The organism is Lutibacter sp., assembly GCF_041555395.1.
Lineage (GTDB): Bacteria > Bacteroidota > Bacteroidia > Flavobacteriales > Flavobacteriaceae > Lutibacter.
Genome location: NZ_JBFFKM010000004.1, coordinates 1 through 57,671, shown reverse-complemented (window position 1 = coordinate 57,671; position 57,671 = coordinate 1). Strand labels below are relative to the sequence as shown.

The following is a 57,671-nucleotide window of genomic DNA, read 5'->3' as shown; positions in this document are numbered from 1 at the left end:
GGTTACTGATGATTTGGTGGAGGCTCTCATCAGCAAAAAAATATTGGGCGCTTGTTTGGATGTTTTGGAGTATGAAAAATTGTCCTTCGAAAACTTATTTGAAAACGATTCTTTTCCGGAAGCATTTGATTATTTAATCCATGCAGAAAATGTGTTGCTTTCTCCTCATATTGCTGGCTGGACCGTGGAATCTAAAGTGAAACTGGCACAAACAATTGTTGATAAAGTTGATGCGTTATTTTTTTTGAAAGAAAAAACATCTGGTTTTTGATGATTGGGGTTCCACTTTTTGGTGGAAAGACAATAACGGAAATACGGCATGCACACAATGGAGTCCGTTTAAAAGGCACACCGTTTATTTTTCTCCTTCAACAAAATATTTTATGTTTAATTACAGGATTGCTAATTTAAGTGAATTTTTAAATGAATTAAAAGCAAAAGGTTTCCCTGTTATTGGGGAAATTGAAGAATATGACTACGGGAAATTTGAATGGATATTAGATCCTGAAGGAAATAAAATTGATCTTTGGGAACCAAAAGATGTTGCCTTTTTATCCTAAAAATTTTGTAATTTTATATTTATAAAAAATAAATCCATGGACGTTATAGACGAAAACGGGAATGTAATTCCAAAAAGCAGAGAAGAAAGTAAAAGAGTTTTAGCAGGTGTTTTAGGCATTCTGTTTGGCGCCTTAGGCATCCATAAATTTGTATTGGGCTACACAAATGAAGGTATCATTATACTCGCAATTACTTTGGTAACTTGTGGAATAGGCGCTGCGGTAACCGGTATTATAGGACTTGTTGAAGGAATTGTTTACCTCACCAAAACGGATGAAGAATTTATTTATATCTATCAAATCAATAAAAAGGCATGGTTTTAAAATTACTGGGAATTTTAAGAATTTTCATTTTCTTTAATTTCGATATCAAGACTTTTTTCCAGTTCGGCCTGAAGTTCTTCCATAACAGGTTTTACTGTACTTTCAGGGATATCAGCTATTCTAATATACATTAAACCGTCAATGGCATTGTTAAATTTCGGATCCACATTAAACGCGACCAATTTTGCATTTTGCTTCACATATTTTTTAATTAATACAGGAATACGCAATGAACCCGGCTCAATTTCATCAATTATTTTGTCAAATTTGTTCATATCGGCTTGGGTAGCATCAAAAACAAAATCTTTGTCGGCATCTTTTAATTTAACTTTATATTCTTTTTTAGGATGAATATACTGCGCCACATAAGGATCATAATAATGAGATTTCATAAACTCAATCATTAACGATTTTGAGAAATTCGAAAACCGATTACTGATACTTACACCGCCAATTAGATATTTGTATTCTGGATATCTCAAGGTAATATGAACAATTCCTTTCCAAAGTAAAAACAAAGGCATTGGTTTTTGTTGGTATTCCTTAATCACAAAGGCGCGCCCCATTTCAATCGAATTCTCCATCATGGAGTACAACTCAGATTCAAATTTGAACAGGGTATGCACATAGAAACCTTCAATTCCGTTTTTTTTAAAAATATTTTTTCCCAATCCCATTCGGTAAGCACCCGCCACTTTGTTGGCAACATTATCCCATAAAAACAAATGGTGGTAATAACTGTCAAAAGAATCTAAATCAAAAGATTCATTGGTGCCTTCGCCAACTTCTCTAAAAGTGATTTCACGCAAACGTCCAATTTCAAAAGTGATATTTGGAATTTGTTTACTCAAGGCAAAAAAAACTTCATAATTTTTACTTTTAAGCAAACGCCCATCTCTATTTCGCAAGGCTTCAACTTCTAAAATCATTTTGTCAATATTTCTTTGGCTCACAATTTTTTTTGGAGGTTTCGACATTTTTAAAGAATGGGCTTTTAATTTTATCGACTTTTTTTCAAAAGAGTTTGATAGCATATATGTTTTTTTACGAATAAAATCGCAAAAATCTTGAGGATCCGTATATTCCACTAAGTCTTTTACCTGAATTGGGTTTCCAATTCTAACTTTAATTACGCGACCTTTTTGCGACAATACTTCAGAAGGTAATTTGGCTGTACGCAACTTTGAATTTAGTTTCGATAATAAGTAAAAAAACCTACTGTTTTTGGCATGAAAATAAATAGGAATAATAGGAACCTGTGCTTTTTGAATAAATTTAATAGCACTTTCTTCCCATGGCTTGTCCACGATTACTCTTTCATCTTTATAAGTTGAAACTTCACCTGCAGGAAATATACCAAGAGGGTTCCCTTTTTTTAAATGTGACAACGCATTTTTTAAACCTGTGATACTCGATTTTGAATCTTTCCTGTCTTCAAAAGGATTTACAGGCATAATGAAGGGCTTCATAGGCTCTATCCGCTGAAGTAAGAAATTTGCTATTATTTTATAATCCGGACGGTTTTCAATCAATAATTTTAACAATAAGACACCGTCTATTCCCCCTAGCGGATGGTTGGAAACGGTAATAAAAGCCCCAGTTTTAGGAATTCGTCTTAAATCTTCTTCAGGAATTTCAAATTTAATTTCCAAATCATCAAGCAAGGCTGTAAAAAATTCCAAATCTTTTAAATGCTTGTGTTTGTTGTAAATTTTGTTAATGGTGGAAATCCGAAAAACTTTCATTAACGACCAACCAAAAAAGGTGCCTATAAATCCGTATTTATCAAGGTTTACTAATTTTGCAACTTCTTTAGCTGTTACTAAACTCATTTGGGTATAATTAAGGGAGGTACAAAAATAGGCAATTTTTTTTCATAAGATGACCTATATTTTCAGTTACGCGCAACATGATTTTGGCAATTGCACTCATTCTCATTGGCCTTGAACTGTCCAACTTATTTCATAACCAACTGAACCGTTCCTCTTGTTGCCTGTTTTAAAAAAACTTCTCCTTTTTGTTCAATTTCATCAATTGCTTTTTCAGTGGAATGCCTAATGGTAAATAACGACACATTTTCAACATAAGTTACCTTATATTTCGATTTTAGTTCTGTTAAAAAATAATGAAAATTGTTAAATTTATCTTCAATGCATACTGAAAAACTGATGGCGGAATTCTGAATTAAATTTACTTTCAGTTTATTGTCGTGTAAAATTTTAAAGATATCGCTGAGGTTGTATTCAACCATAAAAGAAAAATCCAATGCCGAAATTGAAACTAAAATTTGATCTTGTTTTAAAATGAAACAAGGCACTTCCGGAATCAAATCAATTCCTTTTCCAACGGTTGTGCCAATTAATTCCAGGTTATAAAATGAGCGAACATAGAGCGGAATATTTTTGTTTTCGAGCGGTTTTAATGTTTTTGGATGAATGACTGAAGCGCCGTAAAATGACATTTCGATAGCTTCGCTATAGGATATTTGATGCAGCAATTTTGCATTTTCAAAGTAACGTGGATCGGCATTTAACACGCCGTCAACGTCTTTCCAAATGGTTAAACTTTTGGCATTTAAACAATGCGCAAATATGGCAGCCGTATAATCTGAGCCTTCTCGACCCAATGTTGTGGTATTTCCTTGCGCATCTTCCCCCAAAAATCCTTGAGTAATGTGTAATTTATTGGGGTTTAATTTTGAAATATTTTTGTTTGTTTCTATCCAATTTACATAAGCATCTCGATAACTATCATCTGTTTTTAGGTAATTGCGTACATCAATCCACTGATTTTCAATACCAATTTCATTTAAATAGGCGCTAACAATTTTGGTTGAAAGCAATTCGCCGTATCCAACAATTTGGTCGTAAATAAAATTATAATCGGTTGATTTGTTGGTAGCTAAAAAACTATTTAATTCCCCCATTAAGTTCGTCACTTCAGTAAAAACAGCATGTGCTTTGTTGTCGAATAACGCATCAAGTATTGTTAAATGATAATTCCTGACGAATGAGATGTTTTGCTGTAAATCTTCGGTTTTAAAATGAAAGGAATTTATTATTTTTTCAAAATAATTGGTCATTTTACCCATGGCCGAAATTACAATAAGCGTATTTTCAAACCCTTCGTTTTTTAAAACGCGAACTACATTTTTTATACCTTCAGCATCTTTTACGGATGCACCTCCAAATTTGTAAATTTTCATGGTTTATAAAATTTCCAAATAGTTTTTTATGGCCTTATCATCCATTTGAACCGTTTGCCAATCATTTAAAACTTTCGCTCCTGTTTTTTTATAAAATGCAATTGCCGGCGTATTCCAATCTAGCACCACCCATTCTATTCTTTTTACGCCCAAATTATTGCCATATGCTATCACTTTTTTATATAAAGCGCTTCCAATATTCAAACCTCTTTTGCTTTTTTTGACAATTAAATCTTCCAAATGAATGGTTGGCCCTTTCCATGTTGAATATCTTGGGTAAAATAACGCCATTCCAACAATTTCTTTATCAATTTCAGCAACAAAGGTTTTAAACAAAGGATAATTTCCAAAACCGTCTTTTTCTAAATCAGCAACTGAAATTTCAACAGCTTCCGCCTCTTTTTCAAAATGGGCCAATTCTTTTATTAATTCTAATACCGATGGCATATCAGCTATTTTTCCTACCCTAATGCTAAAATTCATTTTAAATATTTATTTTAAATTGGTATTTGCTAAAGTAAAAAATCTTTATTCAAACTATCTCAAAACAAAAGTCTTTTTAAAAATAATTTTCTCGATATTTGTACAAAACAAACAACCACATACAATAATGAAAAACAATAATCTTACCTTAGGAGAGTTTATTATTGAAAATCAAAAGCATTACAAATCAACTTCTGGAGAATTTACGCGCTTGTTAAGTTCTATTAAATTAGCCGCAAAAGTTGTGAATTACAAAGTAAATAAAGCAGGATTGGTTGATATTTTGGGCGAAGCCGGCGATATGAATATTCAAGGCGAGAACCAACAAAAATTAGATGTATTTGCCAATGAAGTGTTTATGCAAACGCTTATCAACCGTGAAATTGTTTGTGGAATTGCCAGTGAAGAAGAAGATGATTATGTAACCGTAAAGGGAAAACACGAAACCAATGAAAATAAGTATATTGTATTGATGGATCCGTTGGACGGTTCTTCCAATATTGACGTAAATGTTTCTGTGGGAACTATTTTTTCAATCTACCGTCGTGTCACCCCTATTGGAACACCTGTTGAAAAAATAGATTTTTTGCAACGAGGAAATCAGCAGGTTGCTGCAGGGTATGTGGTTTATGGAACCTCAACAATGTTGGTTTATACCTCGGGACATGGCGTTAACGGATTTACTTTAAACCCGGCTATTGGTTCTTTCTATTTATCGCATCCTAATATGAGATTTCCGGATATTGGAAAAATTTATTCTATCAATGAAGGAAATTACGTACACTTTCCGCAGGGCGTAAAAGATTATTTAAAATATTGTCAGGAAGAAAAAGAAGACAGGCCATACACTTCCCGCTATATTGGCTCTTTGGTTTCCGATTTTCACAGAAATATGATTAAAGGCGGGATATATATTTATCCAACAAGTTCCATTGGACCAAAAGGAAAATTGCGCTTGTTATACGAATGCAACCCTATGGCATTTTTGGCTGAGCAATCCAATGGAAAAGCAAGTGATGGTTATATAAGAATTTTGGACATTAAACCAACTGAATTGCACCAACGTGTTCCCTTTTTCTGCGGGAGTATAAAAATGGTTGAAAAAGCCGAAGAATTTATGGCGAAATATCCTAAAGACGCGAAATATTAATTGAGTATTAAGAGTTTTTAACATTTCAACATTTAACTTTTCCGGTTTTCCGGTTTCTTGTCCATAACATTTTACAATACAACTATAAAAACATTCGATTTTTAAGATTTTTTAAAATGAAATAGGTTTGTTATCTTTGAGTATAATAAGTTTAATTAAAAACACAAGATTATGGCTTTTGAATTACCAAAATTACCGTACGCTTTTGACGCGTTAGAACCACATATTGATGCAAGAACCATGGAAATTCACCACGGAAAACATCATGCAGGATATACCAATAATTTAAACAATGCCGTTGCGGGAAATGCTTTAGAAGGAAAATCTATTGAAGCTGTTTTATCCGGGCTAGATATGACTAATACCGCAGTTAGAAATAATGGTGGCGGTTTTTACAATCACAGTCTTTTTTGGAAAGTAATGTCTCCAAACGGAGGCGGAAAACCAACAGGTGAGTTGGCTGCCGCTATTGATAGCGCTTTTGGCTCATTTGAAGCTTTTAAAGATGTTTTTTCTAAAGCTGCCGCTACTCGTTTTGGATCTGGATGGGCTTGGTTATGCGTTCACAAAGGTGGAAAAGTTGAGGTTTGCTCAACCGCAAATCAGGACAATTCTTTAATGCCGGGAATTGGCTGTGGCGGTTTTCCTATATTAGGATTGGATGTTTGGGAACATGCGTACTACTTGCATTACCAAAACAGACGACCAGATTATATTGAGCATTTTTACAATGTGATTAACTGGGATTATGTTTCGAAACTTTATGCAGAAAATAAATAATTTTTATTGCTGATTAACAACAAAAAAAGCGCGCCAATTGGCGCGCTTTTTTTATGCCGTTTGAAAGGTTAATCAAAAGTTAGCGGACCGTAATAATTCATTTGTCTTAAAATCCAGTTTTTTCGTCTTTCAATATAACCCGAAGAGTTAGTGGCTCTATATTTTCTGGGATTTGGTAAAATTGCTGCAATGGAAGCCGCTTCATAACTGGAAAGTTTCGCCGCCGGTTTTCTAAACCAATGTTGTGCCGCAGCTTCTGCGCCGTAAATGCCTTTACCCATTTCAATGCTGTTTAAATATACTTCTAAAATGCGTTCCTTACTCCAAAAAACCTCAATTAAAAACGTGAAATAAACCTCGAAACCTTTACGAATATAGCTTCTTTGTGGCCATAGGAATACATTTTTTGCTGTTTGCTGGGATATTGTACTTCCGCCTTTTATTCGTTTTCTGGTTTTATTTTTTTCATAAGCCTTTTCCATGGCCTCTATATCAAAGCCAAAATGTTCTATAAATTTTTGGTCTTCACTAACAATAACCGCTTTGCCCAAATATGGAGAAATTTTGTCTATGGAAACCCAATCATGCTCAAATGGCGCTTTTTCCCCTTTACTCCATTGTTCCACATTACGAATGAGCATTAAAGGCGTAAATGGAACCGGAACCCAGCGAAAAACAATCACCGAAAAAACAGAAAGCGCCATAAAAGCAATGGCGGCTTTAAAAATCCATTTAAAAAATTTCTTAAAAAAATGCTTCATTTATTTTTAATCTTGTAGTTGATACTCAATGGTTGAAACCGCCCTCGCAATTTTAATATAAGATGTATTTGGATCTAAATCAGTTATAGAAAAAACCCATTGATTTGCGCTTTTAATTTTACTGACTTTGGAATTGGAATCCCAGACGAATTTCTCAGCGACTTCTCCGGCGTTTTTTGTTGCCTCTTCTATCATACGGGTTTTTAGTTTGTTTAGTCCCGAAAAACTATACTGAATAGGTTTCCAGGTGTTTTTTGAACTGATTAAAATCCCTTTTGAAATAAGGTCCAAAGAATTTGTCAGTGCTTTTTGAAGCCTTTCAATATCAATGGTTCTTACTGCGAAATCTGAATTAGCGATGTGCCTAAATTCAAGATTTTGGTTGTTTGAGCCATAAAGAAAGGCTCTTGAGTCATTAATATTGGTAGTTCCTCTATTTAATTCTTTCTCTGTAAATCCTTGATTTAAAAAAAAGCTCATGATCTCTTTATTTTGCTTTTCTAAGCCATTTTTTTTCATTTTAAAAGTATATTTTATTATTGTTATAATCCATTTATATTTCGCGGTTGAAGTATTTCATTTCTAAAAATGCTATGTAGTTCATTCTATTTCCTTTTACAAAAGTATTGTTTTTGGAATAGAAAATTTGGGTTAAAACCGTTAGGCGGAATTAAATCAGCATTTATTTACACCGATTTTTCGATTTACTTATAAAATTTCTTTAGGGAGAATTTTTCTTGTCCACGTTTTTATGCGTTTTAAATTGTCGACTTTTGAGTCAGGATTTGATTCTAAGGTTGTTTCCCAGGAATTTTCGGGCTTATATTCTTCTTCCATTCCTTTTAAAACAGTACTTGCTATTTTTTCAGAACGAATAATAACTATACATTCAGTATTTAAATTGGCGCTTCTGGGGTCGAGATTAAACGTTCCGATTATTGTTGTATTTCCGTCTACAACCATTGACTTGGCGTGCAGACCAAAAATGGGTGTGAAATTTAGTGATTTTTGTAAATCACCAGTCATAATCTTGGTCCGTTCAGCGGCATCAGGTCGGAATTCATAAATTTTAATACCGGTTTTCAGCAACTCCTCCCTATCAGTCTGGTAACTGCTAAATGCTTCTATATTATCTGTTGATGCAAGGCTATTTGTTAGTATTCTAATTTTTACGCCACGTTGAACAGCTTCACGAAAAAGATTTTGACTTAGTTCAGAAGTTATCAAATAAGGCGTTTGAATGTCAATAGAATATTTGGCATTTTTCACCAATTTAATCAATGCGCTTGTAGATGCACCTCCTCCGCCCAATCCTTGTTTTCCATCATTTTTTCCCGGTATGTCTGAAACAAAAGAAACCTCATCTACCCATTCCAATTCATCAGCGTTTTTTATGTTTTGAATGGTGGCGGGGAAATTTTCAATTTTAGTTCGTATTTGAGGCCAAAAGTTTTCAGGATTACAGGCATATTCATGAAGCTTATCAAACTTATGTAAATCATCAGTATTTTTTGCTGCATCATCTACTAAATCCCCCACCGCAACACTGTATGAACTATTCCAAAACTCATTAAAGGACGTGTTAATATCTTTAGTTACTTTTCCCAACAAAAGCACGTCTCGATCTCTAAAATTGTACTCATGATCATAATCAAAATATTCATCGGCAATATTTCGACCTCCTGTAATAACCACTTTCCCGTCTACCGTAAATGTTTTGTTATGCATACGTTGATTGGCCGATCTAAAATCAGTTGCAAACTTTTTGACTTTACTGAAAATATTTTTTCCCAGATTTACACCTGGATTATACACTTTTATGAAAATATTTTCATGGGAATTCAAAGTTAAAATATCTTCTATATCGGCATCAACCATGATATCATCTACAAGAATTCTAACTTTTACGCCTCTGTCTGCCGCTCTTACCAAATAATCACAAGCGATAAGACCTACGTTGTCTGTAGAAAAAATAAAATATTGAATATCTATTGTCTTTTCAGCATACTCGGTTAACCAAGCACGTGTTACCAGTGAACCTCCACCGTCTTCCAATACGTAAACTCCTGTTTTTTGCTGCATTAATTGAGAGATTCTTTCAAGTTCTTTTGAAAGACTAACGGTATCATTTCTATGAATTTTAGTGCAAAAATCCTCCTCCTGTACCTCAGTTTTATTATTTTTCGGGGAACAGGAAGCCAGTAAAACACAAACTAACATTAAATAATATTTCATTTTGGCTAATTTCATATAGATAATGTTTCATTATTTATTTTGTTATTGTAAAATAGTTAACCGTATCTTTTATTGCTTCATCTAGGAAACGATAATTGACTTTTAGTTCTTTCCTTGATTTTTGATTGTCAAAATAATTATTGATGCAAAGTATTTTCATATTTGTTAAACTGATGCTTGTTTGTATGTTGAAACGTCTTAGAATATCTCCAAAATATCCAATTGACAGTAATATCCATTTTGGTAAACTTATCATTATCGGTTTTTGATTGGTAATCGCATTCAATCTTAAAAAGAAATCTTTGTAGCTTTGGTTTTTGTTGGCGAGTAGATACTTTTCTCCACTTTTACCTAGTTCAATACTGTTAATTATTCCTTGTGATGCATCTTTTACAGAAACAAAATTTTTCCCCCCAGGCGGATAAAAGACAATTCTCTTTTTCCAAGCCATTAATATTATTCTTCCCGAGCTGGGTTTGCTATCATGAGCTCCCAACATAAAGGTTGGATTCACGATAATTACATCCATTTTATTAAGCTGTGATAAAAGATAGACTTCGGCTTCCAATTTACTATTAACATAATGAGATTTTGTAAAGGGCTCTTTTATAGGTTTTTCCTCATTTCCAAGGTCTAAAAGAGAACCGAAGCCCATTGTATTTGCGGTACTTACGAAGATAAATTTCTTAACACCACATTTGACACAGTTTTGAAACAATTTAACTGTAGCCTCGAAATTAATTTTTTGGTAATCGGCATAGTTTACTAATCCCTGATTGGTTTCTGCTGCAATATGGATAAATATATCGATGTTTTTTAGGTGTTCGCTCAAGTCATCATTTAAATTGCCTTGTATAAGCTCTAAATAATGGTGTTCAATTTCTTTATAAACGGCTTTGTTTCTTAGTAATGCTTTTACACGAAAGTCTTTTTCCAAGCAATCTATTACTAAGTTGGTGCCAAGTAAGCCCGTAATTCCTGTAACAAAAATATTTTTCATTATGAAACTTCTCTTTTGATAGCTTTTGTCATTAATGAAAGCCAACTTAAAGGGTTTACCATTATAACACTATCTCTTTTATATAAATTATCGACACATTTGTTTGTTACTTTATCAGGATTCAATAATGTAAATTTACCAAGAAATCCACACGTAAATATACAGTTACTTTGGAATTTATGATCGCACTTAAGCATGTATTTTATAAGTTGTTGTGCCTATTTTTTTTGATTCTTGTATTTAATCACAATCTGCACACGAATAAATAAAGCACTTACGGGAAGTTATTTTATCACAAATGTTTCTGTTACAGATTTGTTAGAATCATAATCTTTGCCATAAAACAGTACGTATTCGGCTTTCGTGTTGATACCGAAAACGCCATCTTTAAGCTGTATGAATATCTTGTCTAAATACATCTTATGCTTATTGATGGTAACATAAATTTTAGCTCCTGCACTTTCATCATAATTAAGATAAAAATGTATTTTTTCTGAGGCAGCAAGGCGTAATTTGAATAAATTAGGAAGGGACTCTAATAAAATCATTCCATAGGCTAATTTTTTTTGCATCTTAGACAAAGGCTTTTTTGCACCATTTTCAGTATAGACTATTCTATATTCGTTAATAGGTTGTGACGAATCAATCATCTCTCCTGTTATATTTGCATCATAAACGTAAGTATTGTGGTTATTACTATGTTGAATGTAAAATAGTCGGGTAGTTGTTTTTGCCGGTTCTGGATAATCGTTTTGCGAATAGCCGGAAAAAAGGCAAAAAAACATCAGAAAAATTGAAAGAAGTGTTTTTTTCATTTTATCAGAATTTTATCAGAATTTTGTTTGAATTGCTGACAACTAGTTTCTTTACTTAGCGCCATTAAAATAATGCTTATTAACTTTACTAAGAAACAAGAGGAGAACTAAATCGAGTTTTAGAATGTTTGTCGGTTCATATTTAGTTTAAATGTAAGCATAAATTATGCGCGGTGTTGGTAAATCGTTTTTTTTGAAATCATTATTGTATGGATTTCTTCCGTTCCGTCAGCTTTTTTATAGTTTTTAAGAAGCAATTCATTTGTTTCAAAAGAATTAGCTTTTAGTTCTTTTTCAAGATAATCTAAATTATGATAATAAAAATATGTTCTGTCTCCACTACTTCCTGATATAAATCCTGAATTTTCATAATTTCCAGTGACAAAACTTAAGTAAAGTATTCCAGAGTCATTGAGCAAATTTTACAGTCGGTAATTAGTTTTAAACAGTCAGATTGAGATATATAAGGAATACAAAACCAACACACAATAGCATCAAATTTGTCATTTATACAATGTATTTTTCGAGTGTCTATTATTTCGAATTCAGCAGATGAATTATTCTTTCTTGCTAATCCAACCATATTTTCCGAAATGTCAATTCCTTTTATTTTTAAATTGGGATTTTTGGTTAAAAAGTATTTGGTATTGTTTCCAGGCCCACAGCCAATCTCTAAAATCGAAGAGTTTGTCTTTGGAATTAAATCAAGGAAAATATCAGATGTGTCATTATACAAGTCTAAATCCATGAACTTGTCTTCGTAGATTTCGGCTATTTTATTCCAAGTATCAAATGTTTCTTGATATTTATCCATATTTCAGTTCAAATGACGCACAGCTTGTTACACCATTACAAAACATACTGTTTATCACTAATAGTTTCCGGATAATCATATGTTTTTGTTATTATGGCCAATAATAAATTTGATTGTTTTCAGCAATTTTTAAACAATTAATTTACTCAAATATAGCAACTATAAAGGGCTTTTAACCAAATGCAGCAGTTAAATTTAGAAAATGCGCATTCTTCTTTTCCGCCATTTTACGGCTTCATACCAAATAACAACCAAAAATCCTGATGCCACACTAATCATTAACTGAGAAGTATTTAATGCTTCAAACTGAAAGAATTTAGCTAACGGCGCAACAAAAATTAAAAGTACGGATAGTATAACAGTTGCACTTATTATTATTAAAACAAGATTATTTTTGTATCTCATTACGGTAAAAACAGGATAGTAAAAAGAACGATTTACAAGGGTTAAAAATATATTTGCGGCGATTAAAACGGTAAACACCATGGTTCGGGTTACAGCTTCATTAAACCCTTTATTTATGGCATACTGATAAATAATTAAAGTGCCTGAGGTAATTACCAAGCCTTGTATAATGCTTGTGGTGAGTTCCTTCCACTTCAAAAAAGTGGTGGTAAAAGGTCGGGGTTTTTTAAACATGGCGTTTTTTTCCATGGGTTCATTTTCATAAATGATGGAACAGGTTGGTCCCATAATAAGTTCTAAAAAAATGACGTGAATGGGTGAAAATATGACAGGAAAAGTCCAGCCCAAAGCGAGTGGAATAAACACGGTTAAAATGATGGGAATATGTATGGAAATAATATACTGAATTGCTTTTTTAAGATTCCCATAAATTTTTCTGCCCATAGCCACGGCATCCACCATTTTGGATAAATCGTCTTCCAGTAAAATTAAGGAAGCGGCTTGTTTGGCGATTTCAGTTCCTCTTTTTCCCATGGCGATACCAATATGCGCAGCTTTTAAAGCAGGCCCATCATTTACGCCATCTCCGGTCATAGCTACAATTTGGTTTTCGGCTTTCAAAGCATTGATTATTTTTAGTTTTGCTTCGGGGAACATTCGTGTAAATACATTAGTGTTTATTGCCGTTTTTTGTAATTCTTCATCTGAGAGTTTCATGAGTTCATCTCCCGAAACACTTTTTTCATATCCTCTAAACCCAATTTGTTTGGCAATTGCGGTGGTGGTTGCGGCATTGTCTCCCGTAATAATTTTAACCAAAATTCCGGCAGTGTAAAAATCTTCAAGAACAGTTTTAATGTTTTTCTTAGGTGGATCATGAAAAGCAACCAACCCCTTAAAATTAAATTTAAATTCTTGCTGTGTGGCTGGAAAATTAAAGCCTTCAAACGTTGCTTCACCCACTCCTAAAATGCGGTAGCCGTCTGTAGCCAAAGAATTAAAAGCCTCTTGTATTTGTTTTTTTTCTGTTTTTGTAAGTGAGGAAATATTTAATAATGCTTCTGGCGCTCCTTTTGTAGCGATAATGCGATGGCCTGATTCATTTTCAAAAACATGCGTCATCATTGGCGGAATTCCTTGTAATGGATATTCGTGAATCATTTTGTAGTGAGGCCTTTCATCTTTTTGAAATTCTTTTTCATAGACCCTATGTAATTCAGCTTCCATGGCATCAAAAGGAATGGGCTCACTTGCCCACATAGCCACTTTAATGAGTTCGTTTTCTTCAGTGCTTAAATCGTTTTCAAGATTTGTAATTTTTTGTAATGAAGGCACAAAAATCTTTGCCAAACTCATATCATTTTCAGTAATGGTACCTGTTTTATCAACACATATTACTGTAGCGCTTCCTAAAGTTTCCACAGTTTTCATTTGTTTTACCACAATTCCCAATTTCATGAGTCGCCAGGAGCCAAGAGCCATAAATGTGGTAAATGCTACAGGTATTTCTTCAGGTAAAATACTCATAGCAAGCGTTAGCGCAACAAGTAAACTATCGAGAATACTGAAGGATTGAAAATAATTTATACCCCATACAAGGGTAAAAATAGCCACTCCTATACCAACCATTTTTTTAACAAAACTGTTGATTTGTTTTTCCAACGGTGTTTTTTCTTCCGTGATGGTTTCTAAACTTTTTCCGATTTTACCCAGTTGCGTGGCGTTTCCAATGGCAGTGACCGTTGCAATCGCCAAACCGCTTGTTACAGTAGCGCCTCTGAATATTGAAGGAATTTTAGAAACGGCATTTTTATAAGCAGACAATGATTCACCAGTTAAAATGGATTCATTTACTGAAAAATCGTTGGAATGAATAATGCTTCCGTCGGCGGCAATGGTGGCACCTTCTTCAACCATCAAACTGTCGCCAACCACAATTTCTTCACCTTTTATTTCTTCAACCTGCCCGTCTCTTATTACCTTACAAACGGGTTGGGTGTATTCTTTTAATTTGTCCAACGCATTTCTGCTTCTGGATTCCTGATACAATGAAATTGTTGCGATGAGCACAATGGCACCACTCAAAAAAATACCGTCACCAATATCACCGCTTATAAAATAAATGGAAGATGCCACAAACAATAAAATAATCATAGGCTCTTTTAACAGGCATATTATGGAATTAAAAAAGCCGCTTTCTTTTTTGAAATTTAGAGTATTTTTTCCATGTTTTTCCCTTGCCAGCAGCACTTCTTTTTGAGTAAGGCCTTTTATGTTGAAGTTGGTTACGGACATTGTTAAAATAATTTTAACGAAGTTGTTCTTGTTTTTTGCTTCCTGAAATTTCAACAAATTAGAAACTTATAAGTTGCAGATACACTCAAAAGTACAAAACGCAAAAACTTGATGTAATGATAATTATCAGAAATGATTGTTTAAAATGAAAAAAGATTTTGAATGAGGCAGCAACTATTTTTTAAAAAGCAATTCCGACTTTTCAACACCTGTTTTAAAATGTAGTTTTTCTTTCGGAATAAATCCTTTTATGACTAAAACAAGGCCAAAAACCATGAGCATAATGCCCATAGCGCGTTTTATTTTGAAAGTTACCGCAGGTGTTAATTTCTTTATCAATTGTTTGGCCAATAGAATTTTGCCGATATCGGTAATTAAATAGCTGAAAACAATAAGGGTAAAGTAGTTGAATATTTTAGCCGGATTCATTTCTAAATTTGAACCCACAATTACAAGCATTCCAAGCCAAAATGCCAACACACCAACGTTTATGAAATTGAGAAGAAATCCTTTTAGAAACAGTTTTTTATAATTTGTTTTTTCGGGAAGCACTAAAGTTTCGTCTTGGATAACTCTTTTCTGACTTTTGTCCAGATAAGTGACAAGTCCATATATAAATAAAATTGAACCGCCAAAGAAAAATAAACGCGGATCATCTTTAATTTCTTCCAAAAAGCTTTTACTGCCGTAATAGGCAATTAAAATAAAAACAATATCGCCCAAAATTACACCTAAATCAAATGCCAATGCGGCACGCGCGCCTTTGAGAATGCTGGTTTGAATTAACATAAAAAAAACGGGACCAATCATAAAGGACAGGAAAAATCCAATAAGTATCGCTTCTTTAAGTTCGTAAAAGGTCATAAATGTAGTTTACAAAAAGGTGAAATTACTATAATTTATTAAACATCGTCATAATCAATGGTGATTTTTTGCGTAGTTGGATGCGCCTGACAGGTTAAAATGAATCCATCTTTAATTTCAGCGTCACTTAAAATTGAATTTTTATCCATCACTGCTTTTCCTTCCGTCACTTTCGCCAAACAGCTGCTGCAAATACCGCCTTGGCAGGAATAGGGAGCGTCTAAACCTTCTTTTAACGCTGCGGTTAAAATGGTCAATTTTGAATCCATTTCAAAGGTTGTTTCTTCATCATCAACCACAACAGTAATTTCACAAGCTCCTTCAAAAGTTTGGTGAGTTTCAGTTTCAGAAGAAACCGGCGTAGTAAACAATTCAAAATGAATTGTATTTTCATTCAAGCCGTTTTCAATCAGTGTTTCTTTTGCGCTGTTAATCATTGTTTCCGGCCCGCATAAAAAAGCGGAGTTAAAAGAGGTGTTTTTAAACTTATTTTTGATTAAAAAGTCGAGGTTCCCTTTGTCAATTCTTCCAAATAAAGCAGAATCATTTTTTTCTCTGCTGAAAATATATTGCACATTAAATTGAGCAGGAAATTTATTTAGTAATTGATTTATTTCAGCTTTAAAAATGGTGTCAGCCTCTGCTTTATTAGCATAAACAAGCGTAAAAGTACTGTTGGGTTCTTCCGCAAGTACTGCTTTTATCATTGCCATTATTGGCGTAATTCCGCTTCCGGCCGCAATGCCAAGATAATTTTTTGCGTGAGATGAATCCGTTTCCAAAACAAATTTACCCAAGGGTTTAGACACCTCCAAAACATCACCTTCGTTTAAAATGGTGGTGGCAAAAACAGAAAATGTTCCGTTATCAACCGCTTTTATGGCGACACGTAACTCACCGCTTTTTGGCGCTGAACAAATGGAATACGCCCTTCGCAATTCGACACCTGCAATTTCTTTTTTAATGGTTATATATTGTCCGGCTATGAATGCGAATTCTTCTTTTAAATTCAATGGAACATCAAACAATACAGAAACTGCGTTTTGCGTTTCTTTTTTTATTTCCTTTATGGTGAGTGAATGAAATTTAAACATGTTCAAGTTTTATGAGTACAAAAGTAATTAAACTTTAGGTAATAAATATTCAAAAACAGTACATTTACCTCTTAAAAATTGAATGAAAAGGACTGAAATTAACCATAAAAAAACTAGCCGACTAAATGATCAAACATTTTATAAATTTTGAATGGAAACAATTTTTCCGTTCCTCCTATTGGCAAAAAAGCATTGCCTTAAATATTTTAATGGCATTTTTAGCGCTCTATTTCATATTGACATTTTTAGCATTGGGCGTAAGCTTGTTTCTTATTCTTGAGAAAAAATTCCCTGAATCTGATCCACTTATAATACTGAATGGATTTTTATTTTACTGGTTTTTAGCAGATTTGCTGATGCGGTTTTTTCTACAAAAATTACCAGTAATGAATATAAAGCCCTTTTTGGTTTTACCCTTAAAAAGGGGAAATATTTTACATTATGTATTGGGTAAATCCGCTATATCGTTCTTCAATTTTTTACCGCTGTTTGCGGTTATTCCATTTGGCATCATGTTAATTCTTGAAGAATACGGCACCACAACCGCAATGGTTTGGATGGTTTCAATGGTTATTTTTACCTTAATCATCAATTTTTTAAATATTATTATCGAATCAAGATCGGCTGAAACAGAATTGTCTTTTTTGCCAGTTATAGCTCTCGCTTCTGGTTTGTTTGCATTAAATTATTTTGAAATAGTTTCTTTTTCAACCTTATTGGCGAATGGAATCAATTCCATTGATGAAAACCCAGTGTTAATTTTAATTCCATTGGTCATTTTGGGCGTTGTTTATTACATCAACTATACATTTTTAATGAAAAAACTTTATGTTGATGGTTCCTTAAAAGCAAAAACCAAAACAGCCTCAACAACAGATTTGACCTGGACTCGAAGGTTTGGTAGGATTGCACCTTTTTTACAATTGGATTTAAAATTATTGTGGCGGAATAAACGCCCGCGGTCTTCTATTTTTATCTTGATTATCGGTTTAATGTATGGTTTATTCTTTTATCCAAATCCAATGTATAATGACGTAGAATGGCTTTATGTTTTTGTGGGAGTTTTCGTTACCGGGATATTTATAATCAACTTCGGACAGTTTATTCCGGCCTGGGACAGCGGTTACTATAAATTGTTGATGAGCCAGAATATTAAGTACAAAGAATATTTAAATTCCAAGTATTCATTAATGGTTATGAGCTCCATAATTATGTTTGTTCTCAGTATTCCTTATGTATATTTTGGGTGGAAAATTTTGCTTGTCCACTTTGCGGCGATGGTTTACAATGTGGGCGTAAACACCTATATTATTCTTTTGGCGGGTTCTTTTAATAGAAAGAAAATAGATTTAACCCAACGAGCTGCATTTAATTATCAAGGAACCGGAGCTGTTCAATGGTTGGTGGGCTTCCCTTTATTGTTTGTACCGGTTGCCATCTTTTATGCACCTTATAAGTTAATTGGTTTTGAAGCCGGTGTGGCTACTTTAATTATTTTGGGTGCAACAGGAATTGTATTTCATCAAAAACTCATGAATTTTATCGTAAAAAAGTATTTAAACTCAAAATACATAATGATTAACGCCTTTGATCAGGACAGTTAATTTTGTAAGCAGTTTTTATTTTAAATTCATTAAACGCATAAATAAACCAACAATTAAACATATAAACAATGGTAAAAGTAACAGAGATTTCAAAAAAATACGGTGGGGTGAACGTTTTAAATATACCATCATTAGAAATCCCGAAGGGCCAGGCTTTTGGCTTGGTAGGCAATAACGGCGCAGGTAAAACAACTTTCTTCAATTTGATATTGGATCTTATCAATCCTACAACGGGAAATATCGTAAACAATGAAATTCAGGTAAACAAAAGTGAAGATTGGAAACCTTTTACTTCGGCTTTTATGGATGAAAGTTTTTTAATAGGCTATTTAACGCCCGAAGAATATTTTTACTTTATTGGTGAACTTAGAGGAATGAACAAAGCCGATATCGATACTTTTTTAAAACAGTTTCAGGAAATTTTTAATGATGAAATTATTGGAAATAAAAAATATCTAAGAGATTTATCGAAAGGAAATCAGAAAAAGGCGGGTATTGTTGCAGCATTAATTGGACATCCGGAAGTTATTGTCTTAGACGAACCGTTTGCAAATTTGGACCCAACAACTCAAATTAGACTAAAGAAATTGCTAAAGGATTTAAACTGTACCAGCAATGCAACATTCTTAATTTCAAGCCATGATTTGGGCCATGTTACAGAAGTTTGTGATCGAATTGTGGTACTTGAAAAGGGCGAAATTGTTAAAGACCTAAAAACTTCAGAGGAAACACTGCAAGAGTTAGAGTCGTATTTTTCGGCCGAACTCATTTAAATGCCTAGATTTTTGTATTTTTACAATCCTTATTGCAATAATTATGTATGGTAATAAGTTAACGGAATAGTAAAAAACAATTTCTTTTGAAAAATAGTTTTAAAATAATTGCAGGTTTTTTAATAGCGTTTTTTGTGGTTAATTGCTCAACTAAAAAAGACGCTTTTTTAAACAGAACTTACCATTCAGTTTCCACAAAGTACAACATACTTTATAATGGTGACGAGGCTTTACGCATTGGTTTAGAGCAATTAAATGCCAATTATGAAGACAATTATTGGGAGCGTTTGCCTATTGAACCGTTAAAAGTTGATGAACTGGCTTTTCCGGGAATATCAGCAGACACGGACAGTTCACCTCAGGAATTTGAAAAAGCAGAAGAAAAAGCGGTAAAAGCAATTCAAAAACATTCCATGTTAATTGCTCGGCAAGAACGCAACAATAAAATTGACGATGCCTATTTATTGCTGGGAAAATCGCGCTATTATTCTAAAAGATTTGTGCCTGCTTTAGAAGCTTTTAATTACGTGATTCTCAAATACCCAAAGGCAGATTTAATAAACGAAACTAAAATATGGCAGGCAAAAACGCAGGTTCGATTGCAAAATGAAGAACAGGCGATTAAAAGTTTGAATACTTTATTAAAAAACAAATCATTAGATAGTAACATAAAAGAAGGGGTGCATACGGTAATTGCGATGGCTTACATGAATTTGGACAGCATACAGCTCGTTATAAATCATCTTAATAAAGCAGCGGCATCAACTAATAACAAAGAACAAACGGCCAGAAATTTATTTATTCTTGGGCAGCTTTACAGTGAAAAAGGTAAAAAAGATTCTTCAAATACTGCTTTTCAAAAAGTAATTGATTTTAAAAAAGCACCTTATAAGTACAAAATTCATGCACAACTTGAAAAAGCTAAGAATTCAACGAATAAAGAGGATGCCGCATCAACGCTGTTCATACTTAAAAAGTTGGTTAAAGATAGAGACAACAGGCCTTTTTTAGGTGAATTGTATTACAGGATTGGAATTATTGAGCAGGAAACCAATAAAGACAATGCGACTGAATATTTTAAAAAATCACTACAATCGAACTCCAAAATAAACCTTCAAAAAGAACTTTCCTATGAAGCTCTTGGAAATTTATATTTCGATAAAGCTGAATTTTTAGCTGCCGGTGCTTATTACGACAGTATTTTAAATATCACGCAAAGTGAAAATACCAAACGCATTCGTCGTTTGGTGCGAAACCGAAATAATTTAAATGAAATAATTTTATATGAAAAGAGCTCAAAAATCAACGACAGTATTTTACGACTTGTTGCTATAGGAGAAGGCGAGCGAATTACTTTTTTTAATGCCCATATTGAAAAGTTAAAAGCGGAAGAAGAAAAACAAACAAGTAAAAAAACGGCTAAAACCGGTTTGTTCAATTTAAATACCACCAAAGCAGAAACCGGCAAGAGTTCAGGGAAATGGTATTTTTATAACATTCAGGCAGTAGGTTTTGGAGAACAGGAATTTAGGCGAATTTGGGGTGACCGTCCTTTGGAAGACAATTGGCGATTGAGAGACAAATCACAAGGGAATTTGGGCAATGAACAAAATATTGAACAAATTAGCACCGAAATTGACAGCTCGGAAAAATTTGAGTTGGCATATTATTTAGATAAAATCCCTTCAGAAAAAGTTAAAATAGACAGCATTGAAAATGATCGCAATACTGCTTATTTTAAATTGGGAATTATTTATAAAGAGCAATTTAAAGAATTGGATTTGGCCAAAGATAAATTTGAAAAATTAATAGCTTTTAATCCGGATTTGACCTTGTTAATTCCTGCGAAATATCATTTGTATAAAATTTATGAAAGTCAGGGCAATGAAAATGCACTTGTCTTAAAAAATAGTATCGTTGAAAATTATCCAACTTCAAAATATGCCAAATTTATTTTGAATCCGAATCAAGTGCTTGCAGAAGAGGAGAAAAATGCAGCGGAAAGTGAATATGCTGCAATATATTACGAATATGAAGCCGAGCAATTTGAAAGTGTCATTGAAAAAACAAACATTGCAATTGGCAAATATTTGGGCGAACCCATAGTTGCAAAATTGGAATTGTTAAAAGCCTATGCCGTTGGAAAAACACAAGGGTTGGTTGCATTTAAGGAAGCCCTGGAGTTTGTTGCATTAAATTACCCAAATACGGAAGAGGCAAAAAATGCCTTGGATGTAATTGAAACCATTAAATTAAAACTATAAAAGAATCCCTAAAAGTAAAAGATTATGTTTTTAGAAAAAAAAGTTACCCCCCCATTATCCTCAGAACGAAATGTTGTTGGAAAAAACACATCAATAGTTGGCGATGTCAAATCTGAAGGAGATTTTAGAATTGACGGAAGTGTTGAAGGAACCGTAAAAACTGCCGGACGCGTTGTTATTGGTGCATTGGGATGTGTAAACGGGAAAATTATATGCGACAACGCCGATATTGAAGGAAAATTTTCAGGAGAACTGTTGGTGAGTAATTTACTTACCTTAAAAGCAACAGCGATAATTACCGGAGAAGTTGTTATCGGCAAATTATTAGTAGAACCGGGAGCCGAATTTAATGCAACCTGCACAATGAAAGGATCCGTTATGGAGCTAAAAAATGAACAACCAAAACAAGAAAAAACAGCTTAACAAATACCTGCAATTAACCGGTATTACATTCCAAATGGGAATTACCATATTTTTAGGTGCTTATTTTGGAAAAAAGCTCGATGCCCATTTTCTGACTGAAAAAAAAACATTTACCATTATTCTTACTTTGGTGGCACTGATCATTTCAATATGGAGTGTTTTGGCCCAGCTAAAAAACATCAATGAGAAAAACGACTAAACAAATACTTGTTTTCAGCATAAAATTGTTGGTTGCCCTAATTGCTGTTTTTGGTATTCATAGCGGTATTTTATATTATTTAGACATTTCTGTTTTTCAAAACTTGCTTATTCCCAGTTATATCACAAATTATTTTTTGGCACTTCTTATTTTTTTTATTCTGGTAAAACTGAAAAAAAAATATCTCGATTTACTGGGTTTTGTTTTTATGGGCGGTAGCTTTGTTAAATTCGGTGTTTTTTTTATTTTTTTTAATCCTGTTTTTAAACAAAACGGAACAGTGGGTGCACAGGAGGCAACAGCCTTTTTATTACCCTATCTTTTGTGTTTAATTGTGGAAACTATTTATTTGATTAAATTATTAAACAACAAGATGTAATTGCGTAAAAATTAATAAATAAACCTTCCTAAAAAACTAAGAAAATAGTTTTAGGTTTTTAATATAAAAATGTACATTTGCAAAATATTTTTAGGCACCACTATTAATAATGTATATGTATAGAATTAACGTATTAAAAACACTTACATTCCTGTTTTTTGCAATTACAATGTCTGTAAGCGCAACCAACAATTCTGATGAAGTAATTTCTGTTGAACAAGAATCTCCGGTAAAAAATCTAAAAACCGAAATCAAGGAATATATCAGCCATCATTTATTGGATTCTTATGATTTTACACTATTTTCCTATACAAACGATGCGGGAGAACACCAATACGTTGGTGCTCCATTGCCTATAATCCTGATTGATAATGGATTAAAAGTATTTTCTTCTTCAAAATTTCACCATGGAGAAAAAGTGGCAGAAGTAGATGGACAATATTACATAGTACACCACAATAAAATTTACAAAACCGATGCGCTTGGCACAATTGAATATAACGAAGAGCACCACGCAACAAATGAAAAACCATTAGATTTTTCAATCACAAAAAATGTAGTGTTTATTATTCTTGTGGGTCTGATGATGCTTTTTATGTTTAGCAGAATGGCGAATTCCTATAAAAAGAACCCAATTCCAAAAGGTATTGGACGATTATTGGAACCGATTATTTTATATATAAGAAATGACATAGCAATTCCAAATATTGGTGAAAAACATTATAGGAAATACATGAGTTACCTGTTAACTGTATTTTTCTTCATTTGGATAATTAACCTATTGGGTTTAACGCCGCTTGGCGTTAATGTCACAAATAATATAGCCGTAACGTTGGCCTTGGCCTTAACAACATATTTTATCACAACATTTTCAGGAAACAAAAACTATTGGAAACATATTTTTTGGATGCCTGGAGTGCCGCTGCCAATGAAAATCATATTGGCTCCTATTGAATTGTTGGGAACCCTTATTAAACCATTTTCATTAATGATTCGTTTGTATGCAAACATTACTGCAGGACATATTGTATTGATGAGTATTATTGGTTTAATGTTTATTTTCAAAAACTGGATTGGAAGTCCATTATCATTTGGACTGGCATTTGCCTTGTCACTGCTTGAGTTATTGGTAGCGGCATTGCAAGCTTATATTTTTACCATGTTGTCTGCGCTTTACTTCGGTTCAGCTGTGGAAGAACATGATGATCATCATTAAAAATTGAATGTTTAATTAATTAATTATATATATATTATGGAAATTCCAACTATTGTAGGAGCAGGTTTAATCGTAATCGGTGCTGGTTTAGGTATCGGTAGAATTGGTGGTTCAGCAATGGACGCTATTGCACGTCAGCCAGAAGCTTCAGGTAAAATTCAAACAGCAATGCTTATTGCAGCAGCGCTTATTGAAGGCATTGGATTTGCTGCATTATTTGCAGGATAAGAAAAAACAAATAACCGCAACGGTTGGTTGCGGTTATTGTTTAAAATTATAATTATTTACAAGAAAATATTAAAAATATACCATGGATAAGTTAATAGAACAGTTTTCTTTAGGATTATTTTTCTGGCAATTAATTTTATTTGTTGCTTTGGTGCTTCTGTTAAAAAAATTCGCCTGGAAACCAATCTTAAATGCCGTAAGTGAAAGAGAAGAGGGTATTATAAAAGCATTGGACGAAGCGGAGAATGCACGTAAGGAAATGCAAAATCTTAATGCTGACAACGAACGTATCTTAAAGGAAGCACGTGTTGAACGCGACGCAATGTTAAAGGAGGCGCGTGAAATGAAAGACAGCATTATTACTGAAGCAAAAGGGGAAGCCCATGCGCAAGCAACCAAAGTAATTGAACAGGCAAAAGCAACTATTGAGTCTGAAAAACACGCAGCAATTTCTGAAATAAAAAATCAGGTAGCTGAATTGTCACTTGGAATTGCCGAAAAAGTAATGAGAATTGAATTGTCTGACAAAAACAAGCAAATTAAGCTTGTTGAGGATATGTTAAAAGAAGTAAAGCTTTAAGAATTAATTTCAAATGAACGGATCCAGAGCGGCAATAAGATATGCAAAAGCGATACTAAGTTTTGCACTTGAACAACAAAAAGAAGTTGAAGTGAATAATGACATGATTCTTGTTGCAAACACAGTTAATGAAAGTAAAGAATTACAATTATTGCTTAACAGCCCGGTTTTAAAAGCTGAATTAAAAAAATCGGCTTTAAAAGAAGTTTTTGCAGGCAAAGTAACACCTTTAACCATCGGTTTGATCAATCTTTTAATTGACAATAAGAGATTGCCAATATTAGGCGAAGTTGCAATAAAATATACGGTTATCTATGATTCATTGAAAGGAATTGAAGTTGCAAAAGTAACAACAGCGGTTGCCTTGACAGAAGAATTAAATAAACAGGTTTTAAGTAAAGTAATAGAAATTACTGGGAAACAAGCAACAATTGAAAATATCATAAACCCAGATATTATTGGCGGATTTATTCTTCGTATTGGCGATATACAATATGATGCAAGTGTGTCCAATAAATTACAATTACTAAAAAGACAATTTGAAAAAGAAAGTTTTAGTTCATAATTATAAAACAAAAAAGAATTTAGTTTTAAAAAATATAAATAATGGCATCAATAAAACCAGCTGAAGTATCAGCAATTTTAAAACAACAACTATCGGGATTTGAAGCATCAGCTTCATTAGACGAAGTGGGAACCGTATTACAAGTAGGTGATGGTATAGCGCGTGTTTACGGATTGGCGAACGTGCAATACGGAGAGCTAGTTGAATTTGAAGATGGACTGGAAGGAATGGTATTGAACCTTGAGGAAGATAATGTTGGAGTTGTATTATTGGGTCATTCAAGAGCAATTAAAGAAGGATCTATTGTAAAACGTACAGAAAGAATTGCTTCATTAAAAGTTGGTGAAGGTATTGTAGGTCGTGTTGTAGATACATTAGGTAACCCAATCGACGGAAAAGGACCAATTCAAGGAGAAACATTTGAAATGCCTCTAGAGCGCAAAGCTCCGGGTGTAATTTACCGTGAGCCCGTAACTGAGCCATTACAAACAGGACTTAAAGCAGTTGATGCGATGATTCCGGTTGGAAGAGGTCAACGTGAGCTTATTATTGGTGACCGTCAAACCGGGAAATCAACAGTAGCTATTGATACCATTATCAATCAAAAAGAATTTTACGATGCCGGAGTTCCGGTTTATTGTATTTATGTTGCTATTGGTCAAAAAGGATCAACAGTAGCAAATATTGCAAATTTATTTGAAGAAAAAGGAGCAATGGCTTACACAACAATCGTGGCCGCAAACGCTTCTGATGCTGCTTCAATGCAGGTTTATGCTCCAATGGCAGGTGCTGCAATTGGTGAGTATTTTAGAGATACCGGTCGCCCTGCATTAATTGTTTATGATGATTTATCTAAACAAGCAGTTGCATACCGTGAAATATCATTATTATTACGTCGTCCACCAGGACGTGAAGCGTATCCAGGAGATGTATTTTATTTACACTCTCGTTTATTGGAACGCGCCGCAAAAGTAATCAACAACGACATTATTGCAGCGCAAATGAATGATATCCCGGCTTCATTAATAGGGAAAGTAAAAGGTGGAGGATCATTAACTGCTTTGCCAATTATTGAAACTCAAGCAGGTGACGTATCAGCTTATATTCCAACAAATGTAATTTCTATTACCGACGGACAAATTTTCTTGGAGTCCGATTTGTTTAACTCTGGTGTTCGTCCGGCAATTAACGTAGGTATTTCGGTATCTCGTGTTGGGGGTAATGCACAAATTAAATCGATGAAAAAGGTGGCGGGAACTTTAAAATTAGACCAGGCACAATACCGAGAGTTGGAAGCATTTGCAAAGTTTGGATCTGATTTAGATGCAGCCACTATGAATGTTATTGAAAAAGGTAAACGTAACGTGGAGATTTTAAAACAAAATCAAAGTGATCCGTTTAAAGTTGAAGATCAAATTGCCATTATTTATGCAGGTTCTAAAAACTTATTGAGAGCGGTTCCTGTTGAAAAAGTAAAGGAATTTGAACGCGATTTTATTGCTTACCTAAATGCAAAACACAGAGATTCATTAGATTTGTTAAAAGCAGGTAAATTAACTGATGAGGTTATTGATGTATTAACTATTGCCGCGAAAGAAATTTCAGCTAAATATGTTTAAAATATTTTAGTATTGCGTATTGAGACGATAGTGTTCTCTCAATACTGAATACTCAGTACTAAAAACCAAAAATAAATGGCAAACTTAAAAGAAATACGAAACAGAATTTCATCCATTGGTTCAACCATGCAAATCACCAGTGCCATGAAAATGGTGTCTGCTGCAAAGTTGAAAAAAGCACAAGATGCAATTACCCAAATGCGTCCGTATGCCAATAAGTTGACAGAACTTTTACAAAGTTTAAGTGCTACGTTGGAAGATGATATTGAAAATGTTTATGCAGAACAAAGAATAGTTTCAAAAGTGTTGATTGTTACAATTACTTCAAACAGAGGTTTGTGTGGTGGATTTAATTCTTCGGTAATTAAAGGATCTGCAAAATATATTGAAGACAATTATCAGGGCAAACAGGTTGATATTTTCTCCATAGGAAAAAAAGGATATGATATTTTATCAAAGAATTTTACCGTTATTGAAAAACATAACGAAATATTTGATGATTTAACTTTTGATAATGTTGCGGTAATTGCAGAACAAATAATGAGTTTGTTTGCGCAAGGAAAATATGATAAAATTGAATTGGTATACAACCGTTTTAAAAATGCAGCAACGCAAATACTAACAATAGAGCAATTTTTGCCAATTGAACTTGTTGAAGTCGTTGAAGTTGAAGGTAAAATGAGTGTAGATACAGATTATATTTTTGAACCAAATAAATCTGAAATTATATTGCAATTAATACCGAAATCGTTAAAAACGCAGTTGTATAAAGCAATTAGAGATTCTTACGCTTCAGAACACGGTGCTCGTATGACAGCAATGCATAAAGCAACAGACAACGCTACGGAATTAAGGGATGATTTGAGATTAACCTATAACAAAGCCCGTCAGGCAGCCATTACAAACGAGATTTTAGAAATTGTTGGAGGTGCGGAAGCGTTGAACAATTAGGTTATTAGCAGAAAATTCAAAAAATAAAATATAAAAAAAGAGTTTATCAAGTAAAGGTAAACTCTTTTTTAGTTTGGCATTCAATTTGCAAACTCCATATAAAACATCTTAAAATGAAAAAATATATACACATAGCATTGATAACTTTAGTTGGTTTGGCATTCTTAGGATGCGGTACCTCCAAAGTAAATGGTCAAGCCGAGCCACCTTTTAAAGTAGTGGAAGCCACTTTTGCCAATTTGGTAAACAGTGAATTGGGCATAAAAGAAACCATCGTCATCATTAAAATCGACAATTCGAATATGAAGTTGGATTCGCTGTATTTTAGAAACAACAAAATGTCTTTGGTGAAAGATTTTAGTTCGTCGGAAAATATTTTTTTAGGCAGTTTTACAACTTCAATTACGTCACACGACTATATTTTAGACAGTGATCCCAAACAGGAATTTGGAAATAAGCCACCTGTTATGGTTTCAAAAATACCTTTTGAACTAACCGACGATGAAGCGGTTGTGAGTTATTTTTATAAGAACAAAATCAATTATTACAAAATTTTAGCAGTGAAAGAAATGGAGATAAAAGATTAAAGCCACTAAATTCCATCTTCGGCATAGGTTAAACCAATTTCTTTTCTTACGGAATCCAATAAAGTACTAAGTTCTATACTATTTTGGTGTGACCATAGAGGGCTTTCTGTCAGATTATTTTGCAAACATTCATTGCATTCCATAATTTGATGTGGAAATCCTGTTCCTGTTAGCGGAAGTGAAAATTTCTCTTCTTGACTGTTTTTAAACAACGAAAAAGTACTTGCTTCATTCCAGGGACTGTCAATAATAATTTCGCCTAAAGTGCCGCTTATTTTTGCTATTCTTTTTGAATTTGAATTAAAACTGCTAAAAAGTACCGCTTGGGCATTTTTATAGTCAAAAATTATGGACACTTGTGAGTCTGCTCCCGTTTCAAAAAAATGTGCTTTGGCAATAATTTTGTTGGGCATCCCCAATATTAAGTAAGCTAAAAATATTGGGTAAATACCGATATCAAGAATAGAACCTCCTCCCAATTCCTTATCATAAATTCGCTGTATTGAAGGATTGGCATTAAAGGAGAAATCGGCGTTCATATATTTTACTTCACCAATTTCTCCATTTACAATAGTGCTTTTTATTTTTTTTATTGCCGGCAAAAATCTCGTCCAGAGGGCTTCCATTAAAAACAAATTATTTTTTTGGGAGACCTCAATCATTTTAAAAACCTGTTGTTGGTTCATGGCGAAAGGTTTTTCGCATAACACCCCTTTTTTATGTTCTAAGGCTAAAATGGTAAGACGCTCATGGCTATTATGAGGCGTTGCAATATAAACGATATCAACAAAACTATCTTTCAACAATTCTTCATACGAGCCGTAAAACTTTTTTGAATGATAGGTTGCGGCAAACGTTTCAGCTTTCGTCAAATCTCTTGAAGCTACCGCTTCCAGTTCAACAGTATCCAAGAGCAATAAGTCGTTCACGAACTTTTGGGCGATTTTGCCCAATCCTATAATTCCCCATTTAATTTTCTTATTCAAAGTGTTAATATTTAGAAGATTTAAATCGACATAAATGTACTTAAATATTTTTTGGCATAGAAATTGAAATTCAAATGAAAGAACCTAAAACACCAGAAGATTATGAAGACTATAAAATTACTTTTAGGAATGTTAGTTATTGGAATGTCATTCACTTCCTGTATTGTTGACAACACTATTGATGAACCATATTATGCCACGCTTGAAGAGGTCGTTACGGCAAACGATTTATGGTATATCGATTACAATAATACTACTGGCACAGGAGATGTCCCATTTTTATCAAAGGCGTTCACCATATCGTTTATAAACGGAAAAGTTTATGCTAATAACAATTTGGTGGGAATTGGAACTGTTGGAAATGGTTTTGGTATTCAAATTGGATATTACGATACCTTTGATGGTCGTTTAAAAATAGATCATAATTTAGATGGGTTTTACAATTTTGAAGTCATTCAATTGTCGGATGACAGTTTGAAACTAAGGGATAATTACAATAATGTTACCTATTATTTGGTGGGTTATCAAAAATATAATTTTGATTATGATCAAATATTTTATGACAACATAGAATATTTTTTGCAGGAATATCAAGCTTGGGAAAAAACATATACAAGCGATGCCGGTGATTTGAATGAATTTGACAATGAGAACTTTTTACAGTTTACTCCAGAAAATTTAACAACATTTTATTCTTCTCAAGATAATTTTGGCACGCCTATTGCTAATATATATTGGGACTATGTAGGTGATTATACGGTAGCTAATGTGAAAGGATATGACAACCTTAAAATTTTAACATTAGATTATGATTTGGCGGGCAATGAGGAGTTTGAGCTCACCGTTATTAATGACAAAGAGATTAGTTTGTATCACATAAGTTCTGGAACAACTTACGAGTTTACTGGAAGAGGATACATCCAATACTTGAAACCAAGTTCAATTTTGGCAAAAAGCGCCACAAGCGATACGGGTCGAGCAAGAACTAAGGTAACAAGAGAAACAGTAATTAGAAGAAATTTAAAATAAAGTTTGGTTAGTTGATTTTTGGTTGGTTATTTTATAACCAATCGATGTAAGCCACTCCTTCATTGGAGTGGCTTTTTTTTGTATATTTATTGTTCGAAAAAACAGTATAAATGAACCAGAAAACAGCATTTATTACGGGAGCAACTTCAGGAATAGGAAAAGCAACCGCGCAACTTTTTGCACAAAACAAAATACGCTTAATACTTTGTGGCAGGCGCAAGGAGCGGCTTGATTATTTAAAAGAAGAACTTAGTCAAATAACTGAAGTTACTACATTGAATTTTGATGTGAGTAATAGAGAAGAAGTTTTTAATGCCATTGCATCACTGCCAAACGAATTCAAAAAAATTGATATTTTGATTAATAATGCCGGAAATGCTCATGGATTAAGCACCATACAGGAAGGGAATATGGATGATTGGGACGCGATGATTGATATTAATGTAAAAGGATTGTTATATGTGTCAAGAGCAATACTTCCTCAAATGGTGGAACGAAATGAGGGGTTTGTGGTAAATGTAGGCTCCATTGCGGGCAAAGAAGTGTATCCGAACGGTAATGTATACTGCGCTTCAAAATATGCCGTAAACGCATTAAATAAAGCGATGCGGATCGATTTAAATAAGCACAATATTCGTGTTTCCGCTATTCATCCAGGCGCTGTGGAAACTGAATTTTCTGAAGTTCGATATAAAGGTGACAAAGAAAAAGCAAAAAATGTTTACAAAGGGTTTAAAGCCCTTCAGCCGGAAGATATTGCCGATATTATTAACTTTGTCGTAACAAGGCCTTATCACGTTAACATAGAAGATTTAGTTGTGTATCCAACGGCGCAGGCCAGCGCCAGTATTTTGAATAAAGAATGAGGTAAATGAAATGATTAATAAGCGGCTTTTAATAAAAAATTTGTTGGCCCACAATGATGAAAACAGCTTTTATGACAAGAAGCTAAAAATTTCATTGGAACATAAAGAGGGGAAAGCGAAATTTTTAAAACTCGTTTGCGCTTTGGCAAATTCAAATCCCGAAAACAACTCATACGTCGTAATTGGTGTTGAAGACCAATTTGATAAAATTGAAGGTGTCGATTTTTTTGATGATAGCAAGATTCAAAATTTAATGAATTCTTACTTTAACAATCCGCCAAAAATTCAATATGAAAATATTGCATTTCCAAGTTTGCCAAGATATAAAGTGGTAGGTTTGGTTACTATTCATCCTTCAAAAAAAATAGCCTCACTTAAAAAATCAATTTGGAAATATGTTAATGGAACCATTTTTTACCGAAGAGGAAGCAACTCTTTGTCTGGTTTGGATACTTTTGAAATCACAAATACCAATAAGACAATTGTTGAAGCTATAGAAAAAATATCCAGTAATAATATTCAGTTAACCTTAGATGGTGTTTTTGATTTTATGAATAGGCATAAAAAAGCTTACCACCCAACCTACAAAGTTTTTAACGAACAGTTTGTGTTATGCTGGGCGGGCGAAAAAAGAGTATTTCATGGCGCTGTTTTTTATTCACGTGTTGATATTGAGATGATTAACGAACAAGTTCGTTTGTTTTATTCTGCCTTGGATGATGTCAAAATTGAATTTAACAACAATTCTTTCAGAATTACAGAGTATGTTTATTTAGGATTGAAAAAATCGTTCGATTATTATCCTTTAGAAAAAACCGTGATACATTTTAAGGAAAACGGAAAATATGATATTGCAAGTGAATTGCTGTTTGAACCACCCCAGTTTGATAAAAAATTATTGCACCATGTTTTTAACAATTGCAATGCTATTTTAGAGAAATTAAAAAAGAATTTGCCACTTACTGAAATTGAATTGGCAGATGTTCATGAAATTCCCACCCAATATTTAATCTGTGTTTTAAATAAAATGCCAAATGCTTTTCTCAGGCTGAAAGATGCTGAGTTGCCACTAAAAAATTTGGAAGACAAAACAGGATACATCAAATATAAAGAAGCAGTTAGGGTTCTTAGAAAATTAAAATATAGCTAAAGATGACATGTTTTTTGAGGTATGTAACAAATTTATCAACCATTTAACTTTTTGTACAATTCCAAGGCATAACCATCAGTTAAACTTGCCACGAAGCCACAAATCGTTAAAATTCTTAAATAATGCGATTCTTTTGGTTCTTGCAGGCTTTCTGGCAATAAATTTATAACCAGTTTGTCATAATTTGTAAGGGAATGTTCAAAATTCCTGTTGCTTGCTGTCAAAAAGACATCCAATAACTTGGCGATTACATTATAGCCAACCAATTCTTTTTCAATGACTTCTCTGCTTTTATAAATTTTTTCGACGCTTATTTTTATGATATCATTTATTTGAGCTTCATAAGTGCATTTATCCAGTAAAGAATGTGGGTATTCACCTTTTAAAATATCATTTTCCTGTTTTAAAAAAACATTAACGGCTTCATTGATTAGATTTCCGATGGCCAATGCACGGAGGTAGCTTAAACGATCTTTTTTAAATTGTAATTGGTAGTATTTTTTGGTGTCAATGCTATCTTTCACCAACTTTATTAAATATTCGAGTGCAAAATCTTCCTCAATCAACCCCAAATTTATGCCATCTTCAAAGTCGATGATGGTATAACAAATATCATCGGCAGCTTCAACCAAATAAGCTAAAGGATGTCTGTGATAACTTGAGTTTTCCCCTTTTGAGGCTGAAGCCAGGCCTAACTCTAAAGCGATATCTTCAAAACAAGAAACTTCGGATTGAAAGATTCCATATTTTTTATCAGAAACATGAGATGTAGGTTTTTTCGGCAAAGATTCTTTGGGGTATTTTATAAAAGTGCCCAAAGTGGCATAGGACAATCGCAAGCCACCTTCCATTCCCGATTTACTTTCTGTTAAAATTCTAAAACCGTTGGCATTTCCTTCAAAATCCACAAAATCTTGCCATTGTTTTTTGGTAAGATGTGCCTCATATTGTTGACCGTTTCCATGTTTAAAATATTCGCCAATGGCTTTTTCTCCGCTATGGCCGAATGGTGGATTTCCAATATCATGCGCCAAAGCTGCCGTGGCTACAATAGCGCCAAAATCATTCATAGTAAAACCTTGTTCCACCAATTCAGGATGATTTTTAAGCACTTGTTCTCCCACTTTTCTGCCTAAAGAACGTGCCACAACACTAACTTCTAAACTATGGGTAAGTCGGGTATGTACAAAATCTGTTTTAGAAAGTGGAACAACCTGTGTTTTATCCTGCAAACTTCTGAAGGAATCAGAAAAAATAATTCGGTCGTAATCCACTTCAAAGCCCAAACGGGTTTCATCTTGGTCTTTGCGCGGTCGTATTTGTGTATCACCAAATCTCTTAAGAGAAAGTAGTTGGCTCCAATTCATGTTCATTGTAAATTTTTACGCAATATACTTATATAATTTATATTTTTTTGAAGCTTTCTTATTTGTAAAACTCAACTCTTTTATTTACATCCCCGTCATTTCTTTGCTCCAAAAAATACTTGAAGTAATTAATCAAATAAATTCACAAGAATTTGTTTTTTTACAAAAGGAGACAAAATATTGCTTCACTAAATAAAATAATGTTTTATATTATTAAAAATGAGCATACTAAAAAAATTAAAATCGTAATAGGTAAAGGTGAAAAAGTTCCAGAAAACTTGCCACTGGAAATTGATTTTTTAAATAGAGAGTATCCCGAAATTGCTATAGAATTTTTAGTTCTGGATAGAAAATTTAGCCCTGAACTTATTGAAGAACTTTCAAAAAATGGAATATTCCAATTAATTTTATGTTTATTGGCTTACCTAGTGGCAAGTTCCCTTATAAAGTTGAAGAATTAGGAGGCGTAAGGTTAATTATATAAAAGAATAGCTTTTACGGAAAAGTCAAAACTTTATAATTTTTTGAAATTTTTCTTTTTGATTTTAAAAGTATCTGTACCTTTGTTTAAAATCATTCTAAATAAGTGTTTTGGGAACTACTGAAAATTCAGGTATTTTTAACTACGATTTTGATTGGGGCAATTCAACTGAAAAGAAAAAGACCAGTGAAATAAATGAAAAATGCTGTGAAAAATTCAAGAATAAAAGTAAAAAGACATGTAAAAAATGTCCAAATCGTGTTCCCTAATGGTTAGATTTTAATACTTTTGCACTTCCTTTTTATTATCATAAAATGCCAGCGAGTTCAAAAAAATTATTTCTTAAATTTTTAAAATGGAGGTATCAGCATATTTCCAATAGGCAGTTCACAAATATTGCCAGTGCTGTTATCGGACTTTTGGCAGGTTTAGGGGCTGTAATTTTAAAAAACCTAACGCATTTAATTCAAAATTTATTGGAAGGCGAATTTATAAAGCAAATGCATCAGGCATTTTATTTTATTTTCCCAATTATAGGCTTGTTAATTGTTCTTCTTTTTATAAAATATGTTATTCGAAAAAAAGTAGGACACGGAATTCCATCCACTTTATATGCCATTTCAAAACAAAAGGGAATTATGCCAAGACATCAAATGTGGGCGTCGTTAATTACCGCACCGATAACAGTTGGATTTGGAGGATCTGTTGGGTTAGAGGGGCCAACTGTTGCCACAGGCGCTGCGCTTGGTTCTAATTTTGCACGCTTGTTTCACTTAAACCAAACCACCAGAACATTGCTAATTGGTGCCGCCGCTGCGGGCGCTATGTCCTCAATTTTTAAAGCGCCGATTGCGGCCATAGTTTTTGCCGTGGAAATATTTAGCTTAGAACTCACGCTTGCCTCAATGATTCCTTTACTTCTGGCTTCTATTACGGCTATACTTACCTCTTATTTCTTTTTGGGAGATGATGTGTTACTGCATTTTAATTTGCAGGATAAATTTGAGCTAAGTGATGTTTTGTTTTATGTTTTTCTAGGTGTGGCATCTGCCGCAGCTTCCATTTACTTCAGCAAAGTATATTTTGCAATTGCTAAATTTTTTAAAAAATTCGATAATCCATACAAGCGACTATTAATTGGGGGTCTTTTATTAGGTATTATTGTCTATTTTATTCCACCTCTTTTTGGGGAGGGTTATGAAACCATCAACAATGTTTTGCGAGGGAATGTAGCTGATATTGTGCAAAATAATAGATTTCAAATAGCAGCTGACACTACTTTGGAAATTATAATGTTCCTTGCCGGTTTAATAATGTTTAAAATAGTTGCTACGTCATTCACTTTTGGTGCTGGTGGTATTGGAGGTGTTTTTGCGCCAACACTTTTTACAGGAAGCGTCACGGGATATGTATTTGCATCGATTGTCAATTACAGTAACTTATTCAGCCACCAACTATCCTTAACTAATTTTGCCATGGTTGGAATGGCGGGTTTAATGGCGGGAATTTTACAGGCGCCCTTGACTGCAATATTTTTAATTGCGGAAATTACCGGTGGTTATGAGCTTTTTGTTCCGTTAATGATTGTCGCTTCTATTTCTTTTCTTGTTTCAAAAAAATATATTCCGCATAATATTTATGCATCTGAACTGGCGAAAAAAGGCCAGCTTATAACGCATGATAAAGACAAAAATGTGTTAATGATGCTCGATTTGGATAAATTAATTGAAACTAATTTTGTCATGCTTCATCCTGAAATGACCTTGGGAGACGTAGTAAATAACGCAGTTGCAAAATCATCCCGCAATCATTTTCCTGTTGTAAATGAAGAAAATGAATTTTTGGGAATACTTACCATCAACGACATTAGAAGTATTATGTTTGACAAAGAATTATATGACAAAGTCAAAGTAGGAAGTTTAATGCATGCTGCATCTGATATTATTTACTATGAAAAGGATTCGGCAGAGGAAATCTTAAATAAGTTTAAAAGTTGTGGAGCATGGAATTTAGTGGTAATTAAAGAGGGCAAATACTTTGGTTTTATTTCTAAATCGCGCTTACTTACCGCTTATCGAAGAAAATTAATTGTTGTAACTTCTTAGTTTTTATTCATAAATTGAACCGCTTTATCGGGAAAATCAGTAAAAACACCATCGACATTTGCTTCGTATAATACAACTTTTAACAATTCTTCAAATGTTCGGAAATCACCCAATTGATCAGCTCTAAAAGTATAGGCGTGTACTTTTAAATTGTATTTATGTGCTTTTTCAACTAAATCAGAAATGAGCCAATTACCTTTTTTGTCTTTTCCTTCAATAATTTGTTTGTACCAAGGACCAATTCCATCGGCATATGTTGAAATTTCTTCCAACTTTTCTTCATCTTTTTTAAATTCCATCAGTTGCACCAAAAAAAGTTCGCTTTTGAATTCATTTCTGATTCGTTTTAACTCACCGGCATCAAAACATTGTAAAATACAGGGATCATTTTTAGTTTTATAGCCGTAATCATTCAGTGTTTTTAACACTATTTTAGAAATATCCTTTCCTTCTTTTTGATGAAATGCTGGTTCTTTAATTTCAGGATAAATACCAATATTTTTTCCGGTACTTTTGTTTAGTCCTTTAATTAATTCTATTTCTTCCTGAAGGGAATGCAATCTAAATGTGGAGGTAAATATTGGAAATCGGTCAGGAAAAACAGCTTTATGAGTAATTGGATTCATCCTTTCAGAAACATTTAATTGTTTAAGTTCATCAAAAGTAAAATCAATCACATAAAACCGCCCGTCATTTCTTTTTTTCTTTAGAAATTTCAATTTAACATCACTAACAGTTTCTAAATCAATATCATGAATTACCATTGGAACATTGTCTTTGCTTAAAACAATATCCTGCTCCAAATAATCTGCACCCATTGCAAACGCCATTGCTTTTGCAGGCAAAGTGTGTTCGGGTAGATATCCCGAAGCACCTCTGTGTGCTATTACTACTTTATTGTTATTTTGAATTTTCACTTTATCCTCAAACTTATGTTCACTGCAAGATAATGACAACATTAAAAAAAATGAATAAAAATGATGGATATTTTACAATTTTAAATTCATTTAAATGTATTGATTTTTGTAGTTTTACAGCGTAATAACAAATTATTTTATGATGAAATTTGTGATAATATTTATTTTGATACTTTCTGTAGGAATGTTAGGTGCAGGTTTTTATCTAAAGAATTCCGGAGATGTCGATGGCGAAATTGTAATTGGAATTGGAGTATTGATTGTGGCTTTTATCTTAATGCCATTATTTATTTACCATCGGTATAAAAACAAAAATTTAAAAGATTTTACCTTTGATAAATTCAGAAAAGACTTGGAAGAGAGGAGCAAGAGCGAAAGTTAACAAATTTTATATTTATCAATTTAAATTACGTTTTTCAATAAAAAAACGCTTTAATAGTTTACTGCATTCTTCTTCTAAAACACCGCCAACAAGCACTGTTTTAGGGTGCAAAGTAGTATTCATTACCAAAAACCCTCTTTTTTCTTCAGAAGCGCCATATACAATTTTTCCAAGTTGTGCCCAATAACTTGCCCCTGCACACATTTGGCAAGGTTCTAAAGTAACATACAACGTGCACTCTTTTAAATATTTTCCCCCTAAAAAATCTGCAGCAGCGGTAAATGCCTGCATTTCGGCATGAGCGGTTACATCATTTAAAGTTTCCGTTAAATTATGTGCACGGGCAATAATTTGGTTGTTCATTACAATGACAGCACCAATAGGAACTTCATTTTTGTCCAAAGCTATTTCAGCCTCCTGCAAAGCGCGTTTCATAAAATAAATGTCATCAAATGGATCCATCATGCATCAAAAGTAATTATTTTAATTCAACGAACAATTTAAATAGTTTAGTTTTGTAGTTGTGAAATCAAAATTGTTAGAACATATTAACGACCCGAAAGACCTGCGGAAGTTGGCCAAAAATCAACTGGAAACAGTTGGCAAAGAACTGCGTGAATTTATTATTGCAGTTGTTGCAGCCAAAGAAGGTCATTTAGGCGCAAGTTTGGGTGTTGTGGAATTGACCATTGCGCTACATTATGTGTTTGATACACCAAACGATTTACTGATTTGGGATGTAGGGCATCAGGCATACGGACATAAAATATTAACTGGCAGAAGAGAAATTTTTCATACAAACCGTCAATTGGGTGGGATTTCTGGTTTTCCAAAACGAAGCGAAAGCATTTATGATGCTTTTGGCACAGGACATTCCTCTACCTCAATTTCGGCAGCATTGGGAATGGCTATTGCCTCAAAATTAAAAGGCGATTTTCAAAAACACCATATTGCAGTAATTGGCGACGCTTCCATTGCCAGCGGAATGGCTTTTGAGGGATTGAATCACGCTGGGGTTACCGATGCGAATCTTCTGATTATTTTAAACGACAATACTATGGGAATTGACCCAAGTGTTGGTGCTTTAAAAAATTATTTTACCGATGTGAAAGCGGGTAAAAAAGTTAGGAAAAATAATATTATTGAAGCATTGAATTTTAATTATTCCGGACCGATAGATGGACACAATATCGGCGATATTATCACAGAATTAGAGCGTTTAAAATCGATTAAAGGTCCTAAATTTTTACACATAATTACCACAAAAGGAAAAGGACTGCAGCAGGCAGAACTTGATCAGGTGACTTACCATGCTCCGGGAAAATTCGATAAAATAACAGGAGAATTAAATGCTAAAAATAATATCCCGCAACCTCCAAAGTATCAGGATGTTTTTGGGGAAACCATTGTTGAACTGGCTAAAATTAATTCAAAAATTGTTGGAATTACACCCGCAATGCCCACTGGAAGTTCCCTAAAATTAATGCTTGAAGAAATACCCAAGAGGGCTTTTGATGTTGGTATCGCTGAACAGCATGCAGTGACTTTGGCGGCAGGAATGGCCACGCAGGGATTAATTCCTTTTTGTGCCATTTATTCCACGTTTTTACAGCGTGCCTACGACCAAATAGTTCACGATGTGGCATTGCAAAATTTACCGGTAATTTTTTGTATAGACAGGTCTGGAATTGTTGGTGAAGACGGCGCAACGCATCACGGTGCTTTTGATATTGCTTATTTACGCTGCATTCCTAATATAGTTATTTTTGCACCTTTAAATGAAATTGAATTGCGCAACATGATGTACACTGCGCAATTGGGAATTGATTTTCCTCTGGCGATTCGCTATCCTCGCGGACAAGGAACGCTTATTGACTGGAAAAAACCCTTTAGCAAAATTGAAATAGGAAAAGGAGCATGTGTTTTTGAAGCTTCAGAAATTGCAGTGTTAAGTATTGGTACGATTGGAAATAAATTGATTGAACTTCAGCCCGAACTGCCAAAAAATAAGATTGCGCATTATACTATGCGTTTTGTAAAACCTTTGGATGAAGATTTGTTGCATTACGTATTTAAAAAGTTTAAAACTATTGTCACCATTGAAGATGGGACAATTATAGGTGGATTTGGAAGCGCGATTCTGGAATTTGCCGCAAACAATAATTATAAAAATAAAACCATTAAACATTTAGGGATTCCAGATCATTTTATTGAACATGGAAAAGTTGATGAGTTAATGGAATGCATTCATTTATCCAAAGAATATATAAAGGAATTCTTATTGAAGCTTTTATAAAAAAAATATTTTATGTTTCTTTGCCGAAATATTTTTTTACCCAATTTTATAGTGAAATGCGATTAAAACTTTTCCTGATTTTTACAATTGTTTTCATTCTCAATACAAAAGCAGCAATTTTAATAGACACATTGGACATTAACCAGGTACCTCTTACTCATTGGAAGGAAACCAATAATTTCCGATTGATTTTTACCCAAAACTCATTTGTAAACTGGAGTGCAGGCGGCAATAATTCCATTTCCGGCATCGCAAAAATAAATATAAAAAGAGATTACAAAAACAATCATACCGTTTGGCAAAGTGAATTGAAAGCCTATTATGGATTAAATAAAGAAGCCAGTCGTGAATTGCGGAAAACAGAGGATTTAATCGAGTTGAATTCAACATTTGGCTATAGAAACAATATTAATTCCAAGTGGTATTATTCCGCTAAATTCAATTTTAAAACGCAATTTACAAACGGCTATAAATATCCAAATACCGACAAACCGATTTCAAAATTCTTTTCGCCTGCTTATAATTTTTTGGGTGTTGGGTCTGAATATTTTTCAAAGCAAAACGCACTAAAAATATACCTTTCTCCACTCACCAATAAAATGACATTTGTTTATAATAAATTGCTTGCAAATGAGGGTTCTTTCGGTGTTGAACCAGCTGTTTATGATGATGCAGGTAATTTAGTGACTGAAGGAGAAAACCTTAAAGTAGAGGTTGGAACTTATATTGCCGGCGAATGGAATACTGAGGTTATGGAAAATATAATAATGAATAATAAATTGATTTTATATTCTGATTATTTGAACAAGTACGGCAATGTGGATGTCAATTGGGAATTAAATTTTGATTTGACTATTAATAAACATGTGACCGCAAATGTAGGCTCCCATATTTTATATGATGATGATGTAAAGCACAAAGAAGATATTAATAATGACGGAAAACTAGTAGCCCTAGGGCCCAAAACACAGCTAAAACAACTGTTGGGAGTTGGTTTGTTTTATTCGTTTTAAAGTCGGTTTTTTTATAAAAAATGTTCTACAATAAAAAAGTTCTTAAAACCAAATATTATTTGGTTTTAAGAACTTTTACTTTTTAAGACAATCTTAAAATCTATACTAAATCAAATTTTATGCCTTGAGCCAAAGGTAATTCCGTAGTATAATTTATGGTATTGGTTTGACGTCTCATATAAACTTTCCATGCATCTGATCCCGATTCACGTCCGCCGCCGGTTTCTTTTTCTCCACCAAAAGCGCCACCAATTTCAGCACCGGAAGTGCCAATATTTACGTTTGCGATACCACAATCTGAACCCTGAACAGATAAAAACAGTTCGGCTTCGCGCAAATTATTGGTCATAATTGCTGATGAAAGTCCCTGTACAACCCCATTTTGCAATTCAACGGCGTTTTTAAGTTCTCCAGAATATTTTATGAGGTATAAAATTGGCGCAAATGTTTCGTGCTGCACAATTTCAAAGTGATTTTCAGCTTCAACAATTGCAGGTTTTACATAGCAGCCGCTTTCATAGCCTTTTCCGCTTAATACACCGCCTTCAACCAAAATTTTCCCACCTTCTTTTACCGCTTCTGCTAAAGCACTTTCATACATTTTAACAGCATGAGTATCGATTAATGGTCCAACATGATTGTTTTCATCTAAAGGATTTCCAATACGTAATTGTTTGTAAGCTTTCACCAAGGCGTTTTTTACTTGCTCATACATAGAATCATGTATAATTAACCTGCGTGTTGAAGTGCATCTTTGTCCAGCGGTACCAACAGCACCAAATACAGCACCAATAATCGTCATTTTTATGTCAGCGCTTGGCGTGATAATAATGGCATTGTTACCTCCTAATTCCAACAATGATCTTCCTAAACGCTCTGCAACAGTTTTCGCAACAATTTTTCCCATTCTAATGGATCCTGTGGCTGAAATTAAGGCCATACGTTTATCAGTGGTCATATATTCGCCCACTTTATAATCACCATTTATGATACAAGAAATACCTTCAGGTAACTTATTTTCTTTTAAAACTTTTGCAATTATATTTTGACAGGCAATGCTGCATAAAGGTGCTTTTTCTGAGGCTTTCCAAACACAAACATCACCAGCAATCCAAGCCAGTGCAGTATTCCAAGCCCAAACCGCCACTGGAAAGTTAAATGCTGATATAACTCCCACAATGCCTAAGGGGTGATATTGATCGTACATCCTGTGTCCGGGACGTTCAGAATGCATGGTAAAACCGTGTAATTGTCTTGACAATCCAACAGCAAAGTCGCAAATGTCTATCATTTCCTGAACTTCTCCTAAGCCTTCTTGCAGCGATTTCCCCATTTCATAAGAAACCAGTTCCCCTAAAGGTTGTTTTAATTCGCGCAGTTTTTCACCAAACTGACGAACAATTTCTCCGCGTTGAGGTGCCGGAACAATTCTCCAACTGGTAAAAGCTGTCTGAGCAGATTCCATAACTTTTTCAAAATCTTCTTTTGTTGTTGTGATAACTTTACCTATCAATTTTCCATCTACAGGAGAATATGACTCAATAATTTCACCATTTCCGAAAAAATTTAGACCAGTTGAAGTTCCTTTATTTAATGTTTTAACGCCCAGATCATTTAGCGTTTTTTCTATTGTTGTGATTCCCATAAAGTGGATTTATTTAAATTTTAGATGTTGCAAAAATACGAATAAAAAATGTTTTAAAAAGAAAAGCCGTTTCAATTTTGAAACGGCTTTTCTTCATTAATATTTGGTAACCAGCCAAATAATAAACCAACTAAAACTTATAATTTAAACCTGTATAAACTCCTAAATAATAAGGCTGAATACTTCCGGAGTTTTTAGAAAAGGTATTTGTTTGTACTTTGAACATTGGGGAAACATTAATGAATAAATTTTTATAAATGGAATAATCGACATCCAATCCAATATTACCGCTAAAATTTACTGATCTTAGATTGTTTGAAGAACCTAAACTTTGGGTAAAACTATTGGTTTCAATAAATACTTCGTCCCTGTTTAAAAGAAGCGTACTAAAACCGCCCACTAAATTAACGCCAAATTTTCCATCAGTAACGCTGTACTTTACCTCAACTGGAATTTCAATATAGCCAAAAACTTGATTTAAACTTCCTTCCGAACTTTCCCCAATATTTTGCACATTTTCTTTAGATGTTGAAATATCTGCACTTCTGGCCAAAAACGGATTTGCCGATAAATTTGAAAAACCAACAATGGAAACTCCTGGAGTAACGTATATGTTATTAGTAGTTAAACCTAAATTAATTAAATTAACACCTGATTGTAAACTGAATTTATTTGTAAGCTGATAAGCTACTTTTACACCATAGGAATAGGAAGTATTTCCATAAGATGAATTGTCTTTAAACTGCGCGTCAACGCTAGAACCATCACCAAAAGAATTGAAATAAATAGGCGCAAAAATAGTAGCAACGCTAAATTTACTTTCTGTTATTTCTTTTTTTGGAATTTCTTTATCAGCAAAATTTGAAAGCGGTAAATTTTTAGTGTCCTTTAATAAAAAGCTGTTTAATGATTTTTGAGACAAAACCGTTTCTTCTGTAATATTTTTATTGGCTTTTATCGCAAATTTGGCGCTGTTTTCTATTTCAGATAATTCTTGACTTAAAGCTGTCACAGCTTTTTGCATAGCCTTTATTTTTTCTTCAACAGATGCTGTAGCTATAGTATCTTTTTGGTTTGAAATTTCCGGAATTCTATTCTTTTTAAGAAATATTTTTTGAGAGAATTCGTTTTTTGGAAGAAAATAAATGGCGCCAATACTAAAAAAGAGGACAAGCAATGCTGCAATGCTGGAGATTTTTAGCCAAACAGGAAATTTTCGTTTTTTAGGACTGCCGACAAGCCGGTTTTCAATAGAATCCCAAGTCTCGTTTGGTGGGAACACCTCAAAGTCTTTTAAATTCTCTTGGAATAATCTATCAATGCTTTTAAAATCTCTCACTATTATCTTTTATCTTAAACAGATTGTTGTGCCTTTTGATGAATTTCTATTTTTTGTTTTAAAATGGCTCTTGCTCGGGCTAAATTCGATTTCGAGGTACCTTCTGCAATTAGCAACATTTCTGAAATTTCCTTATGAGAATAACCATCTAAGGCATAAAGGTTAAAAACCATTCTGTACCTATCCGGTAATTCATTTATTAGATTTAGTAAAAAATCTAAAGAAATTTCATGATCATCAACGTCAACAATCACCTCATCAGGAATATCTTCCGTAACAATATTTAACACATTTTTTTTTCTGTATTTTAATAAAACTGTGTTAAGCATCACTCGCTTTAACCAGCCCTCAAACGATCCTTTAAAATTAAACTGCCCAATTTTTTCAAAAATGACAATAAAGCCATCTTGAAAATTGTCTTGGGCCTCTTGTTTGTTTTTAGAGTACTTTAGGCATATAGAAAACAACTTACCTGCAAAAAGCTGGTAAATTTCCTTTTGTGCCTTTCGATCGTTATTAGCACACTGTTTTATGAGTTCATCTAAACCCAAATACGAGCATTTTAATTGTTAATAAGATACCTAAAAAGATAATAGGTTGCGTAAATTTACATTACTTTTGTGTTGTTTCGCAATTTTTATGAAAAAAATTAACATTTTTAATCTTCATAATAGTACCGAGTTTAAAAAAATGGCGCTTGAAATATTTCAATTTCAAGCCAAAAATAATGTGGTTTATAAGGAGTTTATAAGCCATTTACACATTGATATCCATAGCATTAAAAAAATTGAGGAGATTCCTTTTTTACCAATTCAATTCTTTAAATCACACCCTGTTTTATCTTCAAATGAAGTTGCTCAATGTCTATTTTTAAGTAGTGGAACTACTGGAAATGAGCAAAGTAAACATTTTGTTACCGACTTAACCGTCTACGAAGAAAGTTTCACTAAATGCTTTGAGCATTTTTATGGCCCTATTGAAGAGTTTACTGTTTTGGCATTGTTACCTTCTTATTTGGAACGTGAAGGTTCCTCGTTGATTTATATGGTAAATGATTTTATGCAGAAGTCAAAAAAAGAAAAAAGCGGCTTTTATTTAAATAATTTAGAAGAATTGGCTCAGAATTTAGTCGAATTGGATAATAAAAACCAAAAAATACTGCTAATTGGCGTTTCCTTTGCTTTGTTGGATTTGGTAGAGAAACACAAATTTAAGCTAAAGAACACAATTGTTATGGAAACCGGTGGCATGAAAGGCAGAAGAAAAGAACTGATTAGGGAAGAATTGCACCAAATGTTGCGTGAAGGTTTTGGAGTTTCCAATATTCATTCGGAATATGGAATGACCGAATTGTTGAGTCAGGCCTATTCAAAAGGAAAAGGAATTTTTGAATACCCGCCTTGGATGAAAATTCTAACTCGTGATACCGAAGATGCTTTAACTATTTTGCCCGAAGGAAAATCAGGAGGAATCAATGTTATTGATTTGGCAAATATCAATTCCTGTTCGTTTATTGCTACCCAAGATTTAGGAAAAACCTATGCCAAGGGAACATTTGAAGTTCTGGGCAGGTTTGACAATTCGGATATCAGAGGCTGCAATTTAATGGTAATGTCATGAAAAACGACTCCTTTTTCGGGAGTCGCCATTCAATATAATATTTGTGACAATTTATTTATATCACTTTCAACAAAAAATAACTTTTTTTACCGCGTTGCAGTAACACAAATTTATTTGCAATCAAATCATTTGGAGTGATCACAAAATCTTCTTTCACTTTTTCTTTGTTTACGGAAATTGAATTTTCACTTAGAGCTCTGCGCACTTCACCATTTGATTTTAAGAAGCCATAATCTGCAAAAGCAGCAATTATTCCCAATCCATTTTCAATAATGGATCTGGCAATTTCTGCTAGAGGAACGCCTTCAAAAACATCTAAAAACGTTTGTTCATCCAATGTTTTTAAATCTTCCGCTGTAGAATTTCCAAATAAAATACTTGACGCTTTAATGGCGTTTTCATAAGCTTCATTTCCATGCGTCATTATGGTCACTTCTTCCCCGATTTTCTTTTGAAGAATTCGCAAATGAGGTGCTTTTTTATGTTCTGCAATTAAAGTTTCAATGGTTTCTTTGTTTAGAAATGTAAAAATTTTAATATAATTTTCAGCATCTTCATCAGAACAATTTAGCCAATATTGGTAATATTTATAAGGTGATGTTCTGTTGGCATCTAACCAAATGTTTCCGCCTGCAGTTTTACCAAATTTTGACCCGTCGGCTTTGGTAATTAATTTGCACGTTATAGCATAGGCTTTTCCTTGCGATTTTCTTCTGATTAATTCCGTTCCCGTGGTAATATTCCCCCATTGGTCTGACCCTCCCATTTGAAGTTTACAGTCTTTTTCTTTGTATAAATGGTAGAAATCGTATCCTTGAAACAATTGGTAGGTAAATTCTGTAAAACTCATTCCCGTTTGTGAATCGGAATCGAGGCGTTTTTTTACTGAATCTTTTGCCATCATATAGTTTACAGTAATATGTTTTCCAATATCACGTACAAATTCAATTAATGAAATCTCTTTCATCCAATCGTAATTGTTCACCAATTGGGCAGCGTTTTCCGTAGTGCTGTCAAAATTTAAAAAACGTGCCAATTGTGCTTTTACGCCGGCAACATTTTTAGCCAAATTTTCTTCATCCAACAAGTTGCGTTCTTCCGATTTTCCAGAAGGATCACCCACCATTCCTGTGGCACCACCCACCAAAGCGATTGGATTGTGACCCGCATGTTGAAAATGCATCAACAAAATAATTGGCACCAAACTTCCAATATGCAATGAATCGGCTGTTGGGTCAAATCCAATATATCCAGTTGTTTTATTTTTTAATAAATATTCTTCAGTTTCGGGCATAATATCATGTAACATGCCTCTCCAACGCAGTTCTTCAACAAAATTCATCATCAAATTTTTTAATTTCAGCAAAGATAAAATTTTACTTGTTAGTTATTGCTTTTTAGAATTGGTTTTTTAAAACGATGTTTTGCGTGATAGAAACAAACATTTTTTATACTTTCGTTTTATGATTTTAGTAACGGGAGGGACAGGTTTGGTGGGTTCGCATTTATTGTATCAGCTTTCTTTGGAAAATGATGCGATAAAAGCGATTCATAGAAAAAACAGCGATTTACTTGCCGTAAAAAATGTATTTCGGTATTTTTCTGATGATTATGAGACCCTTTTTCAGAAAATTGAATGGATAGAGGCCGATATTACCGATATTATTTCTTTGGAAGAAGCTTTTAAAAATGTAACGGAAGTTTATCATTCGGCAGCATTGGTTTCCTTTAATTCAAAAGACTATCAGACAATGTCCGAAATTAATATTCAAGGCACTTCAAATATTGTTAATTTTTGTATTGCGAACATCATCAAAAAATTATGTTTTGTAAGTTCTATCGCCGCCATTGAAAAATCAGTTGGCAATAAATTCATGAGTGAAGCAGACGAATGGAATATGGAGAAAGTCAGCTATGGCTATGCATTGACAAAATATGGTGCAGAGATGGAAGTCTGGCGTGCTTCACAAGAAGGTATTCCGGTTGTAATTGTGAATCCTGGAGTTATTTTGGGTGCCGGATTTTGGCATCAAGGATCGGGAGCGGCATTTTCAAAAATTTATAAGGGATTTCCTTTTTATACGGAAGGCATTACCGGTTTTGTTTCAGCAAACGATGTGGTAAAAGCAATGATATTGCTTATGAAAAGTGACATTGTGAATGAGCGTTATATTTTAGTGTCTGAAAACATTAGTTTTAAAGAGGTGTTTTATCAAATAGCGAAGAATTTAGGAAAGGAGCCACCTTCCATAAAAGTCACAAAATTAATGAGTTCTATTGGCTGGAGGTTGGAAAAATTGAAGTTTATTTTTACTAATAACCCACCAACGCTTACCAAACATGCAGCCAAATCTATCCGCGAAAAAAGCTATTATTCTTCAGAAAAAATACAAAAGGAATTAAATTTTAATTTTGAATCCATATCCGAAACACTAAAAAGGGTTTGCGAACTTTACATAAAGAAGTTTAAATAAACACTTGTTTTAAGGAATCAATTTTACGTCGATTTTTAGGTGCATTTTTAAAATTTCCCCGGATGTCTTTTATAGGGTCTCTTTTTAAAGAATCCTGTAATTTAATTTCATCGTCTATTCCTTTTTTCAATGCCTTCAGTCGTGCATCAACCTTTTTTAAGATTTCCTCATGGTCATCAATGCGCGAGGTATAGTAATAATTACTTTCTTTAAAACGCGTACTGTCTATTCCATATTTTTCAAAAACCAATGGAAAATAATTTACATTACGTTCAAGATTGTTGTTTTTAATATTTTCAGCACCTGATGCGATAAGCATATCGGTCAGCAAATCCACCATTTGATTTTTAGGTATTAAATGGTCGGGTTTTTTAATAATGGTATTGCTGGTACAACCAATAAAAAAAATACCTAAAAAAATGATGTAACTAATTTTTTTCATTTGATCTATTAAACAATAATCTTTTACCTTTATGGCTATCATTAAATTTACCGTTTTTATATACTAAATGGCCATTTACAAAGGTATGTGTAATTTTTGAGTAAAAGGTGGTTCCTTCAAAAGGAGACCAACCACATTTATACAAAATATTGTCTTTGGTAACAGTCCAGGGAGAAGAAATATCAATTAAAACTAAATCTGCGTAATATCCTTTTTTAATAAATCCTCTTTTTTCAATTTTGAAAATTTTTGCCGGATTGTGGCACATCTTTTCAATTATCTTTTCGATTGAAATCTTTTCTTGTTTAAACATTTTTAACATCGCCGGCAATGCATGTTGTACCATTGGTCCGCCACTTGGTGCTTTTGTATAAACCTGTTCTTTTTCTTCTATTGTGTGTGGTGCGTGATCTGTTGCAATAACATCAATTCTGTCCTCAAGCAATGCTTTCAATAACCCTTCTTTGTCGTGGGCTGTTTTTATTGCAGGATTCCATTTTATGAAATTTCCTTTACTTTCATAATCACTTTCATCAAACCATAAGTGATGAACACAAACTTCGGCCGTAATTTGTTTTTTTTCTACTGGTCCTTTATGGGAAAAAAGTTCAGTTTCCTTTGCTGTTGATAAATGAAAAACATGCAATCGTGCACCCGTTTTTTTTGCCAGTTTAATTGCTTTGGAAGATGAGATATAACAAGCCTCCTCACTTCTTATTTTTGGATGAAATTTTACGGGAATATCATCTCCATATTCTTTCAGACAGGTGTCTAAATTAGTTTTTATGGTAGCTTCATCTTCACAATGAACAGCAATAAGCATTTTTGTGGAAGAAAATATTTTTTCCAATACTTTTTCGTCATTAACCAGCATATTTCCTGTTGAAGAGCCTAAGAACAATTTAATTCCGGCAACATTTGCCGGATTTGTTTTTAACAATTCCTCTAAATTATCATTTGTGCCGCCAAACATAAATGAATAGTTTGCATAAGATGTTTTGGATGCAATTTCAAATTTTTGTTCCAGCAATTCCTGCGTGGTGGCTTGCGGCACCGTATTCGGCATTTCTATAAATGAAGTTATGCCTCCTGCGATGGCGGCTTTACTTTCAGATTCAATAGTTGCTTTATGGGTTAGTCCCGGTTCGCGAAAATGAACTTGGTCATCTATTAGTCCGGGAATTAAATATTTTCCTTCAGCATCAATAACGGTTGTGTCTGCTGATTTAGAGCTAATTGAGGTGTCTATGTCCACAATAAATTCCCCATCAATAAGCACATCACCGTCAAATATTTTTCCTTCGTTTACAATACGGGCATTTTTAATTAGCACTAAACTCATAGTTCTTTTTATTTTATTTTGGCTATCTTTCTAAGCGCATTTTTATGACACCAAAAACGGCTTCAGAAATTATTGAACCACTCATTTTTGATGTTCCTTTTTTTCGGTCGGTAAAAATAATGGAAACTTCCTTATGTTTGAATTTTTTTTTCCAAGCTTTAAATTTCATTTCAATCTGAAACGCATAACCCACGAACTTTATTTTATCCAATTCAATATTTTCCAATACTTTACGTTGATAGCATACAAAACCTGCGGTTGTGTCATAAATGGGTATTTGAGTAATCAATCTTACGTATTTAGAGGCAAAATAGGATAAAAACAAACGTTTGAAATCCCAATTAATTACGTTAATTTTATTATTTAAATACCTTGAACCTATTGAAAAATCAGCTCCATCTTCAGCACAAGCGTTATACAATTTAATTAAATCATTTGGATTGTGTGAAAAATCAGCATCCATTTCAATGATATAATCATAATTTTTAGAAATCGCCCACTTAAATCCATGAATATAAGCAGTTCCCAAACCGCTTTTTTCTTTTCTGATTTCTAAAAATAAATTTGAAAATTCTTGTTGTAAATTAGTGACAATATCTCCTGTTCCATCGGGAGAACTGTCATCAACAACCAATATGTCGAATTGTTTTTCCTGTGAAAATACAGCCCTTATTACTGCCTCAATATTTTCTTTTTCATTAAAAGTTGGTACTATAACAAGCGTATTCGACATAAAATATAATTACGAGACAAAGGTAAAACAAATTATCACTAATTTTGCGTTTAAATAATAACATACTTAATGTTTGAGGCAAAAGAAATAATACACCAAAACAACCATTGGATTTCACTTGTTTTTTTAGCAATTCTTATTTTTTTGACACTGGTAAAAGTTTTTTATAAAGACAGGTTGCTTCATACAGCCACGTTATTTATCTCCAATAAATACCTTTTAATTTATTTTGGTAAAGAAAAAAACGATATCATAAATTTATTTCAATTTTTACTGTTTATTATTCAGCTTCTGGCGCTTTCCCTTTTGTTTTATTATGCAAATTATTTATGGCATTTTTCTTCCAAGTTCGACGACCTAAACGGTTATTTATTGTTGGTTGGTGGTGTGGGTTTGTATTTCTCTTTAAGGTATTTTATGGGATTGTTTTTAGCTGAAATATTCAACATAAAAAACAAATACAATAGAATTGTTTATGACAAGGTTAGTTATTTTAACAACTTGATATTGTGGATTTTGCCGTTTTTAGTGCTTAGCGCATATACCGCTATTTATAAAGAATTATTTTTTAAAATCACCTTGTTAGTACTCGCTATTTTGTTAATTTTACGTTACAGCCTAGTCCTTGGAAATAATAAAAAGCTCATAACTAATAACTTATTTTATTTTATTTTGTATCTTTGCGCTCTTGAAATAGTGCCTTTGGCAATTATTTTAAAATTAACAATTTAAAACAAAATTGACGTTTATGAAAGTGAAAACAATTTTGGTTTCTCAACCAACTCCAAAAACAGAAAGCTCTCCTTATTTAGAATTATCGGAAAAACAAAAAGTTAAAATCGACTTTAGGTCCTTTATTCATGTTGAAGGTGTTTCTGCGAAAGAGGTAAGAGCTCAAAAAATTGATTTTAAAAATTATACTGCAATTATTTTGACCAGCAGAAATGCGGTTGATCACTTTTTTAGAATTGCTGAAGAAATGAGATTTACAGTGCCCGATGATATGAAATATTTTTGTGAATCTGAAGCAGTTGCCTATTATTTGCAAAAGTATGTGGTATATCGCAAACGAAAAATTTATGTTGGTGAACGTACCTTTGCCGATTTGGCGAAAATTATAAAAAAATATAAGGACGAAAAGTTTTTATTGCCAAGTTCCGATAAACTAAAAGATATAGTGCCTCAAACTTTAAATGAAATGAGTGTAAATTGGGAGCGTGGTATTTTTTACAGAACAGTGATAAGCGACTTATCTGATTTAGAGAGTGTGTTTTATGATATTTTGGTCTTTTTTAGTCCGTCAGGAATTGATTCTTTATTTCAAAATTTCCCTGATTTCAAACAAAACGAAACACGTATTGCCGTGTTTGGCAATTCAACCATAAAAGCGGCAACGGATGCAGGCTTAAAATGCAATATTCTGGCACCAAGTTCTGAATCACCTTCAATGACAATGGCTTTGGAAAAGTACATTATTGAAGTCAACAAAAAGCAACAATGCGATAAATAGCATAAAAAAACCCGAGTTTAACTCGGGTTTTTTTATGAAAATAAGTTGGCAAATACATCCTCTACTTTTGTGACTTTAACCACCTTTATTTTGTGGCTTGTGCTGCTAATTTTATTAAATTTTGAAATAAATATTTTGTGAAATCCGAGTTTTTCAGCTTCCATAATACGCTGTTCCACACGATTTACCGGACGAATTTCACCTGTTAGGCCAATTTCGGCGGCAAAACAAAAATCCTGTGCAATAGGAACATCTTCATTTGAGGATAAAATGGCACATATCACAGCCAAATCAATAGCTGGATCATCAACTTTTATGCCTCCGGCAATATTCAAAAACACATCTTTTGCGCCTAATCTGAATCCGGCCCTTTTTTCTAAAACAGCCAGAAGCATGTTTAAACGTTTAGTGTCATAGCCAGTTGCAGAGCGCTGTGGTGTACCATAAACTGCCGTGCTTACCAATGCCTGAACTTCAATCATTAAAGGTCGCATTCCTTCTAAAGTTGCGGCAATTGTGGTGCCACTTAAATCTTCTTCTTTTTGTGAAATTAAAATTTCGGAAGGGTTTTCTACTTCACGCAACCCAAAAGATTGCATTTCATAAATGCCGATTTCTGCCGTGGAGCCAAAGCGGTTTTTTTGTGCGCGTACTATTCTATATGCATGATTTCTGTCGCCTTCAAATTGGAGTACAACATCTACCATGTGCTCTAAAACTTTTGGGCCTGCAATATTGCCGTCTTTCGTGATATGCCCAATTAAAAGTACCGGAGTAGCAGTTTCTTTGGCAAATTTAATGAGCTCGGCTGTCGTTTCCCTGATTTGTGAAATTGATCCTGGAGAAGCATCAAGATATTCGGTATATAAAGTTTGGATGGAGTCAATGACAACAACTTCAGGATGTATTTCTTCAATGGCCCTAAAAATGTTTTGTGTATTTGTTTCGGTTAAAATTAAACAATTGGCGTTTGAATTTTGAAGGCGTTCAGCACGCATTTTAATTTGGGACTGGCTTTCTTCACCAGAAACATACAATACTTTTTTTTGCATTGTTAGCGCGATTTGCAAGAGCAATGTAGATTTCCCAATTCCGGGTTCGCCACCTAACAACAACATAGAACCTTTTACCAAACCACCACCCAAAACCCTGTCGAGTTCGTTATTTTTGGTTGAAATTCGGTCTTCCTTATCTAGAGAAATATCGTTAATTTTTAAGGCTTTATTGGCTTTTTTTGGGGAGGTGGATTGTTTCCAATTCCTTTTTTCTTCAGCCTGAATCACTTCTTCAACAATGGTGTTCCACTCGTTGCAAGATGTGCATTGTCCAAGCCATTTTGCATATTGGGCGCCGCAATTCTGACAAAAAAATAAAGTTTTGGTTTTGGCCATTTTAAGTATTTATTGAAGAAGTAAATATAGGAAGAATAACGCGTTATTTTATAATTAAATAGCGTTTGAAGTTGAAAGTTAAAATTATTTATTTTTCATTATTAATTCAATTTGTGTTAGGTATTAAACGGCGTGTTTGAGCTCTTTTTTAGTTGTTTTTCGCAACTAAAAAAAGCGAGGAGTGAAAGCCCGACCGCTTTTTCAGCGGTAACACCCAAAATATAAGAATCATTTTAAAGATTTATTGGTGTCGTAATCTATTGTAAATTGGAATTAACAAAAAGGAGAGTCCGCCAAATACAATGACCATTAGAGTTTGGGCTGTCCACATAATCCACCCAAAAGCGCGAGCAGGATTGTCTTCAATATTGTATAAAATAAGCGCACTGGCAACAAAAACAGGATATGTCCCCAAACCGCCGTTTGTTAGCGCCATACTAAAACCGCCAACAACAAAAGCTACAATTATTGCAGCAAAAGGAAGGTTGGTTGTTTCCGGCAAAGCAAAAGTTACAGCATAAAACATAAGCACATACATCAACCAAATAAAAACGGTATGAAAAATAAACTCCCATTTCTTTTTCATGGTAATAATGCTCTTTATACCGTCAATTAATCCTTTTATAAATGTAAATATTTTCATTATAAATGGATGCGTGGATTTTTTAAGTATACGATAGGTTATAAATCCGGCCAACGGAATGACCACTAAAAAAATAATTTTTAAATAAAGGTTGCCTTCCTCATCTTCTTTAAAAAGGTAGCTGCCCATTAATTCGGTTTGTAAAAAAAAGGCGACTCCTGTAATTGATAACAGCATAATTACATCGGCAACGCGTTCAGCAACAATGGTTCCTATTGCTTTTTCAAAAGGAATTTTTTCATATTTTTTGATGCTGGCAGCTCGCGCTATTTCTCCTGAACGGGGAATAAATAAGTTAAGTAAATAAGCGATTAACACGGTCATTACACAATTCAAATATGTGGGTTTGTAACCTAAAGGCTCCAATAAAAACCGCCAGCGGTAGGCTCTTGACAAATGACTTAAAACACCAAAAAGCAAGGACACCGCCACCCACCAATAATTTGCAGTTTTAAATGATGTTTCAATGGATTGCATGTCGGCGGGCGCTAATTTTGAAATGGAGTACCAAATTAAAAAAACTCCCAAGGCTATTGGGAGTGTTATAAAACTTATTTTTTTTAATTTGTTGATCAATTTATGTTAACGTATTGTCATTTTCGTTAGGAAAAATTAACGTTGGTTTGAATAATTTTGCTTTTTCAAAATCCATGATGCCATAAGAAATAATAATAATAATATCGCCTTTGGCGACTTTTCTTGCAGCAGGGCCGTTTAACGTAATTTCCCCGCTTTTTCTTGGGCCCTGGATTACATATGTTTCAAGGCGTTCGCCATTATTAATGTTTACAATTTGAACTTTTTCTCCCTGAATAATATTAGCGGCATTCATTAAATCCTCATCAATAGTTATGCTGCCGATATAATTTAAATCGGCACCTGTAACTTTAACCCTGTGAATTTTCGATTTTACGACTTGTATTTGCATGGTGCAAAATTAATGTTTTTGAATTAAATTGTTAATATTTATAAACTAATATTATCTATTAGCCTAACTTTTCCAGCAAAAACAGCTATAAATGCTCGATATTTTTTTGTTATATTTTTTGTTTCAACTGGTAAAAGGGTGTCTTCATCAGCAATTTCGAAATATTCTAAGTTGAATAATGGGTGATTTTTAAATTCACTTTCAACCCATTTCACCACCTCTAAAGCATTTTTTGTGCCAAATTCAGCTTTAGCTTTTTTTAGCGTTTTATATATGAATGGCGCTGATGCTCTTTGTTCTTTTGTAAGCCTTATATTTCTGGAACTCATAGCCAAACCGTCTTTTTCTCTGTGAATGGGGCAGGCAATAACTTTTACGGGAAGATTTCTTTTTTCAACCATTTTGCGAATGATTTGAATTTGCTGAAAATCTTTTTCTCCAAAATAGGCTTTATGTGGCTCTACTATTTCAAACAAACGCTCCACAATTGTACCCACGCCGTTAAAATGTCCTTCTCTAAATTTTCCCTCCATTTGAAATTCTAATCCGTCAAAATCAAAAGATTGCGATTGAATGTCATTAGCATAAATTTCTTCAGGAGTTGGGGTAAAAACGATGTCGCAGTTACTAGATTTTAGCATCGATAAATCTTTATCAATTGTTTTTGGATAATTTATTAGATCATCTGCATTGTCAAACTGCGTTGGGTTTACAAAAATGCTCACTACCACAATATCATTCTCTTTTTTCGCCTTTTCAACAAGCGATAAATGACCTTCATGAAGAGCTCCCATAGTGGGCACAAATCCAATAGTAGTAACGTTTTTGAGCGATTCTATTTTTTGTTGTACCGATATTATTTTAGCAAAAACCAACATAACGTATTTGTTAATAAACGTTAAAAGCGTGCAAACTTACATTTTTCAAGCTAAATTCTACATTAATTTTCGTAATTTTGCATATATTTTAAAAAAAAGAGTTGGTTTTATGAAAGATAAGAGAGTATTGATTGTTTCTTCTGAAGTTGTTCCTTATTTGCCTGAAAATGAATTGTCAACGACCTCCTTTGAAACAGCTAAAATGATCCATAGCAAGGGAGGGCAAACACGAATTTTTATGCCTCGGTTCGGATTAATAAATGAAAGAAGACATCAACTCCATGAAGTTATTCGTTTGTCCGGTATGAACTTGGTAATCAATGATATGGATATGCCTTTAATTATTAAAGTCGCTTCAATTCCGAAGGAGAGAATGCAAGTTTATTTCATTGATAACGATGAATATTTCAAAAGAAAGGCACTTTTTTCTGATGAGGATAATAATTTGTTTGAGGATAACGATGAACGCGCTATATTTTTTGTAAAAGGGGTTGTGGAAACAGTTAAAAAATTAAATTGGTCACCTGATATTATTCACGTTAATGGTTGGATGGCCTCACTTTTACCCTTATATATTAAAGAATATTATAAAGACGACCCCTTATTTTCAAACAGTAAGATAGTGACTTCGCTATACAACACTGGTTATGAGGGCTCGCTAAATGATAAGTTTTTTGAAAAGATTAAGTTTGATAATATTGATGAATCTAAAATGAAGACCATCTCTAATCCAACCTACACAAATCTTTTGATCAATGCCATTGAAAATTCTGATGCAGTTATAAAAGCAAGCGAACAACTTCCAAATGATTTGTTGGAATATTTAAAAACTTGTGAAAAACCCGTATTGGATTATTTTCCAATCAGTGAATTTGACAGTGCCTACACTAATTTTTACCTTAACAAAGTTTTATCATAAAATCCTAAATTTATATGTCAATTAAAGTTGTAAATGCTTTAAAATACTCAGGGCTATTCTCAATAGTATTTTTTACAATAATATCATGCGAAAAGGAAATTGAAAGTATTGGAGTTAACCTGGTTAACAATAATAATTTTTCCACAAATAAAGATACTTCAGAGGTTATAACTTCTAATGAAAACATTACAAATGTTCCGGCCAGCGGAGTTGCTCAATATTTGTTAGGGGCTTACTCCGATAATGAATTTGGAACTTTAAAAGCGTCTGTTGTGTCGCAATTGTCTCTTCCAGCAAATGGTGATGCTTATAATTATGGAACCAATTATGCAATTGATTCCGTTTTGGTGTCCATTCCTTATCAAGCTACAAAAGAAGAAAACCTAGCCGACGGAAAACCAAAATTCTCAATTGACTCTGTTTTTGGAAATGCCGATGTCGAATTTCAGTTGGGTATTTATGAATTAAAAACGTTTCTAAACACCTTAGATCCTGCAGATCCTTCAAAGGCTGCTATTTATTATTCTGATAAAGAATTCCAAAAAGGGGATGCTCCGTTTTATTTGGGAAATTTCAAAGTCAATCCAAATGATACCGTATCATATATTAAAAGATATATGCCTGATGGTATTACGGGCTATGATATTGACACCATCAAACAAGCAGATTTAAGTCCAAGTATTAGAATTCCATTAAATGAAAGTGTAATTCAACAACTTTTTGTTGACAATGCCGCCGGTGCTGAGTTTCAGTCTCTTGATAATTTTCAGCATTATTTTAGAGGTTTGTATATTGAAGCAGAAGCATTGACTTCCAATAAATCTCATTTGATTTCGTTAGATTTGACGAATGCGAAAATGACCATTTATTATTCAAATGATGAAGATGAGGGTACAGATATAACTGATGCAGGTTTGGATTTAAATGGGAATGACATAAAAGGAGAAGGAGTTGTTAGAGTTAAGCATGAATATGCTTTCCCGTTTGGTCCCATAAAATCCAATGTTTTAAAAAGAGATTATACGGTTTCACATCAAAGTGG

59 protein-coding genes and 1 pseudogene (1 of these 60 running past the window's edge) are annotated in these 57,671 nt (G+C 33.5%); 32 read left to right on the top strand and 28 right to left on the bottom strand.

The window, feature by feature from the left end:
- The 3 genes and pseudogenes from ABY285_RS01985 to ABY285_RS01975 all read left to right on the top strand — a co-directional run.
- Positions 1 to 271 carry the 3' portion of a 2-hydroxyacid dehydrogenase gene (locus tag ABY285_RS01985; RefSeq protein ID WP_372766481.1) on the top strand. 692 nt of this gene lie to the left of the window's left edge, so 271 of the gene's 963 nt are visible here — the last part of the coding sequence; the start codon falls outside the window, past its left edge; its stop codon occupies positions 269 to 271.
- A pseudogene (locus tag ABY285_RS01980) lies at positions 252 to 560 on the top strand (VOC family protein); the annotation flags it as partial. The gene ABY285_RS01985 and the pseudogene ABY285_RS01980, both read left to right, overlap by 20 nt.
- Positions 561 to 596: 36 nt before the next feature.
- Positions 597 to 884, top strand: a complete 288-nt coding sequence (locus ABY285_RS01975) for a TM2 domain-containing protein (RefSeq protein WP_372766479.1) — start codon at positions 597 to 599, stop codon at positions 882 to 884.
- A 14-nt stretch (positions 885 to 898) separates the two neighbouring features.
- On the opposite strand, the gene ABY285_RS01970 is transcribed toward ABY285_RS01975, so the two are convergent.
- The 3 genes from ABY285_RS01970 to ABY285_RS01960 all read right to left on the bottom strand — a co-directional run bounded on the left by ABY285_RS01970 (position 899) and on the right by ABY285_RS01960 (position 4,572).
- Positions 899 to 2,716 carry a GNAT family N-acyltransferase gene (locus ABY285_RS01970; protein WP_372766477.1) on the bottom strand — a complete coding sequence of 606 codons (1,818 nt, stop codon included), beginning with the start codon at positions 2,714 to 2,716 and terminating at the stop codon, positions 899 to 901.
- A gap of 125 nt (positions 2,717 to 2,841) precedes the next feature.
- Positions 2,842 to 4,089 carry an aspartate kinase gene (locus tag ABY285_RS01965; protein WP_372766475.1) on the bottom strand — a complete coding sequence of 416 codons (1,248 nt, stop codon included), beginning with the start codon at positions 4,087 to 4,089 and terminating at the stop codon, positions 2,842 to 2,844.
- Between the two features lie 3 nt (positions 4,090 to 4,092).
- Positions 4,093 to 4,572, bottom strand: coding sequence for an N-acetyltransferase family protein (locus ABY285_RS01960; protein WP_372766473.1), 480 nt, complete (start codon positions 4,570 to 4,572; stop codon positions 4,093 to 4,095).
- Positions 4,573 to 4,699: 127 nt separating this feature from the next.
- Here ABY285_RS01960 and fbp point away from each other — a divergent pair, with 127 nt between their 5' ends.
- Entirely contained in the window at positions 4,700 to 5,722 is a 1,023-nt protein-coding gene (gene fbp / locus ABY285_RS01955) for a class 1 fructose-bisphosphatase (protein WP_372766471.1), read from the top strand.
- Positions 5,723 to 5,893: 171 nt separating this feature from the next.
- Positions 5,894 to 6,502, top strand: a complete 609-nt coding sequence (locus ABY285_RS01950; protein WP_372766469.1) for a superoxide dismutase — start codon at positions 5,894 to 5,896, stop codon at positions 6,500 to 6,502.
- 68 nt (positions 6,503 to 6,570) lie between these two features.
- Here the strand turns inward: ABY285_RS01950 and mtgA are convergent, their stop codons facing one another.
- The 10 genes from mtgA to ABY285_RS01900 form a co-directional block, all read right to left on the bottom strand.
- Positions 6,571 to 7,263, bottom strand: a complete 693-nt coding sequence (gene mtgA, locus ABY285_RS01945) for a monofunctional biosynthetic peptidoglycan transglycosylase (protein WP_372766467.1) — start codon at positions 7,261 to 7,263, stop codon at positions 6,571 to 6,573.
- A gap of 6 nt (positions 7,264 to 7,269) precedes the next feature.
- Positions 7,270 to 7,743 carry a hypothetical protein gene (locus ABY285_RS01940; RefSeq protein ID WP_372766465.1) on the bottom strand — a complete coding sequence of 158 codons (474 nt, stop codon included), beginning with the start codon at positions 7,741 to 7,743 and terminating at the stop codon, positions 7,270 to 7,272.
- 228 nt (positions 7,744 to 7,971) lie between these two features.
- Entirely contained in the window at positions 7,972 to 9,513 is a 1,542-nt protein-coding gene (locus ABY285_RS01935) for a phospholipase D family protein (protein WP_372766463.1), read from the bottom strand.
- Between the two features lie 19 nt (positions 9,514 to 9,532).
- Positions 9,533 to 10,498: an NAD-dependent epimerase/dehydratase family protein gene (locus ABY285_RS01930; protein WP_372766461.1), complete on the bottom strand. Its 966-nt coding sequence runs from the start codon at positions 10,496 to 10,498 to the stop codon at positions 9,533 to 9,535.
- A 284-nt stretch (positions 10,499 to 10,782) separates the two neighbouring features.
- Positions 10,783 to 11,313 carry a DUF4833 domain-containing protein gene (locus ABY285_RS01925; RefSeq protein WP_372766459.1) on the bottom strand — a complete coding sequence of 177 codons (531 nt, stop codon included), beginning with the start codon at positions 11,311 to 11,313 and terminating at the stop codon, positions 10,783 to 10,785.
- Positions 11,314 to 11,477: 164 nt separating this feature from the next.
- The gene (locus tag ABY285_RS01920) at positions 11,478 to 11,732 is read right to left on the bottom strand and encodes a hypothetical protein (RefSeq protein ID WP_372766458.1); all 255 of its coding nucleotides are present in this window, start codon (positions 11,730 to 11,732) and stop codon (positions 11,478 to 11,480) included.
- Positions 11,702 to 12,127 carry a class I SAM-dependent methyltransferase gene (locus ABY285_RS01915; RefSeq protein ID WP_372766456.1) on the bottom strand — a complete coding sequence of 142 codons (426 nt, stop codon included), beginning with the start codon at positions 12,125 to 12,127 and terminating at the stop codon, positions 11,702 to 11,704. The genes ABY285_RS01920 and ABY285_RS01915 overlap by 31 nt, the downstream gene beginning before the upstream one ends.
- A 195-nt stretch (positions 12,128 to 12,322) precedes the next feature.
- Positions 12,323 to 14,827, bottom strand: a complete 2,505-nt coding sequence (locus ABY285_RS01910) for a cation-translocating P-type ATPase (protein ID WP_372766454.1) — start codon at positions 14,825 to 14,827, stop codon at positions 12,323 to 12,325.
- A 174-nt stretch (positions 14,828 to 15,001) separates the two neighbouring features.
- Positions 15,002 to 15,691, bottom strand: a complete 690-nt coding sequence (locus ABY285_RS01905; protein WP_372766452.1) for a LysE family translocator — start codon at positions 15,689 to 15,691, stop codon at positions 15,002 to 15,004.
- 38 nt (positions 15,692 to 15,729) lie between these two features.
- Positions 15,730 to 16,785, bottom strand: coding sequence for a 2Fe-2S iron-sulfur cluster-binding protein (locus tag ABY285_RS01900; RefSeq protein WP_372766450.1), 1,056 nt, complete (start codon positions 16,783 to 16,785; stop codon positions 15,730 to 15,732).
- 125 nt (positions 16,786 to 16,910) lie between these two features.
- On the opposite strand from ABY285_RS01900, the gene ABY285_RS01895 reads away from it, so the two are divergent.
- The 13 genes from ABY285_RS01895 (at position 16,911) to ABY285_RS01835 (ending at position 28,173) form a co-directional block, all read left to right on the top strand.
- Entirely contained in the window at positions 16,911 to 18,389 is a 1,479-nt protein-coding gene (locus tag ABY285_RS01895; RefSeq protein WP_372766448.1) for a DUF5687 family protein, read from the top strand.
- Positions 18,390 to 18,457: 68 nt separating this feature from the next.
- Entirely contained in the window at positions 18,458 to 19,162 is a 705-nt protein-coding gene (locus ABY285_RS01890; RefSeq protein ID WP_372766446.1) for an ABC transporter ATP-binding protein, read from the top strand.
- Between the two features lie 86 nt (positions 19,163 to 19,248).
- Positions 19,249 to 21,426 (top strand): tetratricopeptide repeat protein, encoded by a 2,178-nt coding sequence (locus tag ABY285_RS01885; RefSeq protein WP_372766444.1) that lies wholly within the window; start codon positions 19,249 to 19,251, stop codon positions 21,424 to 21,426.
- A gap of 24 nt (positions 21,427 to 21,450) precedes the next feature.
- On the top strand, positions 21,451 to 21,849 hold the full coding sequence (locus ABY285_RS01880; protein WP_372766442.1) for a polymer-forming cytoskeletal protein: 399 nt from the start codon (positions 21,451 to 21,453) through the stop codon (positions 21,847 to 21,849).
- The gene (locus tag ABY285_RS01875) at positions 21,818 to 22,048 is read left to right on the top strand and encodes an AtpZ/AtpI family protein (RefSeq protein WP_372766440.1); all 231 of its coding nucleotides are present in this window, start codon (positions 21,818 to 21,820) and stop codon (positions 22,046 to 22,048) included. Before ABY285_RS01880 ends, ABY285_RS01875 begins: the two co-directional genes overlap by 32 nt.
- Positions 22,032 to 22,427 (top strand): hypothetical protein, encoded by a 396-nt coding sequence (locus ABY285_RS01870; protein WP_372766438.1) that lies wholly within the window; start codon positions 22,032 to 22,034, stop codon positions 22,425 to 22,427. The genes ABY285_RS01875 and ABY285_RS01870 overlap by 17 nt, the downstream gene beginning before the upstream one ends.
- 115 nt (positions 22,428 to 22,542) lie before the next feature.
- On the top strand, positions 22,543 to 23,643 hold the full coding sequence (gene atpB, locus ABY285_RS01865; protein WP_372766436.1) for a F0F1 ATP synthase subunit A: 1,101 nt from the start codon (positions 22,543 to 22,545) through the stop codon (positions 23,641 to 23,643).
- 36 nt (positions 23,644 to 23,679) lie between these two features.
- Positions 23,680 to 23,871: an ATP synthase F0 subunit C gene (atpE, locus tag ABY285_RS01860; protein ID WP_372766434.1), complete on the top strand. Its 192-nt coding sequence runs from the start codon at positions 23,680 to 23,682 to the stop codon at positions 23,869 to 23,871.
- A gap of 82 nt (positions 23,872 to 23,953) precedes the next feature.
- Complete coding sequence (locus tag ABY285_RS01855; protein WP_372766432.1) at positions 23,954 to 24,451, top strand: F0F1 ATP synthase subunit B; 498 nt, start codon at positions 23,954 to 23,956, stop codon at positions 24,449 to 24,451.
- Between the two features lie 13 nt (positions 24,452 to 24,464).
- A complete protein-coding gene (gene atpH / locus ABY285_RS01850; protein ID WP_372766430.1) occupies positions 24,465 to 25,016 on the top strand; it encodes an ATP synthase F1 subunit delta in 552 nt (183 codons plus the stop codon).
- Positions 25,017 to 25,057: 41 nt separating this feature from the next.
- Positions 25,058 to 26,635, top strand: coding sequence for a F0F1 ATP synthase subunit alpha (atpA, locus tag ABY285_RS01845; protein ID WP_372766428.1), 1,578 nt, complete (start codon positions 25,058 to 25,060; stop codon positions 26,633 to 26,635).
- Positions 26,636 to 26,710: 75 nt separating this feature from the next.
- Positions 26,711 to 27,586 carry an ATP synthase F1 subunit gamma gene (gene atpG / locus ABY285_RS01840; RefSeq protein ID WP_372766426.1) on the top strand — a complete coding sequence of 292 codons (876 nt, stop codon included), beginning with the start codon at positions 26,711 to 26,713 and terminating at the stop codon, positions 27,584 to 27,586.
- A 113-nt stretch (positions 27,587 to 27,699) separates the two neighbouring features.
- A complete protein-coding gene (locus ABY285_RS01835) occupies positions 27,700 to 28,173 on the top strand; it encodes a hypothetical protein (protein WP_372766424.1) in 474 nt (157 codons plus the stop codon).
- A gap of 5 nt (positions 28,174 to 28,178) precedes the next feature.
- On the opposite strand, the gene ABY285_RS01830 is transcribed toward ABY285_RS01835, so the two are convergent.
- A complete protein-coding gene (locus tag ABY285_RS01830; RefSeq protein WP_372766422.1) occupies positions 28,179 to 29,159 on the bottom strand; it encodes a Gfo/Idh/MocA family protein in 981 nt (326 codons plus the stop codon).
- Between the two features lie 102 nt (positions 29,160 to 29,261).
- Here ABY285_RS01830 and ABY285_RS01825 point away from each other — a divergent pair, with 102 nt between their 5' ends.
- The 3 genes from ABY285_RS01825 (at position 29,262) to ABY285_RS01815 (ending at position 32,204) form a co-directional block, all read left to right on the top strand.
- Positions 29,262 to 30,188: a hypothetical protein gene (locus ABY285_RS01825; protein WP_372766420.1), complete on the top strand. Its 927-nt coding sequence runs from the start codon at positions 29,262 to 29,264 to the stop codon at positions 30,186 to 30,188.
- Between the two features lie 110 nt (positions 30,189 to 30,298).
- A complete protein-coding gene (locus ABY285_RS01820; protein WP_372766418.1) occupies positions 30,299 to 31,054 on the top strand; it encodes an SDR family NAD(P)-dependent oxidoreductase in 756 nt (251 codons plus the stop codon).
- Between the two features lie 10 nt (positions 31,055 to 31,064).
- Entirely contained in the window at positions 31,065 to 32,204 is a 1,140-nt protein-coding gene (locus ABY285_RS01815) for an ATP-binding protein (protein ID WP_372766416.1), read from the top strand.
- Between the two features lie 35 nt (positions 32,205 to 32,239).
- Here the strand turns inward: ABY285_RS01815 and ABY285_RS01810 are convergent, their stop codons facing one another.
- Complete coding sequence (locus ABY285_RS01810) at positions 32,240 to 33,571, bottom strand: deoxyguanosinetriphosphate triphosphohydrolase (RefSeq protein WP_372766414.1); 1,332 nt, start codon at positions 33,569 to 33,571, stop codon at positions 32,240 to 32,242.
- A 200-nt stretch (positions 33,572 to 33,771) separates the two neighbouring features.
- On the opposite strand from ABY285_RS01810, the gene ABY285_RS01805 reads away from it, so the two are divergent.
- Both ABY285_RS01805 and ABY285_RS01800 read left to right on the top strand, forming a co-directional pair.
- The gene (locus ABY285_RS01805) at positions 33,772 to 34,032 is read left to right on the top strand and encodes a hypothetical protein (RefSeq protein ID WP_372766412.1); all 261 of its coding nucleotides are present in this window, start codon (positions 33,772 to 33,774) and stop codon (positions 34,030 to 34,032) included.
- Between the two features lie 334 nt (positions 34,033 to 34,366).
- Positions 34,367 to 36,157 carry a chloride channel protein gene (locus ABY285_RS01800; RefSeq protein WP_372766410.1) on the top strand — a complete coding sequence of 597 codons (1,791 nt, stop codon included), beginning with the start codon at positions 34,367 to 34,369 and terminating at the stop codon, positions 36,155 to 36,157.
- Here ABY285_RS01800 and glpQ read toward each other — a convergent pair.
- Positions 36,154 to 37,116, bottom strand: coding sequence for a glycerophosphodiester phosphodiesterase (glpQ, locus tag ABY285_RS01795; protein WP_372766408.1), 963 nt, complete (start codon positions 37,114 to 37,116; stop codon positions 36,154 to 36,156). The two genes, ABY285_RS01800 and glpQ, sit on opposite strands and share 4 nt — an antisense overlap.
- Before the next feature lie 97 nt (positions 37,117 to 37,213).
- On the opposite strand from glpQ, the gene ABY285_RS01790 reads away from it, so the two are divergent.
- Positions 37,214 to 37,456 carry a hypothetical protein gene (locus ABY285_RS01790; RefSeq protein WP_372766406.1) on the top strand — a complete coding sequence of 81 codons (243 nt, stop codon included), beginning with the start codon at positions 37,214 to 37,216 and terminating at the stop codon, positions 37,454 to 37,456.
- Between the two features lie 15 nt (positions 37,457 to 37,471).
- Here ABY285_RS01790 and ABY285_RS01785 read toward each other — a convergent pair whose 3' ends face one another.
- On the bottom strand, positions 37,472 to 37,921 hold the full coding sequence (locus tag ABY285_RS01785; protein ID WP_372766404.1) for a nucleoside deaminase: 450 nt from the start codon (positions 37,919 to 37,921) through the stop codon (positions 37,472 to 37,474).
- Between the two features lie 58 nt (positions 37,922 to 37,979).
- Between ABY285_RS01785 and ABY285_RS01780 the strand changes: the two genes are divergently transcribed.
- Positions 37,980 to 39,752, top strand: coding sequence for a 1-deoxy-D-xylulose-5-phosphate synthase (locus ABY285_RS01780; protein ID WP_372766402.1), 1,773 nt, complete (start codon positions 37,980 to 37,982; stop codon positions 39,750 to 39,752).
- A gap of 56 nt (positions 39,753 to 39,808) precedes the next feature.
- The gene (locus ABY285_RS01775) at positions 39,809 to 40,765 is read left to right on the top strand and encodes a DUF3078 domain-containing protein (protein WP_372766400.1); all 957 of its coding nucleotides are present in this window, start codon (positions 39,809 to 39,811) and stop codon (positions 40,763 to 40,765) included.
- Positions 40,766 to 40,865: 100 nt separating this feature from the next.
- Here ABY285_RS01775 and ABY285_RS01770 read toward each other — a convergent pair whose 3' ends face one another.
- The 3 genes from ABY285_RS01770 to ABY285_RS01760 form a co-directional block, all read right to left on the bottom strand.
- A complete protein-coding gene (locus ABY285_RS01770; protein WP_372766398.1) occupies positions 40,866 to 42,410 on the bottom strand; it encodes an aldehyde dehydrogenase family protein in 1,545 nt (514 codons plus the stop codon).
- Between the two features lie 130 nt (positions 42,411 to 42,540).
- The gene (locus ABY285_RS01765) at positions 42,541 to 43,749 is read right to left on the bottom strand and encodes an outer membrane beta-barrel protein (RefSeq protein WP_372766396.1); all 1,209 of its coding nucleotides are present in this window, start codon (positions 43,747 to 43,749) and stop codon (positions 42,541 to 42,543) included.
- A 14-nt stretch (positions 43,750 to 43,763) separates the two neighbouring features.
- Positions 43,764 to 44,300, bottom strand: coding sequence for an RNA polymerase sigma factor (locus tag ABY285_RS01760; RefSeq protein ID WP_372766394.1), 537 nt, complete (start codon positions 44,298 to 44,300; stop codon positions 43,764 to 43,766).
- Positions 44,301 to 44,388: 88 nt separating this feature from the next.
- On the opposite strand from ABY285_RS01760, the gene ABY285_RS01755 reads away from it, so the two are divergent.
- Positions 44,389 to 45,369, top strand: coding sequence for an acyl transferase (locus ABY285_RS01755; RefSeq protein ID WP_372766392.1), 981 nt, complete (start codon positions 44,389 to 44,391; stop codon positions 45,367 to 45,369).
- Positions 45,370 to 45,424: 55 nt separating this feature from the next.
- On the opposite strand, the gene tyrS is transcribed toward ABY285_RS01755, so the two are convergent.
- Positions 45,425 to 46,714 (bottom strand): tyrosine--tRNA ligase, encoded by a 1,290-nt coding sequence (gene tyrS, locus ABY285_RS01750; RefSeq protein ID WP_372766390.1) that lies wholly within the window; start codon positions 46,712 to 46,714, stop codon positions 45,425 to 45,427.
- A 118-nt stretch (positions 46,715 to 46,832) separates the two neighbouring features.
- On the opposite strand from tyrS, the gene ABY285_RS01745 reads away from it, so the two are divergent.
- Complete coding sequence (locus ABY285_RS01745) at positions 46,833 to 47,843, top strand: SDR family oxidoreductase (RefSeq protein ID WP_372766388.1); 1,011 nt, start codon at positions 46,833 to 46,835, stop codon at positions 47,841 to 47,843.
- On the opposite strand, the gene ABY285_RS01740 is transcribed toward ABY285_RS01745, so the two are convergent.
- Genes ABY285_RS01740 through ABY285_RS01730 form a run of 3 tightly spaced genes read right to left on the bottom strand, consistent with a single transcriptional unit; the run spans position 47,836 to position 50,360 of the window.
- Positions 47,836 to 48,285, bottom strand: a complete 450-nt coding sequence (locus tag ABY285_RS01740) for a DUF4296 domain-containing protein (RefSeq protein WP_372766386.1) — start codon at positions 48,283 to 48,285, stop codon at positions 47,836 to 47,838. The two genes, ABY285_RS01745 and ABY285_RS01740, sit on opposite strands and share 8 nt — an antisense overlap.
- Positions 48,272 to 49,627 (bottom strand): dihydroorotase, encoded by a 1,356-nt coding sequence (locus ABY285_RS01735; protein ID WP_372766384.1) that lies wholly within the window; start codon positions 49,625 to 49,627, stop codon positions 48,272 to 48,274. The genes ABY285_RS01740 and ABY285_RS01735 overlap by 14 nt, the downstream gene beginning before the upstream one ends.
- A gap of 22 nt (positions 49,628 to 49,649) precedes the next feature.
- Entirely contained in the window at positions 49,650 to 50,360 is a 711-nt protein-coding gene (locus tag ABY285_RS01730; protein ID WP_372766382.1) for a polyprenol monophosphomannose synthase, read from the bottom strand.
- 69 nt (positions 50,361 to 50,429) lie between these two features.
- Between ABY285_RS01730 and ABY285_RS01725 the strand changes: the two genes are divergently transcribed.
- Both ABY285_RS01725 and ABY285_RS01720 read left to right on the top strand, forming a co-directional pair.
- A complete protein-coding gene (locus tag ABY285_RS01725) occupies positions 50,430 to 51,092 on the top strand; it encodes a DUF4271 domain-containing protein (protein ID WP_372766380.1) in 663 nt (220 codons plus the stop codon).
- Between the two features lie 16 nt (positions 51,093 to 51,108).
- Positions 51,109 to 51,870, top strand: a complete 762-nt coding sequence (locus ABY285_RS01720) for a uroporphyrinogen-III synthase (RefSeq protein WP_372766378.1) — start codon at positions 51,109 to 51,111, stop codon at positions 51,868 to 51,870.
- Positions 51,871 to 51,902: 32 nt separating this feature from the next.
- Here ABY285_RS01720 and radA read toward each other — a convergent pair whose 3' ends face one another.
- The 4 genes from radA to panC all read right to left on the bottom strand — a co-directional run bounded on the left by radA (position 51,903) and on the right by panC (position 55,710).
- Positions 51,903 to 53,261 (bottom strand): DNA repair protein RadA, encoded by a 1,359-nt coding sequence (radA, locus tag ABY285_RS01715; RefSeq protein WP_372766376.1) that lies wholly within the window; start codon positions 53,259 to 53,261, stop codon positions 51,903 to 51,905.
- 241 nt (positions 53,262 to 53,502) lie between these two features.
- The gene (locus tag ABY285_RS01710; RefSeq protein ID WP_372766374.1) at positions 53,503 to 54,432 is read right to left on the bottom strand and encodes a YbhN family protein; all 930 of its coding nucleotides are present in this window, start codon (positions 54,430 to 54,432) and stop codon (positions 53,503 to 53,505) included.
- A 49-nt stretch (positions 54,433 to 54,481) separates the two neighbouring features.
- Positions 54,482 to 54,832: an aspartate 1-decarboxylase gene (panD, locus tag ABY285_RS01705; protein WP_372766372.1), complete on the bottom strand. Its 351-nt coding sequence runs from the start codon at positions 54,830 to 54,832 to the stop codon at positions 54,482 to 54,484.
- Between the two features lie 38 nt (positions 54,833 to 54,870).
- Positions 54,871 to 55,710 carry a pantoate--beta-alanine ligase gene (panC, locus tag ABY285_RS01700; protein WP_372766370.1) on the bottom strand — a complete coding sequence of 280 codons (840 nt, stop codon included), beginning with the start codon at positions 55,708 to 55,710 and terminating at the stop codon, positions 54,871 to 54,873.
- Between the two features lie 109 nt (positions 55,711 to 55,819).
- On the opposite strand from panC, the gene ABY285_RS01695 reads away from it, so the two are divergent.
- Both ABY285_RS01695 and ABY285_RS01690 read left to right on the top strand, forming a co-directional pair.
- On the top strand, positions 55,820 to 56,629 hold the full coding sequence (locus ABY285_RS01695; protein WP_372766368.1) for a glycogen/starch synthase: 810 nt from the start codon (positions 55,820 to 55,822) through the stop codon (positions 56,627 to 56,629).
- 14 nt (positions 56,630 to 56,643) lie between these two features.
- The coding region (locus ABY285_RS01690; protein ID WP_372766366.1) for a DUF4270 family protein at positions 56,644 to 57,671 on the top strand (1,028 nt) is incomplete at its 3' end.

Bases quoted from the DNA above. Each gene is read 5' to 3' on its own strand.
- ABY285_RS01745 (WP_372766388.1), top strand. From the start codon at position 46,833: ATGATTTTAGTAACGGGAGGGACAGGTTTGGTGGGTTCGCATTTATTG.
- ABY285_RS01755 (WP_372766392.1), top strand. From the start codon at position 44,389: ATGAAAAAAATTAACATTTTTAATCTTCATAATAGTACCGAGTTTAAA.
- ABY285_RS01855 (WP_372766432.1), top strand. From the start codon at position 23,954: ATGGATAAGTTAATAGAACAGTTTTCTTTAGGATTATTTTTCTGGCAA.
- atpB (WP_372766436.1), top strand. From the start codon at position 22,543: ATGTATAGAATTAACGTATTAAAAACACTTACATTCCTGTTTTTTGCA.
- ABY285_RS01970 (WP_372766477.1), bottom strand. From the start codon at position 2,716: ATGAGTTTAGTAACAGCTAAAGAAGTTGCAAAATTAGTAAACCTTGAT.
- ABY285_RS01890 (WP_372766446.1), top strand. From the start codon at position 18,458: ATGGTAAAAGTAACAGAGATTTCAAAAAAATACGGTGGGGTGAACGTT.
- ABY285_RS01930 (WP_372766461.1), bottom strand. From the start codon at position 10,498: ATGAAAAATATTTTTGTTACAGGAATTACGGGCTTACTTGGCACCAAC.
- atpH (WP_372766430.1), top strand. From the start codon at position 24,465: ATGAACGGATCCAGAGCGGCAATAAGATATGCAAAAGCGATACTAAGT.
- ABY285_RS01935 (WP_372766463.1), bottom strand. From the start codon at position 9,513: ATGAAATTAGCCAAAATGAAATATTATTTAATGTTAGTTTGTGTTTTA.
- ABY285_RS01940 (WP_372766465.1), bottom strand. From the start codon at position 7,743: ATGAGCTTTTTTTTAAATCAAGGATTTACAGAGAAAGAATTAAATAGA.
- tyrS (WP_372766390.1), bottom strand. From the start codon at position 46,714: ATGATGAATTTTGTTGAAGAACTGCGTTGGAGAGGCATGTTACATGAT.
- ABY285_RS01720 (WP_372766378.1), top strand. From the start codon at position 51,109: ATGAAAGTGAAAACAATTTTGGTTTCTCAACCAACTCCAAAAACAGAA.
- ABY285_RS01810 (WP_372766414.1), bottom strand. From the start codon at position 33,571: ATGAATTGGAGCCAACTACTTTCTCTTAAGAGATTTGGTGATACACAA.
- ABY285_RS01895 (WP_372766448.1), top strand. From the start codon at position 16,911: ATGATCAAACATTTTATAAATTTTGAATGGAAACAATTTTTCCGTTCC.
- ABY285_RS01835 (WP_372766424.1), top strand. From the start codon at position 27,700: ATGAAAAAATATATACACATAGCATTGATAACTTTAGTTGGTTTGGCA.
- ABY285_RS01925 (WP_372766459.1), bottom strand. From the start codon at position 11,313: ATGAAAAAAACACTTCTTTCAATTTTTCTGATGTTTTTTTGCCTTTTT.
- ABY285_RS01695 (WP_372766368.1), top strand. From the start codon at position 55,820: ATGAAAGATAAGAGAGTATTGATTGTTTCTTCTGAAGTTGTTCCTTAT.
- ABY285_RS01870 (WP_372766438.1), top strand. From the start codon at position 22,032: ATGAGAAAAACGACTAAACAAATACTTGTTTTCAGCATAAAATTGTTG.
- ABY285_RS01820 (WP_372766418.1), top strand. From the start codon at position 30,299: ATGAACCAGAAAACAGCATTTATTACGGGAGCAACTTCAGGAATAGGA.
- atpG (WP_372766426.1), top strand. From the start codon at position 26,711: ATGGCAAACTTAAAAGAAATACGAAACAGAATTTCATCCATTGGTTCA.
- ABY285_RS01770 (WP_372766398.1), bottom strand. From the start codon at position 42,410: ATGGGAATCACAACAATAGAAAAAACGCTAAATGATCTGGGCGTTAAA.
- ABY285_RS01950 (WP_372766469.1), top strand. From the start codon at position 5,894: ATGGCTTTTGAATTACCAAAATTACCGTACGCTTTTGACGCGTTAGAA.
- glpQ (WP_372766408.1), bottom strand. From the start codon at position 37,116: ATGTTGTCATTATCTTGCAGTGAACATAAGTTTGAGGATAAAGTGAAA.
- radA (WP_372766376.1), bottom strand. From the start codon at position 53,261: ATGGCCAAAACCAAAACTTTATTTTTTTGTCAGAATTGCGGCGCCCAA.
- atpE (WP_372766434.1), top strand. From the start codon at position 23,680: ATGGAAATTCCAACTATTGTAGGAGCAGGTTTAATCGTAATCGGTGCT.
- ABY285_RS01725 (WP_372766380.1), top strand. From the start codon at position 50,430: ATGTTTGAGGCAAAAGAAATAATACACCAAAACAACCATTGGATTTCA.
- atpA (WP_372766428.1), top strand. From the start codon at position 25,058: ATGGCATCAATAAAACCAGCTGAAGTATCAGCAATTTTAAAACAACAA.
- ABY285_RS01740 (WP_372766386.1), bottom strand. From the start codon at position 48,285: ATGAAAAAAATTAGTTACATCATTTTTTTAGGTATTTTTTTTATTGGT.
- panD (WP_372766372.1), bottom strand. From the start codon at position 54,832: ATGCAAATACAAGTCGTAAAATCGAAAATTCACAGGGTTAAAGTTACA.
- fbp (WP_372766471.1), top strand. From the start codon at position 4,700: ATGAAAAACAATAATCTTACCTTAGGAGAGTTTATTATTGAAAATCAA.
- ABY285_RS01875 (WP_372766440.1), top strand. From the start codon at position 21,818: ATGAACAACCAAAACAAGAAAAAACAGCTTAACAAATACCTGCAATTA.
- ABY285_RS01880 (WP_372766442.1), top strand. From the start codon at position 21,451: ATGTTTTTAGAAAAAAAAGTTACCCCCCCATTATCCTCAGAACGAAAT.
- ABY285_RS01805 (WP_372766412.1), top strand. From the start codon at position 33,772: ATGTTTTATATTATTAAAAATGAGCATACTAAAAAAATTAAAATCGTA.
- ABY285_RS01815 (WP_372766416.1), top strand. From the start codon at position 31,065: ATGATTAATAAGCGGCTTTTAATAAAAAATTTGTTGGCCCACAATGAT.
- ABY285_RS01730 (WP_372766382.1), bottom strand. From the start codon at position 50,360: ATGTCGAATACGCTTGTTATAGTACCAACTTTTAATGAAAAAGAAAAT.
- ABY285_RS01790 (WP_372766406.1), top strand. From the start codon at position 37,214: ATGATGAAATTTGTGATAATATTTATTTTGATACTTTCTGTAGGAATG.
- panC (WP_372766370.1), bottom strand. From the start codon at position 55,710: ATGTTGGTTTTTGCTAAAATAATATCGGTACAACAAAAAATAGAATCG.
- ABY285_RS01735 (WP_372766384.1), bottom strand. From the start codon at position 49,627: ATGAGTTTAGTGCTAATTAAAAATGCCCGTATTGTAAACGAAGGAAAA.
- ABY285_RS01965 (WP_372766475.1), bottom strand. From the start codon at position 4,089: ATGAAAATTTACAAATTTGGAGGTGCATCCGTAAAAGATGCTGAAGGT.
- ABY285_RS01915 (WP_372766456.1), bottom strand. From the start codon at position 12,127: ATGGATAAATATCAAGAAACATTTGATACTTGGAATAAAATAGCCGAA.
- ABY285_RS01910 (WP_372766454.1), bottom strand. From the start codon at position 14,827: ATGTCCGTAACCAACTTCAACATAAAAGGCCTTACTCAAAAAGAAGTG.
- ABY285_RS01785 (WP_372766404.1), bottom strand. From the start codon at position 37,921: ATGATGGATCCATTTGATGACATTTATTTTATGAAACGCGCTTTGCAG.
- ABY285_RS01960 (WP_372766473.1), bottom strand. From the start codon at position 4,572: ATGAATTTTAGCATTAGGGTAGGAAAAATAGCTGATATGCCATCGGTA.
- ABY285_RS01775 (WP_372766400.1), top strand. From the start codon at position 39,809: ATGCGATTAAAACTTTTCCTGATTTTTACAATTGTTTTCATTCTCAAT.
- mtgA (WP_372766467.1), bottom strand. From the start codon at position 7,263: ATGAAGCATTTTTTTAAGAAATTTTTTAAATGGATTTTTAAAGCCGCC.
- ABY285_RS01905 (WP_372766452.1), bottom strand. From the start codon at position 15,691: ATGACCTTTTACGAACTTAAAGAAGCGATACTTATTGGATTTTTCCTG.
- ABY285_RS01975 (WP_372766479.1), top strand. From the start codon at position 597: ATGGACGTTATAGACGAAAACGGGAATGTAATTCCAAAAAGCAGAGAA.
- ABY285_RS01825 (WP_372766420.1), top strand. From the start codon at position 29,262: ATGAAGACTATAAAATTACTTTTAGGAATGTTAGTTATTGGAATGTCA.
- ABY285_RS01900 (WP_372766450.1), bottom strand. From the start codon at position 16,785: ATGTTTAAATTTCATTCACTCACCATAAAGGAAATAAAAAAAGAAACG.
- ABY285_RS01800 (WP_372766410.1), top strand. From the start codon at position 34,367: ATGCCAGCGAGTTCAAAAAAATTATTTCTTAAATTTTTAAAATGGAGG.